This is a genomic window from Brevibacillus sp. MS2.2 (assembly GCF_013284345.1).
GTDB lineage: Bacteria > Bacillota > Bacilli > Brevibacillales > Brevibacillaceae > Brevibacillus > Brevibacillus brevis_C.
In genome coordinates, this window is the sequence record NZ_JABSUZ010000027.1 from 1 (window position 1) to 57,671 (window position 57,671).

Below are 57,671 nucleotides of genomic sequence, written 5' to 3' on the forward strand. Positions count from 1 at the left end.
TCTGCGCAAGTATTTTTTGAGGTCTATTCGAAAATCGCAACGGAGCTGGCGAATGGAAAGAATGTCATCTTAGACGCGACCAATATTGACAGAGAGAAAAGAATGAAAGTCCTTGCCAAATTTCCCGATGTCCAAAAGGAATGCTATTACTTCGACGTTCCCTATTCCGTTTGCCTGGAGCGCAATCGATCCCGAAAGAGAACCGTAGACGAATACATCTTGGCGAAGATGCGGAAGAACTTCCATTTTCCCATCAAGAATGAAGGCTGGGATCACATTCATCTCTTGCACGAACCAGTGCCTTATGCCATTGCAAAAGAAGAGTTCGTTCAATTGCTTCAAAACGAACCCTCCTATGAAGAGCTGTTCGACAGGTTGAATGCCATACCAATTTTCAAAGAGATGTATCAATTTAATCAAGAAAACCCTTATCATCAGTACCCTTTGTGCAAGCATACCTATCATGTTTTCGATTATGTAAACACCTTTTACACGGAAGAAGACAAATTTCTCATGCAAGTGGTCGCCCTGTTTCACGATACAGGAAAACCATTTTGCAAAACCTACAAGCCGATGAAAGGCCATTACTCCTACTTCGGACATGAGCATGTTTCCGCACAAATTGCTTGCCATTTCTTAAAAGAATTAGGATTCAACGATGATTTTATTTTCGAAGTCGTCAACCTGATTCAAATGCACATGAAGATTAACTACGGAACGCAGCAAGATATTTCCGAGATTTATCATTTGCTAGGCGATGAGTACCTATGGAAGCTGTACTTCTTCAAGGAAGGGGATGCCTATGCCAAATGAGGAGGTGAATAATGATGCTGAAAAAATACCCGAGAACCTTTCACTTACCCTGGTCAAGAACTAGAACCGACGATGATAAAATTTTGCGAACGGTTTGTCATTTCGAGGGAAAAGAAGTAGTCGTGACAGAAAAGCTGGATGGCGAAAATACTACGCTGTACCGAAATCATATCCATGCAAGGTCACTCGATAGCAAAGATCATGCATCTAGACATTGGGTAAAGATGCTGCACGGGATGATTTCGTTTCATATCCCGGAAGGCTGGAGAATTTGCGGGGAAAATGTATATGCACTGCACTCCATCTATTACGAACACCTAACAAGCTATTTCTACGTGTTCTCGATCTGGAATGAAAAAAACGAATGCTTGTCGTGGGATGAAACGGTAGAATGGGCCGAACTACTTGGCTTGGAGACAGCGCCTGTCTTATACAGAGGGATTTGGAAGGAAGAGACCGTAAAAAGTTGCTACACCAAACAATCTTTCTTCGGCGGTGAACAAGAGGGGTACGTGGTACGAGTAACGGAGAGGTTTCCATACGAAGATTTTAAACAATCTGTCGCCAAGTTTGTACGCAAAAATCATGTGCAAACCGACCAGCACTGGTTATCGAAGCCAGTCGTTCCGAATGGGATAGCACAGGCTCATTAAAGACTTTTGAATAGAAGGGAATGAGAACGATGTAATTTGCTAAATGGTATTGACCGTCTAATAGAGTATCCAAAATTCATTTTGGCTATTGTTAAGACTGTCATTACATAGGAGGTAAGAGAGATGAGCGAAGAAATGAACGAAGAAATGATGTCAGCGGGCTGGGATGCCATTGATCAGGAGATGAGAAAGATTTATGGAGAGCAGGAGCCTAAGCATTACGGGACGCTCATCTCGTATGCGCTGGGTGGTCACGATCCATTGGATGGAATAAGCGCCTACAAATCAGACGAGCCTTACCCGCATTGGCATTTTGTGACCTATGGATTTACTGAGCTGTATGAAAAGGAATCCGAGAATGAAGAGGAAAGCGGTTTTGGATTTGAATTGACGTTTCGATTGGCGCGAAAGGACGACGAGGAAGAACCGCCTGCCTGGGCGCTGAATCTGCTTCAAAATATGGGGCGTTACGTATTCAACACGGGCAATGTTTTTCATGCAGGTGATCATTTGGATGCAAACGGTCCGATATGCTTGGGCTCTGATACCCAACTGACTGCGCTCGCTTTTGTCACGGACCCACAGCTTGCCGAAATCGATACGCCGAATGGTCGAGTGCAATTCTTGCAAATGGTCGGGATCACTGGTGATGAACTAGATGCGATGATGGCTTGGAATACACGTGGCGTACTCGAATCTGGCTTGCCGTACATGCCTTTCTACATAACCGATCTCGAGCGGGATTCACTCCTTCGCAACTCTACCGTTTCTGATGCTGTGCAAAAAGGCATGGAACAAGAAGGCTCCAACACTGCCTATTTGTTTGTGAGCCAGCTTGGCTGGGAGCCGGGTAAAAAGGGCTTATTGAAAAAAACGCCTTCGACCTTGAGGTTGGGAGCTAAGCAAGCGGAAGTCATCGGAAAAATTCTCCGTGGACGTATACGAAAAGGAGAAAGCCTGAGCCTCGTGGGACCTGATGTCCGTGTTGTATTTGAGGCAGGAAAGAAGCCTGAATGTAATCCAGGGGAGGATGTCATTCGCTTTGTCCTCGATGATGCGACAACGATTGCGCTAACCAAGCAGTTGCTTCCAAAGGAAAGCAGCTTTGAGATCCCTTCCCTGAAAGGAATTGCCATCAACATTGTGAAAACCAATATTACCGATAGCGAGGGCAATGTCGTCAAGGTCATCGGTTAAGGCGACAGCGCTGTTTTTGGCGAGGAGGAGAGTCAGTCAATGCATCAGGCAGCAGAAGCATTTCTAAACGAAGTATGGACTTCCATCCAAGAAATTTACCAAAAAGAGAACCAGCGGATCAAAGAGATCAAAGACTGGAGTCTTCTGCAGGCGGGGGTCAAAGACTACCTGAGAGTGGCGTGGAGAAAAGGAAAACCTAATTGGGCCAATGGCAAAATCCACGTGGATGTCCACGAACCTTTCAGTTGGAGTGACGACTCGTACAAATACGAGGCGGGCTCTTATATTGAGGAGCTTACAGAGGAAATGCTCATGAATGAGTTTTTCCCAGCACTGTGTGATCGAATGGAATCCCTGTTCCATTCCACCGACTATGATTCTCACTTTTTTAATTACCACTTCGAGCTTGTTTTCGAATTCGAGTGGAAACAATCGGTGCAATGCCATGCTCGCCATTTCATAAACGAGCGAAAACGCGAGAGTCTAAAACAAGCACTGGATCAATTTATCGAGACAAAAATGAAAGCGGAGCTTCCTGTACGTCCGAAAGAAAGAGACGATTTTTTCTTCGCCCATTGTCTCGTCAATCCCGATCTGATGGAACAGAAGCAAGAGGTAATCGAACCGCTCATCCAGCGTCTTAGTGAAAAGCTGCGCTCCAATAAAGAACGCAGTGATTCGTGGACATACCACTCTACTTTGGCTTTAAAAGGCTGGGCGAATGAGCGTTTTTTAGTCAAATTTTTCGATCGTACCGGGCATTATGGAATGGATTGGGCTTTGAAACCTGAGCAGGAACGTCAGGAACTGAAAACGGAGGAGCTGGACTTTTTCCTGTACGTCGCTCTCGCAATAGGTAACAAGGAGCCGGACACCCGCAAGAAGTTCCTGGACCTCGCTGTTCAGCTTGGCTCCAAGCAGGCTGCGGACTACGTAAAACGGGGCAGTGGTCGCTTTGAAAACGAGTATAAAAGCAGTCTGATTCAAGCAAATGCCAATGATGTTTTGCAAGCGATCGACATCCGGATTGTATCTGAGGAAGAAGCGGCCTACGGTGAAGCCATCGATTTTATCAACGGCCTTTTGCGTGAAGGCTTTCCCAAAGGGTACAAGCTCAAGCTGAAAAGCAGCGAAAAGCACTACCTGCCAGTAAAAAAGCTGGCGAAGTCAGGTCTCCACCAGTTTTTTGGCAATGCGTCCCGATATCCTGGCTTATACCCGAAAATCGCAGAATATGCCGAGCTTGCGATGGAGGAGTTTGCGTGGTACGGGGATGTAGAGCCTAGTGAGAAATCCGTCATGCCTGGTACCTATGCGGTATTGGCTCTCGGCTTGTCTAGCAACGAATATTTTCCACTCTTTTGTCGCTATATGGAGCTGGTCGACACGGAGCATCAGTCTGCCCAGGACGATTTTGCCATGGCTTTTATGGAGGCGCATGGTATAACCGCAGAGAATATGCCGGTACTCGTCTCACTGGTGCTTGGCAGTAGCGACTCGGCGAAGCCTTTGAAAAATATCACCCTCGATCGTACCGAACTGGTGGATGCACTCATAGAGGAGCTTGCAGCAATGGAAGATTACCATCGGGAAACTGTTATTTATCGTCTTTTTGGAGGGAATAAGAAGCTCGCACAGGCGGTAAAAAAGGAATCTGCCCCCCTCAAAGACAAGCTTGCACAAGTGCTGGCCTTGGTCGAATAGCTGCTTCATTTACATTATGTAGAAGGCCATGCTATATTGAAGGCAACTATGTGGAACGGAGGGTGAATCATTTGCGCAACTGTTTATTTATTGGAAAAGCCAATCCTATCATAAATAAACAAGAAGCCAAATTCACCCGTAAATGTATATCCTGAATCCCTGTATGGTCTATTTTTCATATAGCGATTTCTAGTACGAGAGCAAGATGCTTCTGTTTATTGGACAGAAGCATCTTTTTTTGTTGTCAAAAAAGGGGGTAATACAGATGAACAAAGAGTAAACGACGAGAAACGAATATGGCATGGGTTTTCTTGCACAGGAGCTATCTAACGAAGAAAAACAAATGACCATCGCCGACTTTTTTGCCGAAAATCATTGGAGCAAAGAACTTGTGACAGCGATGGATGATCTCGGTATTCATGAATTGGATTCAGATAAAAAGATGGGTGTTCTATCCGGTGGTGAGCGTTTAAATACCGTTTTTTAAGTCTGTTGGCAAAGAAACCCGATTTGATTCTGCGGTACATGTGCCTGGCAGTAAACAAATCCTCGACTTTTCATTGGAAGTACTGCAAATAACGAACAAACAGCTATCGAAACAGATTCATCTATCGATCAAGGGGCCGGAAAAAGTCGTGATTATTGGGGAAAATGGGATCGGAAAAACAACGTTGTTGAAAAAGATCATGGATGAGCTAGTCCAGCACTCGTCCTTACAGATCGGGTACATGCCCCAAAACTATGAAGACCGGCTGGCTTCGACAAAAACACGCTTGAATACTTGGAAACAACAGGAATGAAAGATGCGATTACAAAAGCGTATACACATTTAGACAGTATGAAATTGACAAAAGAGGAGATGCATCAACCCATTAAAACTTGTCTGGGGGATAAAAAGCGAAATTGCTCCTAGTGAAAATGATTTTGGATCAGTGCGAAATATTGATACTGGATGAACCGACCCGACACTTCAGTCCGTTGACGACTCCTGTTCTGTGCCGCGCCTTAACGGCTTTTGACGGTGTGATTATCAGTATTTCGCATGATCGAAGGTATTTACATGAAGTCGCAACAACTGTTTATGAACTCACCTCCGACGGTCTCACGAAAATAAAATAAGGGATCGTAGCGGAATCATTGCAACATGGTTGACATTGCTATTTGAATTCAATATACTGACTTTAATTTCATATGAAACATACGTTGAAAGAGCCCAGTAGCAGCTTATTCCCTGTCCTAGAAAGCCGGGGGTTGATGGAACCCGGTACACAATAAGCAAGCGAATTACACTCTGGAGTATCTCGGGTAATGCCGAGCGGAATCGCGAACGATAACTCGCTACGAGTGGCATGAATGGCCTGCGCTAACGCTGGGTTCCATTGGTGCAAGATGGGTGGTAACACGGTTATTCAATCGTCCCTATGTCTACAATAGACAAGGGGCGATTTTTTGTTTTTACCATAGGAGATTGAAGGAGTGTATGGCAGTGAATATTATCGACGAACTCGAATGGCGCGAAGCCATCAATCAGCAAACAGATGCAGAAGGGCTGCGAGAATTAACGAATGAAAAAGCAGTCTCGCTATATTGTGGTGTTGATCCAACAGGTGACAGCATGCATATCGGTCACTTGATTCCTTTCATGGTACTGAAACGCTTCCAGCTCGCTGGTCATCGTCCGGTCATTTTGATCGGTGGTGCAACAGGTACGATCGGCGATCCGAGCGGACGTCAATCTGAGCGCTCTTTGCAAACACTGGAACAAATTCAGGAGAACGTAGAAGCGCTCACCGCACAAATGAAGAAGCTGTTCGTAACAGAAGGCGACAACCAAATCCGTTTGGTGAACAACTATGACTGGACACACAAAATCAATGTCATTGAATTTTTGCGAGATTACGGTAAAAACTTCAGCATCAATACGATGCTTGCCAAGGATGTTGTGTCGAGCAGACTGGAAAGCGGCATCTCGTTTACGGAGTTTTCCTATCAAATTCTGCAATCGCTGGATTACCTGCATCTGTACAAACATGAAGATGTTCAACTGCAAATCGGCGGTTCCGACCAATGGGGCAACATCACAAGCGGTCTTGATCTGATCCGCAAAAAAGAAGGACCAGAAGCGAAAGCATTCGGTCTCACCATTCCTCTGATGCTGAAGGCAGATGGTACGAAATTCGGGAAGACAGCAGGAGGAGCCATCTGGCTTGATCCAAACAAAACAACACCATTCGAATTCTACCAATTCTGGGCGAATACGGATGACCGCGATGTTGTGAAATACTTGAAATACTTTACGTTCCTCTCGAAAGAGCAAATTGAAGAGCTGGCTGAAAAAGTACTGACTGAGCCACATAAACGCGAGGCTCAAAAAGCTCTGGCTGAGGAAATGACGAGATTTGTGCACGGCGAGGAATTGCTGGAGCAGGCGAAGCGCATTACAGCAGCTTTGTTTACTGGTGATATTAAATCGCTGTCGGCAGATGAGATCGAGCAAGGCTTCAAAGAAATGCCGACGTTCGAATCAACCCTCGAAACGAAGAACATTGTCGATTGGCTCGTCGAGGTCGGCATTGAGCCATCCAAGCGTCAAGCACGTGAGGATATTACAAAAGGCGCTATCTCCATGAATGGCGAGCGCGTTACCGATCTGGAACTGGAAGTAACGCCAAGTCTCGCTATCGGAGGTCGCTTCATCATTATCCGCAAAGGCAAGAAAAACTACAGCTTGGTAAAATTGTCCCAATAGATAAAGGAATAAGAAGCTTCCCTGGAAACATGAAGGGAAGCTTTTTGTATTTGTGAGCATTGATTTTCCTTTTATTACGGGAGTGCAACACTATCCATTTTGTTCGCAGCAATAACCGCAACTGCATTCGGCTCCAGATCGAACCAAAAAATAAGATCGCCATCCGCTTTCTTCTGCGACGGCTTCAACCCGTTCACATAGACTTCTGAAGCTTTTGTCGCCATGGAAAGACCAGAAATCTTGCGCATGCCATCATTGTGTAGAACAACAGAGCCATTTGGTGCATATTCCATTCTGACTTGAGAGAGGCCGAGCCAATAATCCATGATTTCACGTACCGTCGTCAAATGCAATCTGCCTTGATCCCGCAGCGCGCCCATCCGCTTCAACAAGCGGTCAAAATCGGGATGAATGATCCAGTTCCCTTTGGCATCTCGAATGACAAATTTCCCGCCTTGCTTTTTGGCCGGAACTCTTGCCAAGTAGGTATGGTTAATAAAAACCCCACGATTTTGAATGAGCTGCTGGAGATTTTGCTCCCGATACAGATACAGCGTATCTTCCGGAATGGTGGCAGCCGACCATGAAAAAAACGAACCAGTCACTGTCGGATGCGACCAATAGAGAGGGGTGCGCAGGGCGTCGCCTTTCTGAGTTTGGTACAGATCAAGGCCATTATTCGGATTGGCGATATCTTCTGAGCTGTAGTGCCAAAAATACGAGGTGCCAAATTTTCCCCACTGATGCGCCAAGTAATTCGCAGTTTGGTTGTCGAGCCCGTTAAACGCAAAGCTGGTCTTCAAATACCCATGGTCAATCCAGGTCCTGCTTTGGAAGTGATCTTTCATTACTTGCAACGCATCTTCCGTCGTTTTTTGATAGTGCCTGATTTCGTAAGGATAGAGGGTGTGCAGACCAATATCATCACCGTTCCGATACAGATCATCCAGAAACTGCAAAAATTCAGGACTTTGCGCAATGGCGATATTGACAGGTGATTTCGCTTGAAAATACGGATTGGAGTAAAATACGCTTTTCGTAACTGGAATCCGGTGTTTGACAAAACCGCCTGTCGCTTGTGCTGACGATGTAATCTTCTCGGAACCGAAATAAACAGCCCGATTCGTTTGCAGCGTCTGCTCGTCAGCATGCTCTGTCCATACATGTGTCGCCAAATAGCCAGAAGGCTGACTCATAAATCGCGGCATGAGCTTCGGTTGATACCCAACTACCAACGAGAATGAATTCGTCCGTTCATCGTTTGCACGATATTCAGAAGAGTGGCGGACTTTTCCGACTTGATTCGTAGAGCCTTGCTGTACGTATCTGTGATCGTTCATGTGATCCAGATTGACGATCAGCTGTTTTTGCGTTGTATTCAATTCAAGTGACGACACGTTGGGAGCATGGTACAAAAAAGCTGCTTGCTTCCCTTGACCGAATTTCGCACCTTGGTGATCCAGCCAGTAAGATGCTTGGAATGATTGTGTGTCCACTTTCCGGTTTTTGCGGTATACCTCTGTTACTTTTGGCTTGAATTGCAGGGCGAATGCCTCTCGAAAAACCTTTGCCACTTGCTTGTAGCTGGTTTTTACGGTGACATCGATGGCAGGGCTATTTTTTTGCAATTCATATTGTGTTGAAACCACTGAAATCGGAGTATGACCTGTGACAATGATTGTGTTACCAGTAGCGGTCTCCTGTTGTTCCACCTTAACATCATCCCATTTGCGAACCCAGTAACTGCCCCGTTTGATAAAAATGTTCCGGTCGATGACTTTCGTCGTAGCAGGAGAGAAATAGACATCATTTCCACGGACGGCAGTTACTTTTGCCTGATGGACAAGCGGAGCATTCATTCTGCCGCCAAACGATTCGGAGCGAATTTCGATGGCCGCACCTGGTTGAAAGGGTGGACTTTGATCCAACGTTATTTGATTGGAGCCTTTCGGAAGGGAAGGGGTCATCGCATTATAGATAGTGCCATATTCGGCTTGGTACTGAATAGAAGAGAGGATTTCATTTTTCGCCAGATCGGTAATACGGATATTGCCTGCCTCATCCCAGCTAAAAACATAATACAGATTTTGAAAGGAGGATTCCTTCGCAAGTGTAGGTATTGGAAAATAAAGGACTAAAAAAAGCAAGAATAAGAAGGAAAGTGCGAAAAACCTTTTTACCACCATGATTTTCTCCTTTTGAATGATGATATAGGTTAGACGAATGTGCACGGAAAAAGCCACAAGGTAACCCACCATGATTTAGACCTTCTCAAACAGCAAGAAAAGAGATATAATTAATTAAATTAATTAACTAATACAAAGTACAAAGGAGCTAACATGTACCCGTTCTTTTCAAAAGTCGCATTCACACATCGTATGTACAATAACCAATTGCAAGAGGAGTTACTTCCATTCGGTATATCCGTCACACAATGGGCGTTAATTCGTTATCTGAAAAATAACGGTTCTGCTACTTTTAGCGACGTCGCCGATTATTGGCAAGTAGAGAAGCCGGCTATTACACCTATTGCGCAAAAATTAGCTGCGCGTGAAATCATTTTGATCTCATCTGGATCAGACAAACGGCAAAAAATTATGTATTTGTCAGAGAAAGGTGAAGCGCTACATAAGACGATTATGGAAGCGACTGATCCGTTCCTGGAAGAAATATTGGAGGGCATCTCACCAGAAGAAAGAGACGCAGCAGCCACCGTACTAGAAAAAATAATCATGAACCTAAAGAGAAGAGGGTAAGCAGTGAATAAGGATAGGCTTTGGACGAAAGAGTTCGTTATTGTTTCTTTCATCAATTTTCTTTTGACACTTATGTTTTTCTTACTCATGGTTACGATTGCTTCGTATGCCAAAACAGAATTTCACGCTTCAACCAGTTCAGCCGGATTAGTATCCAGTATCTTTATCATTGGTGCTTTGATTGGCCGCCTACTCACTGGTAGAGCCATTAGTCATATTGGTACGAAAAAAACGCTTTGGATTGGGTTAGCATTTTTTGCTGTCACCTCGTTGCTTTACTTTTTTGCTGTCCATATCAGTTTGCTACTGGTAAATCGATTGCTGCAAGGGATTGCCGTTGGTATTGCAAGTACAGCAACAGGAACCATTATTGCTCAAATCTTGCCAGCGTCACGCAAGGGTGAGGGGATTGGCTATTACAGTTTAAGTGCGATTTTAGCCACCGCGATTGGTCCTTTTCTCGGCATGATCTTATTACGGCTTGAAAATGGTTTCACCTGGATCTTTACGATGAATGTTGTGTTTTCCCTGATTTGTTTGCTGTTTTATGCCATGGCAAAAATCAATGTTCCGCTTCCTTCCTCAAGTGTGAAAGAGGAAACAAAAGGTTCTCTGCTTTCGAAATTCATCGAGCCGAAAGCCTTGCCGATTTCATTCATCGCCTTATTAATCGGCTTCAGCTATTCGGGTGTCTTGTCATTTCTATCGTTTTATGCGGAAGAAATTAATCTCACCTCCGCTTCCAGTTATTTCTTCCTGGTGTATGCCATTGTCATTATCCTCTCTCGACCATTCTCAGGAAAGCTAATGGACGCAAGAGGGGCGAACATCGTGACATACCCCAGCCTGGTGATATTTGCTGTCGGGATGCTTTTATTCAGTCAAGCCTCCACTTCATGGATGCTGCTGCTATCTGCTGCATTGATTGGAGTAGGTTACGGAAACTTTAACTCCATTGCCCAAACCGTAGCAGTGAAGGTGACAGATCCGCATCGCTTTGGATTAGCAACCTCTACGTACTATATTTTGTACGATCTAGGATTAGGAATCGGGCCCTATCTGCTCGGATTTATCGTACCGCATACGGGATATCGTACGATTTTCGTCGGGATGGTTGCCTTCATCCTTTTCAGTATCCCGCTTTATCACTGGCTACACGGAAAACGCGATCGGGAATTGATGCGTACTGCCTAACTCATCCAAGTAAAAAAGGAGGAGTCAGGCCCCCTATAAAAGATAGGCAGGCTGCCCTTAGTCGGTAGCCTGTTATCTTTTTCAGCAGTGTTTTTGATATAGGATTATGGAAAGTTCGAGGGAAGTTTTAGTGAAAGTGGAAAAATGATAACAGACGGTTGAAAAACATAGTATACTTTTGAGTGGACATAGTAATGGAAAAGTTTATGAACAAGTTTATGAACAAACCGCTCAACTTAGAACTCACAAAGGTTAGGAGTCAGCTAGAAAATGATGGAGAAAGTACACTGGCGAGATATAAAGAAGTACATAATGATCGCGACTTACACCGTATTGCTGTTTGCTGTGGTCTGGAATTTCCCTTCTGTAAAGTCATTTATCTATGAAATATTTGACTTATTAGATCCTGTGATTTATGGGATCGCCATTGCTTACATCTTGAACATTTTAATGAGATTTTATGAAGAAAGACTTTTCTCGCCTCTTAACCGCAGTAACAATCGAATCTGGTCAAAAGTAAGACGTCCTTTTTCGATCCTGTTAACTTTGGCGACTGTCCTGGTATTTTTTACATTTCTTATGTGGTTTATTGTCCCTCAGCTTCTCACGAGTATTTCCATGCTTGCCGCAAGTATTCCGAATGACATGCAATCGTTAAAGGCTTTCGTTGATGGTTTTGCAGAGAGGTTTAACTTGTCCGGCGATTTATGGAATACACTTATGGAGAAGTGGAATGAAATTGTAAATAAGTTAGGCCATTTTTTCCTGACTTCCATCCCTGTATTACTGACGTACACGAAAATGTTTACCGTTAGCTTTATCGATGTCATCATGGGGCTGATGTTGTCCGTCTATTTGCTCCTCTATAAGGAAAAGCTGACGCTCATTGCGAAAAAACTCGTTTATGCCTATTCGTCAAAAGCAAAGGCGGATCGAGCTGTAGAAATTGGACAAATCACAAACCGCGCATTTAGTGGCTTTATCTCAGGCCAGCTAACAGAGGCGCTCATTCTTGGCGGGCTTTGTTTTGTAGGGATGTGGGCATTTAATATGCCGTATGCACTACTTGTGAGTGTGATCATTGGCGTAACGAGCATCATTCCGATTTTTGGTGCTTATATCGGGACGATTCCGAGTGCCTTTATTATTTTAATGATCGATCCAGTGAAGGCTATTTGGTTCATTGTCTTTATTCTTGTCTTGCAGCAAATTGAAGGTAATTTTATCTATCCAAGAGTGGTAGGGAATTCAATCGGATTGGATGGCTTATGGGTGATCGCAGCCTTATTGGTTGGGGGAGCATTGTTCGGGTTGATGGGAATGCTGCTTGGAATCCCTGCTTTTGCCGTCGTATATACGCTTGTCAGAACCACGACGAACAAGCGACTGAAGGACAAGAATATCTTCCTGAAAGAATAGGTGTCCACCGTTTCGATTCCACAATGAAGTCGTAAATCAAAAGGCTCACACTTTCGAATGAAACCAGAAAGTGTGAGCCTTTTTTGTAGAGATTGAAGAAGGGTTTGGGTAAAAAGTAACACAATTAACAAAAAATCCCTATTTTTTAACTGATTTCCAAAACACTCTCTGTTATAATGAATAACAGTTTCTCGAACAGGTGCATATGAATACGTTATTCTGCTGGATTGTAAGGAGGTGTGCAGGCCAGCACATTTGTTTTCAGGTAATGTATTTTTTCCGTTCGAAATGGTCGGGAATCATGTCCTGAATCCATTAGGCTAGAGTATCAGTGCACATGCTTTGACCAAGATATGGAAGGTGACTTTTGTCCTGAAAACCGCTTTGAGTAAACAGGGAATTATTCCCATTGTGAAAAAATGTAAAATCGCGGAAAATTTGTAGGTGAAAATTGGTTCATGACCATAGTAATATGAAATTGGGTAATACTTACAAAAAAGATACAAAAACCCACATATTTTGTTACATTTGCCCATTATATTAAATGGTGTTGATGAGGAATTTCCAATGTGAGCCATTCGTCACTGAGGCTTCATCTTCAGAGTTAGCAGACCATTTCCTTGTAGTGTCGTTTACTTGTTTGGCCATCACATTGTATTGTCACACTTCATGATAGACAAAAGTTTGCCAATTATCGGAGGGGACATATGTTAGCAAATCAGGCCAATCTTATCGACTTGGAGTGGGAAAAAGAACAGGTAGCCTTGTTTAATGATACAAAGGCTGAATATCCACAGGATAAGTCGATTCATCAGTTGTTCGAGGAACAGGCAGAAGCTGTGCCACACCGAGTTGCCATCGTTTATGAAAATGAGCGCTTGACCTACCAAGAGCTCAACCGAAAAGCCAACCAATTGGCAAGAGCCCTGATTGAAAAAGGGATTACAAGAGATAGCATTGTCGGTGTGATGATGGAGAAATCCATTGAAACTGTGACAGCTATTCTTGCCATCCTCAAGGCTGGCGGAGCGTATGTTCCTATCGATATCGAATATCCCCGAGATCGGATTCAATATATCCTGCAAGACAGTCAAACGAAAATCGTCATCACTCAGAAAAAAGTCAGCCAACTTGTTTATGACGTCGGATACCGTGGACCTGTAGTCGTACTTGAGGAAGAACAGCTGGATTCTCGCGCAGATTCCAATCTTCACTTGCCAAGCAAACCTACTGACATGGCGTATGTCATCTACACTTCAGGTACAACCGGCAAGCCGAAAGGAACCATGCTGGAGCATAAAGGGATCGCTAATTTGCAATCATTCTTTCAAAATGCGTTCGGTGTAACACCTGCAGACAGGATTGGACAGTTTGCCAGCATGTCTTTTGATGCATCGGTATGGGAAATGTTCATGGCTTTACTAACCGGTGCCAGCCTCTACGTCCTTTCGAAACAGACGATTCATGATTTCATCAGTTTTGAAAACTATTTGAATGAAAATGAATTGACCATCATCACGTTGCCACCCACATATTTGACTCACCTCAACCCAGATCATATTACTTCACTTCGCATCATGATTACGGCAGGTTCTGCTGCCAACTTCCCTTTAGTAAATAGATGGAAAAACAAAGTCCGATACGTGAATGCATACGGACCTACGGAAACAAGCATTTGCGCGACGATTTGGGAGGCACCTTCCAATGTGCTCGTCAACCAAACGATCCCAATCGGCAAACCGATTCAAAATACGTCCGCGTATATTGTCAATGAAGAGCTTCAATTACAGCCAATTGGCAGTGAAGGCGAATTATGCATAGGTGGAGTAGGCTTAGCCAGAGGATATTGGAATCGCCCGGATTTGACCGCAGAAAAATTTGTAGATAATCCGTTCGTACCAGGAGAGAAGATGTACAGGACAGGAGATCTGGCCAAATGGTTGCCGAATGGAGAAATCGAGTTTCTCGGCAGAATCGACCATCAGGTGAAAATCAGGGGTCATCGGATTGAGTTAGGAGAAATCGAGTCCGTTTTGCTGAAACATGAACAAATAAAAGAGGCAGTGGTAATCGCTAGAGAAGACCAACACGCTCAACCCTATTTGTGCGCTTATTTTATTTCGCCAGAGGAAGTAACACCTGCGCAGATCAGAGAATTTGCCGCTCAAAAGCTTCCTGCGTACATGCTCCCTTCGTATTTCGTGAAGCTGGATAAAATGCCGCTTACGCCGAATGACAAAATTGATCGCAAAGCATTGCCAGAACCCGATGTTGCTGCTGAGACAAATCCTGCATACGAACCTCCCAGAAATCAGACAGAATCGATTCTCGCAACCGTGTGGCAAGAGGTATTGGGAATTGAGAAAATTGGGATTCGCGACAATTTTTACTCACTCGGTGGGGATTCCATTCAAGCGATCCAGGTCGCTGCTCGTTTGCATGCCTATCAACTAAAGCTAGACACGAAAGATTTGCTGAATTACCCGACGATTTCGCAGGTTGCTCTCTATGTTAAAAATACGACGAGGAGAAGCGAGCAGGGAATCATCGAAGGCCCTGTTACCTTAACGCCCATTCAACAATGGTTCTTTGAAAAGAACTTTACGAATATGTTCCATTGGAATCAATCGTATGTATTGTATCGCGAACAGGGATTTGATCCTGAAGCCATCCAACAGGCCTTGGATAAAATTCTTTCACATCATGACGCACTACGCATGGTCTATCGGAACGAGAATGGGAGAATCGTACAACAAAATCGTGGGTTGGATAGCGAATTATACCATTTCCTTCAATATGATCTGACCTCGCATTCGGATGTCCAGCAAGCAATCGAAGAAGAGACAAAACGATTGCATGGCAGCATGAATTTACAAGAGGGACAGTTGGTGAAGGCAGCCTTGTTCCACACGCTCCAAGGCGATCATTTGTTTTTGGCCATCCATCATTTAGTCATGGATGGAATCTCTTGGCGCATTCTGTTTGAGGATCTAGCAACTGCATACAGTCAGGTACTAGGAGGAAAAGAAATCGTTCTCCCAGAAAAAACGGATTCTTTTAAAAATTGGGCAGTGTGGTTGAACGAGTATGCGAATAGTGATGAGTTGATGAGCGAAATCCCGTATTGGGAGAATCTTGAATCAGGAGCTAGGAATGCTTCCCTTCCGAAGGACTATGAAACGGTGGGCTGCAAACAGAAGAGTATCCGCAACATACAGGTCGGATTGCTAGCAGAGGAAACCGAACAATTGTTGAAGCAGGCAAATTCTGCTTATCAAACAGAAATCAATGATTTGTTACTGGCAGCGTTGGGGCTGGCCGTTGCAGAGTGGAGCGGGCTTGACCAAATCGTGATTAATCTGGAAGGGCACGGGCGCGAGGATGTGATCGAACACGCTAACGTGACAAGAACAATCGGATGGTTTACCTCCCAATATCCAGTTTTACTAGATTTGAGTCAAATGAATCATTTACCTGACCATATCAAATGCACGAAAGAAAACCTGAGGAAGATCCCCAATAAAGGCATTGGCTATGAAATTTTAAAATATATGACAGAACCGGAAAAACGGCATTCCTTGTCCTTTTCCTTGCAACCCGAAGTGACGTTTAACTACTTGGGTCAATTTGACGCAGGCCTTAACAACGAAATGTTTAGCCGATCTCCGTATAGTTCAGGCAACACGCTCGGTGCGGATGGGAAGAACAATCTGAGTCCCGATTCGGAGATTTATACCGCCTTGAATATTACAGGAAGAATTGAAGGTGGAGAGCTTCTCATCACGTTTACTTACAGCGAGGAGCAGTTTAAAGAAGAGTCCATTCATCAACTGAGTGAGGACTATCAAAAACATCTCCGGGCGATCATTACACATTGCTTGCAGAAAAAAGAAGTCGAGCGGACACCCAGTGACTTTAGTCTAAAAGGACTTCAGATGGAAGAAATGGACGACATCTTCGAATTATTGGCCAATACGCTTAAATAAATAAGCAGTTGCTACTATTTTTGGGGTTAAACATGTTCTTGTCTTACATTTTTATGTAAATATAACAAATAATGTCGATATCGAGGTGCCGGAATGAGTGTTTTTAGCAAAGAACAAGTACAAGATATGTATTTATTGACGCCCATGCAAGAGGGAATGTTATTTCACGCCTTGCTAGACGAAGAACATAACTCTCATCTTGTACAGATGTCCATTTCGATTCAGGGCAATCTTGATGTTGGTTTGTTTACCGATAGCTTGCATGTACTGGTAGAGAGATATGATGTGTTCCGCACGTTGTTTCTCTATGAAAAATTAAAACAGCCTTTGCAGGTTGTCTTGAAGGAACGGCCCATTCCCATCCTATTTTGCGATTTAACTGCATACGACGAGCAAGAAAAGCAGCAGCGCTACACACAGTACAAAAGGAATGACCAAGAGAAAACCTTTCATCTAGCGAAAGATTCGTTGATGAGAGTGGCTATTTTCCAAATGACGGAGAGCGAATACCAAATCATCTGGAGTTTTCATCACATACTCATGGACGGTTGGTGCTTTAGCATTATTTTTGATGACTTGCTTTCCGTCTACTTATCCTTAAAGAATGGGGCACCGATTTCGCTTGATCCGGTGCAGCCATACAGCCAATTTATTCGTTGGCTGGAAAAGCAAGATAAAGAGGCTGCTCGCGCATATTGGAGAGACTATCTGGAACAATTTGAACAGCAAACTTCCTTGCCGAAATTTGGGAAGTCTTCTAGCAAAGCCTTTCTACCAGCGCAATATCGTTTTGCGCTGGACCGTATGCTGACGCAGCAGCTTTCTGCGATCGCAAGTCAAAATCAAGTGACATTGCCGACGGTGATTCAAACCTTATGGGGGATTCTCCTCCAATCCTATAACGCTACGAATGATGTACTATTCGGCTCTGTTGTATCCGGGCGACCAACTGAAATCGTTGGAATCGACAAAATGGTTGGGTTGTTCATCAATACCATTCCATTCCGCATTCAAGCGAAAAACGATCAAACCTTTGCCGACTTGATACAGGATGTGCACCAAAGAACACTGCAATCCCAGTCCTATGAGCATGTACCTTTGTACGATATTCAAAACGATTCTGTATTGAAGCAAGATTTGATCGATCACCTGATGGTCATCGAAAACTATCCGTTAGTCGAGGCCTTGCAGAAAAAAGTAGCGACACAGCAAGTAGGCTTTACCATTTCCGATGTCGAGATGTTTGAGCCTACCAATTATGACATGACCGTCATGGTAATGCCCAAAGAAGAGATTGCGATGCGGTTTGATTATAATGCTGCTGTTTTCGACGAAGCTTTTATCCAAAAAATGGCTGGACATCTCAAGCAGATTGCGGTTTGCGTGGCAAACCATCCGAAGATCACCATTCAGCAGGTTACTTTGCTGACAGAAACTGAAAAACAAGAGCTAATGGCCAGAAACGTTGATACTTCCGTTGCCTATCCAACGAAAACCATGCACGAGCTCTTCATGGAACAGGTGGATAGGACACCTGAGCAGGTAGCTGTCGTATTCGGAGAACAGCAGTTGACGTATCGGGAGCTAGATGAAAAGTCCAATCAGCTCGCCAGATTTTTGAGAAGAAAAGGCATTGCAGCAGACAGTCTGGTTGGTACGATGATGGATCGTTCGATTGAGATGATTGTCGGAATTCTTGGGGTTTTGAAAGCCGGTGGTGCGTTTGTACCGATTGATCCGGAGCTGCCAGAAGAACGAATTGCCTACATGCTCGAGCATAGCGGGATTCAATTGGTAGTGACCCAGCAGCATCTACTAGAGAAAGTCTCTGCTTCTACTGAAAAAATAGATATCAGCGCTCCAGCCATCTGGGAAGAGAGCCATGCGTCTGTGGAAACGATCAATCAACCAGATGACTTGTTTTATATCATCTACACGTCCGGAACGACAGGCAAACCAAAAGGGGTCATGCTTGAGCATAAAAACATGGCAAATCTGATGCACTTTACGTTTGCCAAGACCAACATCGATTTTCATGAAAAAGTATTGCAGTATACCACATGCAGCTTTGATGTTTGCTACCAGGAGATCTTCTCCACGTTGCTTTCCGGGGGACAGCTCTATCTCATCACGAATGAGATGAGACGTCATGTAGAAAAACTGTTTGCCTTTATCCAGGAGAAACAGATCAGCATATTGTCCCTCCCTGTATCTTTCTTGAAATTTATCTTTAACGAAAAAGATTATGCCCAAAGCTTCCCGCGTTGCGTCAAGCACATTATCACTGCCGGGGAACAGCTCGTCGTCACTCATGAGCTACAGAAATATCTGCGGAACCATCACGTATTTTTACACAATCATTACGGGCCGTCGGAGACACATGTGGTAACTACCTTCACGATGGACCCAAGCATGGATATACCAGAGCTGCCACCAATCGGAAAACCGATCAGCAACACAGGCATTTATATCCTGGATGAAAAGCTGCAAATGAAACCAGATGGCATTGTTGGGGAGCTGTATATCTCTGGTGCGAATGTAGGAAGAGGGTATTTGCACAATCCGGAGCTGACTGCGGAGAAGTTTCTCGAGAACCCGTATCAATCAGGAGAAAGAATGTATCGAACGGGTGACCTCGCTCGTTGGATGCCAGATGGCAATATCGAGTTTTTAGGGCGAATCGACCATCAGGTAAAAATCAGGGGTCATCGCATCGAGTTGGGAGAGATCGAATCGCACTTGCTCAACCACGCCTCCATCAAGGAAGCCGTGGTCATCGATAGAACGGATGAGACAGGTGGTAAGTATTTGTGCGCCTATGTTGTTTGGACAGAGGAAGTCAGCAACGAAGAGCTGCGTGCGTACTTATCACGAACGCTGCCGGAGTACATGATCCCTTCCTTCTTTATGAGCTTGGAGCGGATTCCGGTCACACCTAATGGAAAAACAGACAGAAGAGCCTTGCCCATCCCTGAGGGTAATGCTTTTAAGGGAGCGGATTACCTCGCTCCGACAACCGAACTGGAACAGAAAATGGCAGCGATTTGGGAGAACGTACTCGGTGTATCCCCGATTGGCATTCAGGATAATTTTTTCACGCTGGGGGGCCATTCGTTAAAAGCCATTCATCTCATTTCCCGGATGCAAAAAGACTGCCAAGCAGATGTTCCGCTTCGCGTGTTGTTTGACAGACCAACCATTCAAGAAATCGCCAAGTATGTGGAAGGTGAAGAGGAAGGAACGTATCTCGCTATTCCTCGCGTCGCCATGCAAGAGCACTATCCTGTATCCTCTGCGCAAAAACGCATGCTGATATTAAACCAGCTTGATCCGGCTAGTACGGTGTACAATCTGCCCGTTGTGACTGTACTCGATGGGGAATTGAATGTGCAGCAGCTAGAGCATGCCATTTCCAATCTGGTGAGTCGTCATGAATCGCTGCGGACCTCCTTCCATACCATTAACGGTGAGCCGGTTCAACGCATCCATCGGGAATGCAAGCTGCCAATCGCCTACATGGAAGCGACAGAAGATGGTTTGAATCAAGTCATCATGGATTTCATGCGTCCGTTTGATTTGGAAAAAGCGCCATTAAGTCGGGTTGGACTGGTCAAACTGGGAGAGCGGCGCCATGTCATGATCATCGATATGCACCATATCATTTCGGATGGTGTGTCATCGCAAATCATCCTGAATGATCTTGCACAGCTCTATCAAGACAAATCCTTGCCCGAGCAACGCATTCAATATAAAGACTTCGCGGTTTGGGAGAAAGGTCTGGCACAGACAGACCAATACAAAAAACAGGAAGCGTATTGGACCGAGCGATTCGCTGGTGAAATTCCTGTTTTGAACCTGCCTTTAGACTACTCTCGACCGTCTGTTCAAAGCTTTGAAGGCGAACGTTATTTATTCGGCTCGGAAAAACAGCTACTGGATGGCTTGCAAAGAGTGGCGGCAGATACTGGTACTACGCTCTATATGGTGCTCATGGCAGCCTATCATGTTTTGCTCGCAAAATACTCCGGGCAAGAAGATATGGTGGTCGGGACCGTGACAGCTGGAAGAACGCACCCTGACACCGAAAGCATCACGGGTATGTTCGTCAACACGCTGGCAATGAGAAATCAGCCGGTGGCAACCAAAAGCTTCAAGCAATTTTTACGAGAAGTGAAGGACAATACACTCTCTGCCTTTGAGCATGGGGAGTACCCGTTTGAGGAACTCGTTGAAAAGCTGGCGGTCAATCGAAATCGAAGCCGCAATCCATTATTTGACACCTTGTTTATTTTGCAAAACATGGATGCCAATCCGATCAAGATCGAAGGCATGACAGTGACGCCTTACGTGCCCGAGGGCAAAATGGCGAAATTCGATTTGTCGCTCGAAGCAACCCAAAACAACGCAGGTCTCATGTTCTGCTTCGAATTTTGCACCAAGCTGTTCAAGCAGGAGACTATCGAACGCATGTCGCGTCATTACATCCAAATCTTGCAAGAAGTCATCCGGAACACGGACTTGGCTCTCTATCAGATAGAGATGCTCACCGAGCAAGAAAAGCAGGAATTGCTGGTCCATTTCAATGACACATTCAAGCCTGTTCAGTTGGAAAGCACACTCCCACAGCTATTTGAAGAACAAGTAGGGAAAACCCCTGATCAAATCGCGCTGGTTTGCGGGGACCAAAGATTGACATATCAGGAGCTCAATAAGAAGGCCAATCAGCTTGCTCGTACATTACGGAAAAAAGGAGTAAGTGCTGACCAACGAGTTGGGATTATGGCAAATCGTTCCTTGGAGATGGTGATTGGAATCCTTGCCATTCTCAAGGCTGGCGGAGCATATGTGCCTATTGATCCAGAATATCCGAATGATCGCATTGCCTATATGCTGGAAGATTGCGAAGCCCGTCTGGTGCTTACCCACGAGCATCTTGGAACAAAGGTTGCGGCTGGAGTGGAATGCCTGTATCTGGAGGATAAGAGTAACTATTCTCGTATCACCACAAACCTTGACCCGATTCATACGGCTACCAATCTGGCTTATATCATTTACACATCGGGTACGACGGGTAGGCCAAAAGGGGTCATGGTGGAGCACCGAGGTATTGTCAACAGTGTGACGTGGAACAAAGAAGAGTTTGCCCTATCTGTCCATGACAGAGGTTTGTTGGCTCTATCTTTTGCCTTTGATGGTTTTGTCCTTACCTTCTTTGCGTTGATTCTATCCGGTTCAACGGTTGTCTTGACGAAGGATGAAGAAGCCAAAGATCCGATAGCACTCAAAAACCTGATCTCAACATGGAGTTGCAGCTACACGTTATGCGTACCGAGCTTGTTCCAGGCGGTTTTGGAATGCAGCACCGCCGACGAGATCAGTCCGATGAAAATGGCCGTGCTCGGGGGAGAAAAGCTATCGCCGAAGTTAGTTGAGATGTGCAAAGAGATGAATCCGCAGATGATTGCTGTCAATGCGTACGGTCCGACAGAAAGCAGCGTTATCGCCACCTATCTGTGCGATACGCTCCCGGATGCTCCGATCACCATTGGACGGCCAATAGCAAACACAAGCATATACATCGTGGACCATTCACATCAACTGCTCCCAATCGGTGTAGTGGGAGAGATATGCATAGGCGGACTCGGTTTGGCACGCGGATATTGGAACAAACCAGAACTTACCGAGGAGAAGTTTGTCTCCAATCCATTTGAGCCTGGTGAACGCATGTACAAGACGGGCGACCTTGGCAGATGGCTCCCAGACGGCACGATTGAATTCGCAGGACGCCTGGATGAACAAGTAAAAGTGAGAGGATACCGGATTGAGATCGGGGAGATAGAATCGGTTCTGCTCAGCTATGAAACGACAAATGAAGCGATTGTCGTGGCTTATCAGGACGGAAGCGGGGATGCGTATCTGACTGCCTATTTCACCGGGAAAGACAACATCTCGGAAGCGGCGCTTCGAGCACATCTATCGCAAGAATTGCCAGCGTATATGGTACCGACCTATCTGGTTCAACTGGATGCTTTCCCGCTCACGCCAAATGGCAAGATCGATCGCAAAGCGCTGCCGAAGCCTGAAGGAAAGCCTACAACAGGTGTGGAGTATGTCGCTCCTGCCAATGAAGTAGAGGCAACACTGGCAAAGATATGGGAAAACGTCCTTGGCATCACAGGCATCGGAGTGATGGATAACTTTTTTGAGCTGGGTGGACATTCTTTGAAAGCAATGACGGTAGTGGCGCATGTGCACAGGGAATTTCAAACCGATCTTCCGTTGAAGCATTTCTTTGAACAGCCTACCGTTCGAGCCTTGTCCAGGTTGATAGCAAACAGTGAGAATGCGCCAGATGCATCGATTCAACCAGCAGAACTACAAGAGTACTACCCGGTATCAACTGCCCAGCAGCGGATGTACGTGCTCCATCAGTTGGAAGGCGCGGGCATCAGCTACAATACGCCTGGGATGATCATGCTAGAGGGTCAACTGGATCGCGATCAATTGAAGCATGCGCTGCAAGCATTGGTAGATCGCCACGAAATCTGGAGAACCTCCTTTGAGATGGTAGGAGATCAGTTGGTCCAAAAAATTCATGACCATGTGGAAGTGGAAATGGAATATCGGAGTGCAGAAGAACATCAGATCGATGAAATTTTTCATGCGTTTGTCCGTCCATTTGATCTGGCTGTTCCGCCACTGCTGCGCATGGGTCTCGTGCAAATCTCGAATGAACGTCATCTTCTCTTGTATGACATGCATCATATTGCTTCGGATGCCTCGTCTGTCACGATCATTTTCAATGAACTGGCGGAATTGTACCAAGGCAGACAATTACCGGAGCTGCGTATCCAATACAAAGATTTTTCTGTCTGGCAAAAACGCTTTACCGAGTCAGATGACTTCAAGAAGCAGGAAGAGTATTGGCGCCAGGCGTTTGAGGGGCATAACACTGTCTTGGAGATTCCGACAGATTTTCCACGCCCAGCTGTGAAAAGCTTTGAGGGTGATCAAATCGTACTCGCTACCGATAGACCTCTACTGGAAGCTTTACACGCGTTGGCTGCAGAAACGAAAACGACCTTGTTTATGGTCTTGCTTGCCGCCTACAATTTGCTGCTCTCGAAGTATACGGGGCAGGAGGATATCGTTGTCGGAACGCCAATCTCCGGCAAAACGCGCGCTGAGCTCGAACCGATTGTAGGTATGTTCGTCAATACGCTTGCAATCAGAAACAAACCGACTGCAGGGAAGACCTTCAAGGAGTTTCTGATGGAAGTCAAGCAAAATGCCCTGGATGCCTATGATCATCAGGATTATCCGTTGGAAAGTCTGGTTGAAAAGCTTGGTATTCAACGTGATCCCGGACGCAATCCACTTTTTGATACCATGTTCATTCTGCAAACCGACGAGCTGTACCAAAAAACACTGGGTCAACTGACCTATCAGCCCTATGAATCGACGAGCGCACTTGCCATTTCAAAGTTCGACCTGTCTTTTCACCTGACTGAACGGGAAACAGACCTGTTGCTGCGACTGGAGTACAGTACCAAGCTGTTTAGAAGAGACACCGTAGAAAGAATGTCGCGTCATTTTATGCAAATTCTACGCAATGTTGCGGCAGAACCTGACAGGCAGCTTCAAGCGATTGAGATGCTGACGGCAGAAGAAAAGCAGCTGTTGCTGGTGGAATTCAATCATACAGACAGAGAGTTCACGGAAGACCAGACCATACAACAGCTCTTTGAGGAACTGGCAGCGAACATGCCTGACCAAACAGCCATTGTATTTGAAGAGAAGAGCATGTCATACCAAGAGCTCAATGAAAAAGCGAACCAGCTAGCTGCGGTTTTGCGGGAAAAAGGGGTAGGTCCTTCGCAAATCGTCGTCATGATGGTAGAGCGTTCCTTGGAAATGGTCATTGCCACACTCGCCATTTTAAAAGCTGGCGGAGCCTTTTTGCCTGTCGATCCCGATTATCCCGAAGATCGAGTTCGCTACATGATCGAGGATAGTCAAGCGAAGCTCGTGCTTACCCATTCTCACTTAATCCACAAGGTGTCCAGTCAGGCAGAAATTATCGATTTGGACGACGCGGGGAGCTATTCGTCGCATTCAGACAATTTGCTTTGCATCAACAAGCCGTCAGATCTGGCCTATATCATTTACACGTCCGGTACCACTGGCAAGCCAAAAGGAGTCATGCTGGAGCACAAAGGGGCAGCCAATCTACAGGCGGTTTTCAAAAATCAACTCGGCGTAACGCCACAAGATCGGCCAGGGCATTTTGCGAGTATCTCTTTTGACGCATCGGTGTGGGATATGTTTATAGCTCTATTGACAGGAGCGACCTTGTATATTATCTCCCGCGATACAATCAACGATTTCCGCAAGTTTGAGGAATATGTCCACAAAAACGGAATTACCATTCTCACGTTACCGCCGACGTACGCTATTTATCTTGAGGCTGACCGTATGCCGTCCCTGCGTATCCTGATTACTGCTGGATCGGCTGCAACTATCGCGTTGGTAGAGCAATGGAAAGAGAAAGTGACCTATATCAATGGCTACGGCCCCACAGAGAATACAGTTTGCGCCACACTCTGGAAAGCTTTGCCGCATGAACCAGTTGGTCAGACCATTACGATTGGCAAACCGATTCAGAATACGAAGTTGTTCATCGTGGATGAACAAATGCAATTGAAGACAGTCGGTCAAATAGGTGAATTGTGCATCAGCGGGGTGGCGCTAGCCAGAGGATATTGGAATCGACCAGAATTGACGGCTGAAAAATTCGTCGACAATCCGTTTGTGCCAGGAGAGAAGATGTATCGCACCGGGGATCTGGCCAAATGGCTTCCGGACGGAAATATCGAGTATCTCGGTAGAATCGACCATCAGGTGAAGGTACGCGGTCATCGGGTAGAGCTGGGCGAGGTCGAGAGTGTCCTGTTGCGATATGAGACGATCATTGAGGCAGCAGCTATCACACATTTGGATGACCAGGGGCAACCTTACCTGTGCGCATACTATGTAGCCGATGGGGAAGCAAGTCCGGCTCAACTGCGTGAATTTATGGGAAAAGAATTGCCAAATTATATGGTTCCCTCCTTCTTCGTTCAGTTGGATAAGATGCCGTTGACACCGAATGACAAAATTGACCGCAAAGCATTGCCGAAGCCAAGTCACGAAGAGAAATCGGGCAGGGAATATGAAGCACCACAAAACGAACTGGAACACTTACTGGCAACGACCTGGGCAGAGGTATTGGGAATTGGGCAAGTGGGAATGAAAGATAACTTCTTTGAATTGGGCGGAGATTCCATCAAAGCCATACAGGTATCCACGCGTTTGCACGCATCAGGCTGGACGCTAGCGATGAAGCAACTGTTCCAATATCCGACCATTGAACAAGTGGCTGCTCATGTCATACCGAACAACAGAGAGAGCGATCAGGGAGTAGTAGAAGGCGAGATTGGCTTGACGCCCATCCAGAGGTGGTTCTTCGAGTGCAATTTCACTGACCGTCACCACTGGAATCAGGCTGTCATGCTCTTCCGAGAGGATGGCTTTGATCCGGGACTTGTTCAGCAAGCGTTCTATAAAATCGTCGAGCACCACGATGCGTTGCGCATGATATACAAACAGGAGAATGAGACAATCACGCAAATCAATCGAGCGCTGACAGGTGAGCGATTCCGTTTCCATTCGTATGACTTGAAAGACCATGCAAATAGCGCAGCTCATATTTTGGAGTTATCTGATCACATCCAAAGCAGTATCGATTTGGAACAGGGACCACTCGTCCACTTGGCACTCTTCTCCACAACGGAAGGGGATCATTTACTGATTGCCATTCATCATCTGGTCGTGGATGGCGTTTCATGGCGCATCTTGTTTGAAGATTTTTCCTCTGCCTATTCGCAGGCTCTCCACAATCAGGAGATCGTCTTGCCGAAAAAGACAGATTCCTTCAAGGATTGGTCGATTCAATTGCAAAACTATGCGGAGAGTGACGAGCTTTTGCGTGAAGCTGCGTATTGGCACAACCTCGAGAGCACGACCACGGCAGGAAAGTTGCCAACCGATTTTGTTACAGCAGATCGTAAACAAAAGCACACCCGTACAGCGAAGGTCGAGTTGACAGCGCAAGAGACAGAAAACCTGTTACGTCACGTACATCATGCCTATCACACAGAAATAAATGACCTGTTGCTGACTGCGTTGGGATTAACCGTGAAAGAGTGGGCGAATACCGACTACGCTGTCATCAACCTGGAAGGTCACGGTCGCGAGGATATTCAGAATGAAATGAATGTGACCAGAACGATTGGGTGGTTCACATCCCAGTTCCCTGTCGTGCTTGATATGGAAAAGTCAAAGGACTTGTCATACCAAATCAAGCAAATCAAAGAAAACTTGCGCCATATTCCGAAAAAAGGAATTGGCTACGAGATATTACGCACGATGACAGCGGATAAACTGCGTCCATCCCTGCAATTTAGCCTGCGGCCGGAAATCAGTTTTAACTACCTCGGGCAATTTGATTCGGATGTAAAATCTGGCGGACTTACTTTCTCGCCACTCGGTACGGGGCAGCTTTTCAGTCCAGAATCGGAGAGAGTATTCTTGTTGGATATTTCCGGCATGATCGAGGATGGAAAGCTCCAGATCAGTTTTGGCTATAGCAGTCTCCAGTATCAGGAAGAAACCATCGCGAAATTGGCAGACAACTATCGGAATCACTTGCTCAGCATTATTGAGCATTGCCTATCAAAAGAAAATGGAGAATTGACCCCGAGCGATCTGGGTGATGATGACCTTTCCATGGAAGAACTGGAGAACATCCTGGAATTAATCTAATCAGGCGACATGAGAAATGCTATTCCTCCAATAAAAGCTGGGACATTCGCTTTTATTGGAGGAACCCTCTTTAAATCGATAAATCACAGAGTTGAGGTGCAGAATGAATAAGCAGGAAAATATTGCGAAAATTTATCCGTTAACCCCATTGCAAGAGGGTATGTTGTTTCATGCTGTCAAAGATACAGACAGCAGCGCCTACTGCCTCCAGATGTCCGCAAAGCTTCAAGGTGATTTTCACCTGCCTATTTTTGAAGAGAGCATGAACAAGCTCGTAGAGAACTATGAGGTTTTGCGCACTGTGTTTGTTTATCAAAACCTGCAGCGGCCTCGACAGGTTGTTTTTAAAGAAAGAAAAGTTACCGTTCATTTCGAAAACATTGCGCATTTACCTATAGATAATCAGAACGATTACATAAAAGCGTATACCAGCCAGCATCATACATTTGAGCTGACGAAAGACGTCTTGATGAAAGCAGCCATTTTCCAAACGGGGGAGAACCAGTATCAGTTCGTTTGGGCTTTCCATCATATCATCGTCGACGGTTGGACTTTGGGCGTATTGCTTCATAAGCTGCTCTCGTACTACGCCGCCATTCGCAAGGGCGAGGCTGTTTTGCGGGAAGCGACCAAACCATACAGCGACTATATCAAATGGCTGGATAAGCAAAACAAAGAAGAAGCACTTACTTACTGGCAGAACTACCTGGAAGGCTATGACCAGCAGGCTGATTTCCCTAAAAAGAAAAATGTAGCGGAAAATAGCCATTATGTACATGTGGAGAATCTTTTCACCGTCGCACCTGAGAAGACTCAGCAACTGATGCAGATTGCCAATCAGAATCAGGCTACGATGAGCAGTGTGTTCCAATCTCTTTGGGGTATTTTGGCGAGCAAGTACAAAAATTCGGACGATGTGGTATTCGGTTCTGTTGTGTCAGGTCGACCGCCAGGGATTCAAGGGATTGAGAGCATGGTTGGATTGTTCATTAACACGATCCCAACCCGCGTGAAAACAAACCCTAAACAAACCTTCAGTGGGCTGTTAAAAACAGTTCAGGAGCAAGCCTTGGCTTCTGCTTCTTATGATTTCGCTCCGCTGTACGAAATTCAGAGCAAGACGGTACTGAAACAGGAGTTAATCGATCATTTGGTGACGTATGAAAACTACCCGGATAATACTTTGAATGATCTGGAGGATTCCTTAGGCTTTCAATTCAACGTGGAAAATGGGGAAGAACAGACCTCCTATGATTTTAACGTTGTAGTAGCGGTCGCACCTTCGAATGAGATGTATGTGAAGTTGAGCTATAATGCATCGGTGTATGAAGAGTCATTCATGAACCGAGTAGAAGGGCATTTGAAAACGATCATTGAACAGGTCATTCACAATCCGAATGTACTGCTGGAAGATATCGGAATCATCACGGATGAGGAAAAACAGCAATTGCTGGTAGCTTATAACGACACGACCGCCGATTATCCACGCGACAAAATGATTTTCGAGCTGATCGCGGAGCAAGCAAGACAGACGCCTTCGAAAGTTGCGGTTGTTTGCGGGGAAGATCGCCTTACTTACCAGGAGCTTCAGGAGCGTTCCAACCAGTTGGCCAGAGCTCTGCGTGGGAAAGGCATTACCCAAGGCAGTATCGTCTCCATTATGGCGGAGCATTCACTCGAGCTGATCGTGGCTATTTTGGCCGTTCTAAAAGCAGGTGGCGCCTATTTGCCGATTGATCCCGAGTATCCGATAGAGAGAATTCAGTATTTACTGGATGACAGTCAGACGACGATTCTCTTGACACAGTCTTATCTTCAGGAAAAAGTCGAGTTTGAAGGAGACATCCTCTACCTAGACAATCCTTCCTTGTTTGAAGGCGACAGTACAGATCTTGACACAGCATGCACACCGGACGATTTGGCTTACATGATCTATACTTCCGGGTCTACGGGGAATCCAAAAGGCGCGATGATTACCCACCGAGGTCTAGTCAATTACATTTGGTGGGCAAACAAGGAGTATGTCCAAGGGGAAGCTGTAGACTTCCCGCTATACTCTTCCATTTCGTTTGATTTGACTGTCACCTCGATCTTCACGCCGCTTCTGTCAGGCAATACGATCTATGTCTACAGAGGAACAGATAAAGTACAGGTTATTTTAGACATCATCCAAGATAATCAAGTGGGCATCATCAAGCTGACGCCAACACATTTGAAGCTGATTGAAGAAATAGATGGAACAAACAGCAGCATCCGACGGTTTATTGTCGGTGGTGAGAACTTGCCGACCCAATTGGCGAAGAGAATCTATGAGAACTTTGGACAGAATGTCAAGATTTTCAATGAGTATGGACCTACCGAGACGGTTGTGGGCTGCATGATTTATTTGTATGACCCTAAAAAAACCATCCAGGAATCGGTACCAATCGGCGTCCCGGCAGACAACGTTCAACTCTACCTGCTTGATTCTTCTATGCAGCCGATACCTGTTGGCTCCATCGGCGAAATGTACATAGCTGGAGATGGAGTCGCCAAGGGCTACTTCAACAGACCGGAGCTGACAGAGGAAAAGTTCATCGATAATCCGTTCCGTCCGGGGACCAAAATGTATCGAACAGGCGACCTGGCGAAGTGGCTGCCTGACGGCAATATGGAATACTTGGGAAGAATCGACCATCAAGTCAAAATCCGCGGGCATCGGATTGAGATGGGCGAAATTGAGGCGCGTTTGACGCAGCATGAATGGATCAAGGAAGCCGTAGTCATCGCTGAAAAGGATGACAGTGGCCAAAATGTGCTCTATGCCTACATTGTTTCCGAGCAGGAGTTGACTGTATCGGAATTGAGAGAGCATTTGGGAAGTACACTTCCTTCCTACATGATCCCGTCCTTCTTTGTCCGTTTGGAGGAAATTCCGCTGACAGCCAATGGAAAAGTAGAGCGGAAGAAATTGCCGAAGCCTGACGGTGCAGTTGTAACGGGAACAGCGTACGTCGCTCCTCAGAATGAAACGGAAACCAAACTGGCTGAGATTTGGCAGCAGGCCTTGGGGGTTAGCCGTGTAGGCGTTCACGATCATTTCTTTGATTTGGGTGGACATTCACTGAAGGCTATGACAGTTATTTTTCAAGTATCTAAAGCGTTGGAAGTGGATTTACCAGTAAAGGCATTGTTCGAGAATCCGACCGTATCCCAGCTCGCTGCTTTTATCTCGAAATCGGGGAAAAGCAAGTACACAGCCATCCAACCGGTTGAGGTAAAAGAATTTTATCCCGTATCTTCTGCTCAAAAAAGAATGTACATCCTTCAGCAATTTGAAGGAAGTGGCATCAGCTATAACATTTCGGGAGCAATGTTGCTGGATGGAAAGCTGGATTACAATCGTTTTGCTAGCACGGTCCAACGTCTGGCGGAGCGCCACGAAGCCTTGCGCACCTCCTTCCACCGAATCGATGGTGAGCCAGTACAGAAAGTGCATGATGAGGTAGAAGTACCAATCCTGATGCTGAAGTCTACGGAAGACAAGGCAGAGCAAATCATGCGCGATTTTGTCCGTCCATTTGATCTCGGAATCGCTCCCTTGATTCGAACAGGCTTGGTCAAGTTGGGCAAAGACCGCCATTTGTTCCTGCTAGACATGCACCATATCATCTCGGACGGTGTTTCGTCCCAAATTTTGCTGAGTGAATTTGCCAAGTTGTACCAAGGGGAAGCATTGCAGCCTCTTTCTCTCCAATACAAGGATTTCGCTGTCTGGCAAAATGAGCTGTTCCAGACGGACGTGTACAAGAAACAGGAGCTTCACTGGTTAAATACGTTTGCTGATGAAATTCCTTTACTCAATCTGCCGACTGATTATCCGCGTCCAACCATTCAAAGCTTTGAAGGGGATCTTGTCCTTTTTGACACTGGAAAAGAATTGACCGAGCGTTTGCGCAAGGTAGCAGCAGATACGGGTACCACTCTGTATATGGTCTTGCTCGCGGCTTACCATGTACTTCTGTCCAAGTATTCCGGCCAAGAGGATATCATTGTGGGTACGCCTGTCGCTGGTCGTTCTCATGCCGATGTGGAAAACATCATGGGGATCTTCGTGAATACGTTGGCGATGAGAAATCATCCTGCGAGCGACAAAACCTTTACCCAATTCTTGCAAGAAGTGAAACAAAACGCGCTGGCGGCCTTTGACAATCAGGATTATCCATTTGAAGAGCTGGTGGAAAAGCTGGCGATTCAACGTGACATTAGCCGAAATCCTTTGTTTGACACCATGTTTTCTTTGGAAAATGCGAATCAGCAGTCGCTGGCAATCGAGCAGCTCACAGCAGCTCCGTATGAATTATTTAACAAAATTTCAAAGTTCGATCTTGCTTTGAATGCGAGTGAATCGAAGTCCGACATTCAATTCCAATTCGCATTTGGAACGAAGCTATTCAAGAAGGAAACCATCCAAAGAATGGCCCATCATTATCTGGAAATCCTGCTTGCCATAGGTGCACAACCGAATGCCAAGCTAGCAGAAATCGACATGATGACAGAAGCAGAAAAACGTGCTCTCATCCTGAACGCCAATGATACTTTTGTCGAACGTTCCGCTGATCAGGTTTTGCATCAATTATTTGAAGAGCAAGTAGCGCTTACGCCAGATCAAGTAGCTTTAGCCTATGACGGATACACCTTGACCTATCGCCAGTTGAACGCCAGGGCCAATCAAGTAGCTCGTTTGCTGCGGAGCAAAGGAACGCAACCAGATACGTTGATCGGGATTATGGTAGACCGTTCCATCGGGATGGTCGTGAGCATGTTGGCCGTGTTAAAAGCGGGTGGTGCGTACACGCCAATTGATCCTACTTACCCGCCAGAAAGAATCCAATACATGCTCAGCGACAGCAAAGCTCCGATTCTACTGACACAGCGTCATTTGAAAGAGACAGTAGAGTATGCAGGAGAAATCATCGACGTAGACGATGAAGCAATTTATGCAGGTGACGACACCAATCTGGACAATGTCGCTTGCAGGGATGACCTGGCCTATGTCATCTATACATCTGGATCGACCGGAAATCCCAAAGGGGTTATGATCGCGCATCAAGCGATTTGCAATCACATGCTCTGGATGAAGAATGCCTTCCCACTGACTACAGAGGATGCTGTCTTGCAAAAAACGCCGTTTTCCTTCGATGCTTCCGTATGGGAATTCTATTTGCCACTGATCACGGGGGGGCGCCTGGTACTGGCAAAGCCAGACGGACATCGCGACATCGAGTACATGACTCGCATGATCAAAGAAGAGAAGATCACGACTTTACAGATGGTTCCTTCCTTGCTGGACCTGATCATGACCGAACCAGGATGGAGCTCTTGCACGAGCTTGCAACGCGTTTTCTGCGGTGGAGAAGCATTGACACCTGCACTTGTTTCGCGTTTTTACCAGAATCAAACGGCACAGTTGATTAACCTCTATGGCCCTACAGAAAGCACGATTGATGCGACATACTGGATTTGCCCTCGTATGCCGGAGTATGGCGTGATTCCCATTGGCAGACCGATTGATAACGTCCGTTTGTACGTCGTAAATGCGATCAATCAGCTCCAGCCTGTAGGGGTTGCAGGAGAGCTGTGCATCGCTGGCGATGGTTTGGCCCGCGGCTACTGGAATCGTGAAGAACTGACAACAGCCAGCTTCATTGAGAATCCGTTTGAACCGGGCAGCAGGATGTACCGTACTGGAGACATGGTAAGATACCTAGCCTGCGGCAACGTGGAATATCTCGGACGCATCGATCATCAGGTCAAAATCAGAGGCCACCGGATCGAACTGGGTGAGATCGAAGCAAGGCTTTTGCAGCATGAATGGATTAAAACGGCCATCGTTCTTGCTCGTCCAGATGAAAAAGGGCAAAACAACTTGTACGCCTATATTGTTTCCGATCAGGAAATCAAGACAGCCGACCTGAGAGCTTACATGGCGTCCCATTTGCCAGCTTATATGGTTCCTTCTTATTTTGTTTATTTGGAGAAGCTGCCGCTCACGGCAAATGGCAAGATAGATCGCAAAGCATTGCCACAACCTGAGGGAGCATCCTCATCTGAGACAGTGTATGTAGCGCCGCGCAATGAAGTGGAAGCCACACTGGCAGAAATTTGGCAAAGTGTACTTGGTGTGAACCAAATCGGGGTCTACGATCATTTCTTTGAGTTGGGCGGACACTCCTTGAAGGCGATGAACGTCATTTCTTTGATCCATCGCACCCTTCAAGTAGATGTACCGTTGAAAACACTGTTTGAATCACCTACGATCGCTGACTTGTCGGCATACATCGCTACTGCTGCTGGCAAAGGCAAGTATACAACCATTGAGCCTGTTCAGAAGCAGGAGTATTATTCGGTGTCTTCTGCCCAAAAGAGAATGTTTATTCTCCGACAAATGGAAGGTGCAGACATTAGCTACAACATGCCGGGCATCCTGTACATCGATGGCAAGCTGGATACAGAGCGTTTGCAGCAGGCGCTCAAGAGTCTGGTGAGACGCCATGAATCTCTGCGTACCTCGTTCCACTCCATGAAAGGAGAGACTGTTCAGCGCGTACATGAAGATGTCGAGCTGGAGATCTCGCTGATGGAATCAACAGAGGGAGAGCTCAAACAAATCGTCGAGCAATTTATTCAACCGTTCGATTTGGAAAAAGCTCCACTGATTCGCGCTGGACTGGTCAAACTGGCTCCGGAACGCCATCTTTTCATGCTGGATTTCCACCATATTGTGGTGGATGGAGTATCGATTGGCATTCTTGTTCAAGAGCTTGCCCAGCTTTATCACGGGGAAGAGCTGCCAGAACTAGGCATTCAGTACAAGGACTTTGCGCATTGGCAGAAGCAATGGGTCGAGACGGAAGAGTTTGCTGCTCAGGAAGCCTATTGGATCGATGCCTTTACAGGTGAAATTCCTGTATTGAATCTTGCAACGGATTATCCGAGACCTTCTGTGAAAAGCTTCGAGGGTGAGCGATTTGTTTTCAACTCCGGTGCCCTTTTGAAAAAAGAATTGAATCGTCTTGCCCATGGTACAGGAGCTACGCTCTACATGGTTTTGCTGGCTGCCTACAATGTACTTCTCTCCAAATACTCTGGACAAGAGGACATTATTGTTGGTGCGCCTACAGCAGGCAGGTCCCATGCAGAGACGGATTCGATCATCGGTATGTTTGTCAATACACTGGCATTGCGAAACGAGCCTGTGGGGGCTAAGACCTTCCTTAGCTTTTTGGCAGAAGTGAAAAACAATACGCTGAAAGCCTTTGAGAATCAGGATTATCCACTGGATGAGCTGATCGATAAGCTGAACATCCAACGGGATCTGAGCCGTAATCCTTTATTTGACACCGTATTTATCTTGCAAAATATGGATCAGAAGCCGTTCGAAATGGAGCAACTGACGTTTACACCCTATATGGCAGACGTGAATCAGGCCAAGTTTGATCTGTCATTAGAAGCGTACGAAGAAGATGAGGAGATCATCTTTAGCCTTGATTACTGCACCAAATTGTTTACAAGAGAGACGATTGAAAAAATAGCGGCACATTTCATCCGAATCCTTCATGCCGTAATTGAGCAACAAGCCATTACGTTGTCCGAAATCACGATGCTATCCGATGAAGAAAAGCATCGCTTGTTAGTAGAATTCAACGATACGCATAAGGAATATCCGCAGAACAAGACACTACATGAGCTATTTGAGGAGCAAGTGGAAAAAACACCACAGGTTGCTGCGATTGAGATCGGCGATAAGCAGATGTCCTATCACGAACTGAATGAGCGAGCAAACCAGCTTGCCGTTACCTTGCGCGAACGGGGAGTAAAGGCTAACCAATTCGTAGGAATCATGGCAAACCGTTCTGTGGAAATGGTTGTGGGAATCATGGCCATTTTGAAAGCAGGGGGAGCCTATGTACCTATCGATTCTGAATATCCGGAAGATCGTGTGTCCTACATGTTGGAGGATTGCGAAGCCCGACTGTTGCTTACCCAAAAACATCTTGGAGCAAAGCTGGCTTCTAATATGAGTGTGGAATGCCTGTATCTGGAGGAGGAGAAGAACTATTCTCCCAGCCGTTCGAATCTCGAGCCGATTCAAACCGCTTCCGATCTGGCTTATGTCATCTACACATCGGGGACAACAGGCAAGCCAAAAGGAGTAATGATCGAGCATCGAGGCATTGTCAACAGCGTGTTGTGGAAGAAAGAGGAGTATCAGTTTAGCGTCCATGATAGAAGTCTGGTGCCTCTATCCTTTGCGTTTGATGCCTTCGTTCTTTCCTTCTTTACACCGATCCTTTCCGGTTCAACCGTCGTCATGGCGGAGGATGAAGAAGCCAAAGACCCTGTATCTCTCAGAAACCTCATTGCAGCTGCGAGATGCACCCAAATGACATGCGTGCCAAGTTTGTTCCAGGCGATATTGGAATGCGGTTCTGCTGCGGATATCAGTTCCCTGCAAACCATCACACTTGGGGGCGAAAAAGTATCTGCTCAGCTCGTTGAGAAGAGCAATCAGCAGTATCCGCAATTGGTCATCGTCAATGAATACGGTCCGACAGAAAGCAGTGTCATTGCCACTTGGCAGCGAATTTCGCAACTGGATTCCGCGATAACGATCGGACGTCCCATTGCCAACACCAGCGTCTATATCGTGGACAAATACCATCAGCTACAGCCAGTCGGCGTCGTCGGGGAAATTTGTATCGGTGGCCATGGTTTGGCACGTGGATATTGGAACAAGCCGGAACTCACAGCAGAGAAGTTTGTTTCCCATCCCTTTTTGGAAGGCGAGCGCATGTACAAGACGGGCGATCTAGGAAAGTGGCTCCCAGACGGAACGATTGAATTTGTTGGTCGCTTGGATGAACAGGTAAAAGTAAGGGGATATCGGATTGAAATCGGCGAGATTGAGTCAGTTATGCTCTCCTTTGAAAAGCTGACTTCGGCTGTTGTGATTGTCCATGAGGACCAACAGGGCCAATCGTCGCTTGCTGCTTATTACACGGCGGAAGAAAAGATTGAAGCCTCGAATCTGTGGTCGTATTTGTCGCATAGCCTGCCGTCTTACATGATTCCTGCGTACTTGGTCCAGCTCGATTTTCTCCCGCTTACGCCGAATGGAAAGATCGACAGAAAAGCGTTGCCGAAACCAGAAGGCAGACCTGTAACGGGAGCAGAATATGTGGCGCCAGCAAGTCCTGTGGAAAGCAGGTTGGTAGAGATTTGGGAACGTGTGCTTGGGGTGAACGACATCGGTGTTCTCGACAACTTCTTCCAGCTAGGTGGGCATTCCTTGAAAGCTATGTCGCTGGCCGCACAAATCCATCGAGAGTATCAAGTTGAGCTTCCACTCAGAGTACTCTTTGCGACACCTACCATCCAGGCATTGGCACAGTATATCGAGACAAGCGGAAAAGACACACATGTACCGATCCAGCCTGTACCATTGCAAGCGTATTATCCCGTTTCCTCTGCACAAAAAAGGATGTTTGTCCTGCGCCAGTTTGAAGGCACCGGCACAGTCTATAACATGCCAAGCGTGATGTACATCGAAGGCGATCTGGATCATGCACGCTTTGAAACCGCGATACAAGGGCTGATCAAGCGACACGAATCGTTGCGGACATCCTTCCACACAGTGAATGGCGAGCCTGTTCAGCGTGTACATGAGGCAGTCGAACTGGATGTGCGCTATGAGGATTTGACGGAAGACCAAGTCGAGCAAACCATCGAATCATTTGTGCAAGCATTTGATCTGGAGAAGGCTCCATTGTTGAGGGTTGGACTCTTCAAATTGGGAGAGAAGCGACATCTCTTCCTGATGGATATGCATCATATCATTTCGGATGGTGTCTCTGTCGGAATCATCATGGAAGAATTCTCGAAGCTGTATCGAAACGAATATTTGCCAGAGCTGGCTGTTCAATACAAAGATTTTGCTGTCTGGCAGACGGATCTGTTCCAAACAGACATCTATGCAAAGCACGAGAACTACTGGTTGAAGTCCTTCGCGGGTGACATTCCGGTACTGAATCTGCCCGCCGATTATTCACGACCGCTGGTTCAAAGCTTTGAGGGAGATTGCATTACGTTCCAAACAGACAAAACGTTGATGGACGATTTATACAAGCTCGCCCATGAGAACCAAACTACGCTGTTTATGGTCTTGCTGGCGGCTTACAATGTGCTTCTTTCCAAATACAGCGGCCAGGAAGACATCGTAGTAGGAACGCCGATTGCTGGCAGATCTCATGCGGATGTAGAAAAAGTTTTGGGGATGTTTGTCAATACATTGGCTTTGCGAAACCACCCTGACGGAACGAAATCGTTCCAGGCATTTTTGGAAGATGTCAAGCAGAATACGCTGCAAGCATATGCCCATCAGGATTATCCGTTTGAAGCACTTGTCGAAAAACTGGAAATCCAGAGGGATCTCAGCAGAAACCCGCTGTTTGACACCATGTTTATTTTGCAAAACCTGGACAAAAAAGCCTATGAGCTGGATGGACTGAAATTTGAAGCCTACTCCGGAGAAGGGCAGCAAGGCAACGCCAAGTTCGATCTCACACTGGAAGCGCATGAAGATGAGACAGGAATTCATTTTGGTCTCGTGTACTCCACGAAATTGTTCCAAAGAGACACGGTTGAAAGAATGGCTGGTCATTTCCTCCAGGTGCTGCGAGGAGTCATTGCAGACCAAACAGCGGCGTTGCGTGAAATCAACTTGCTCGGTGAGGAAGAAAAACACCTTGTAACAGTTGCATTCAACAACACGTTTGCCGTGTATCCACGCGAAAGCACGATTCAGGAGCTGTTCGAGGAGCAAGTGGAAAGAACGCCCGAGCATACAGCAGTTGTGATGAACGAACAGATGCTGACGTATCGGGAGCTGAACCAAAAAGCGAATCAGATCGCAAGTGCTCTTCGCCGATTGGAAATAGGAAAAGACAGCGTTGTAGGTATGTTGGCAGATCGTTCTCTCGAGATGATCACAGGTATTATGGGGATCATCAAAGCGGGAGGAGCCTACCTGGGGATTGATCCAGAGCATCCATCCGAGCGCATTTCTTACATGCTCGAAGATGGTGGCGTGAAGGTTGTCCTTGTTCAAAGACATCTGCTGCATCTCGTCGAAGAGGGGCTCATTCCAATCGTGTTGGATGACGAGAGTCTGGAGCAAGAAGATGCAAGCAACCTCGCCAACCTCAATGACGCCAAGGACTTGGCCTATGTGATGTACACATCGGGTTCAACAGGCAAACCAAAAGGAGTCATGGTCGAGCATCGCAATGTCATCCGATTGGTGAAACATACGAATTACGTTCAGGTACGCGAAGAAGACCGCATGATTCAAACGGGCGCTATTGGCTTCGACGCCATGACGTTTGAGATTTTCGGAGCTCTGTTACATGGTGCTAGCTTGTTCCTGGTTAGCAAGGATGTTCTGTTGGATGCGGAGAAGCTAAGCAATTTCCTGCGAGAGAATCGGATTACAACGATGTGGTTAACTTCACCACTGTTTAACCAGCTTTCGCAAGACAACCCGGCTATGTTTGAGGGCATGCGTGCGTTAATCGTCGGTGGCGAAGCACTGTCGCCGAGACACATCAACAAAGTTAACAGCGCCCATCCCGCTCTGGAGATTTGGAACGGATACGGCCCGACAGAAAACACAACTTTCTCTACATGCTATCTGATTGAGAAGGAATTCGAAGACAATATTCCGATTGGGAAGCCGATCACGAACTCCACTGCTTATATAGTGGATCGCTACAATCAGCCGCAGCCAATTGGGGTGCCGGGTGAACTGTGCGTAGGTGGAGATGGAGTAGCCAGGGGCTATTTGAACAAGCCGGAATTGACCGCCGAGAAGTTTGTTCCGAATCCGTTTGTTTCCGGTGAAAACATGTACCGCACAGGGGATTTGGCGAGATGGAAGGCGGATGGAACGATTGAGTATTTGGGACGTATCGACCAGCAGGTAAAGATCAGAGGCTATCGAATCGAGCTAGGGGAAATCGAGACTGTTCTCACCAATCTGGCAAAGGTAAAAGAAGCTGTCGTTACGGTGATGGATGATACGAACGGCCAAAAAGCTCTCTGCGCTTATTTTGTTCCAGAAACGGAACTCGACGCAGCAGAGTTGAGAGAAGCGATTTCCAAAGAATTGCCTAGCTATATGGTGCCAACCTTCTATGTCCAAATGGATAAACTGCCTTTAACTGCAAACGGAAAGCTCGATCGCAGAGCATTGCCTGAACCATCTGGTGATCGGGTTCAAAGCTCCACATATGTCGCTCCACAAAACGCGACGGAGACGAAGCTGGCTGAAATTTGGCAAGAGGTACTGGGTATTCATGCGGTAGGCATTCACGACAATTTCTTTGAACTGGGCGGACATTCCCTGAAGGCCATGAATGTGATCACGCAGGTGCACAAGGCATTTCAGGTAGAGCTTCCGTTAAAAGCACTGTTTGAATCTCCTACGATCCATGAACTGGCTGCTTATATCACCGCGAGTGAGATTGAACAGTTCGAGACCATTCAACCAGTAGAGCAAGCAGACTTTTACCCAGTCTCGTTCGCTCAAAAAAGAATGTACATCCTGCATGAGTTTGAAGGAAGCGGGATCAGCTACAACGTGCCGAATGTGCTGATAATAGATGGCCATCTGGATTACGAGCGCTTTGAACATGCGATCCAGACACTGGTAAAACGCCATGAATCCTTGCGAACATCCTTCCATTCGATAAACGGGGAACCTGTGCAACGAGTCCATGAGGATGTCAAGCTGCTCATCGGTATTTCCGAGGCGACAGAAGACCAAGTAGAGCAACGCATTCAGGAGTTGGTCCAGCCGTTTGATTTGGAAGTAGCTCCGCTGTTCCGGGTTGACTTGATCAAACTGGGAGCAGAACGACATTTGTTCTTTATGGATATGCACCACATTATCTCGGATGGAGTATCGCTTGCAGTTATCGCCAAGGAGTTTGCTAGCTTGTACGAAGAAAAGCAGCTCCCTGACATGCGCATCCAGTATAAAGATTTTGCTGCTTGGCAAGCGAAGCTGTCCCAGTCTGAGCGTTTCCAAAAACAAGAGGATTATTGGACGAATGTCTTTGCAGGGGAGATCCCGTTACTCAATCTGCCAAATGATTTCCCAAGACCTACTGTTCAAAGCTTCGAAGGTGACACAGTAGCGATCGGTACAAGAAATCAATTGCTTGCGGAGTTGCGACAACTCGCTGCAAATACGGGCTCAACACTGTTCATGGTGCTTTTGGCAGCCTACAATGTGCTTCTGTCCAAATACGCAGGACAGGAAGAAATCGTAGTCGGCACACCGATTGCAGGTCGATCCCACGCAGATGTGGAACGAATCGTGGGCATGTTCGTCAACACGCTTGCCTTGAAAAATGTGGCAGGAGGCAACCTGACCTTCCGCGAGTTTTTGGGTGACGTGAGACAAAATGCACTACATGCGTTTGAACATCAGGATTATCCGTTTGAACATCTCGTAGATAAGCTGCAAGTGCGGCGCGATTTAAGCCGAAATCCACTGTTCGATACGATGTTCAGTCTGGGGCTTGCAGACTCATCTGCCTTAGAAATTGCAGGACTCAACATGTCCGCTTACCCGGTAGATGGCAAGATCGCGAAATTCGATATCGCTCTGGATGCGATGGAGCAACAAGATGAGCTTCTCGTGCAATTCAACTATTGCACGAAGTTGTTTGCCAAAGAATCGATCGACCGCATGGCGAATCATTACGTCCATATTCTACAAGCGATCATTGCCAATCCAGATTGCAAGCTGGCAGAGATCAGTGTCTTGTCAAATGATGAGATAGAACAAATGCTGCATGATTTCAATGCAACAAAAGCCGCTTATCCAACGAATAAAACGTTCCAGGAGCTATTCGAAGAGCAAGTCGAAAAAACACCGAACCAGGTAGCTGTCATCTTCGAGGATGAACAGCTAACGTATCGGGAATTAAATGAAAAAGCGAACCAGCTCGCACGTGTTTTGCGCCAAAAGGGAGTCAAGCCAGAGAGCACTGTCGGTATCATGGTAGACCGTTCCTTGCACATGGTAATAGGGACGCTTGGTATTTTGAAAGCCGGCGGCGCCTACGTTCCGATTGATCCAGACTATCCATTGGAGCGTCAAGCTTTCATTTTGGAAGATAGCGATGCGAAGCTGTTCCTTACTTTGCAAAAGTTGAATACGCAGCTTGCATTCCCTCACGAAACTCTCTATCTGGATGCAGAAGGGCTGTATCAGGGAGAAGCGAGCAATCTGGAGCCTGTGGCATCGCCGGAACACGCCGCTTACATCATTTATACGTCCGGTACGACTGGCAAGCCAAAAGGGGTAGTGATCGAACACCGGAGCTATGCGAATGTCGCGTTTGCATGGCAGGATGAGTATCACTTGGATACCTTCCCGGTTCGCTTGCTGCAAATGGCGAGCTTCGCTTTCGACGTATCGACTGGCGACTTTGCCAGAGCATTGCTCACAGGAGGGCAACTGGTAATTTGCCCGAATGAGGTCAAAATGGACCCGGCTTCCTTGTACGAAATCATCAAGCGCTATGAAATCACTATTTTTGAAGCGACACCAGCTTTGATCATGCCGTTGATGCATTACATTTACGAAAATCAGCTCGACATCAGTCAGATGAAGCTTCTGATTCTCGGAGCAGACAGTTGTCCAGCAGAAGACTTCAAGACCTTGCTCGCGAGATTCAGCCAGACGATGCGTATTGTTAACAGTTATGGCGTAACAGAGGCGTGCATCGATTCCAGTTATTACGAAGAAACAGATGTCTCATCCATTCGCTCGGGAACGGTACCGATCGGAAAACCGCTGCCAAATATGCAGATGTATGTGATGGATCAACAATTGAATCTTCAACCTGTTGGAGTCGTGGGTGAGTTGTGCATCGGTGGAGCAGGGGTCGCTCGCGGTTATTTGAACAGACCTGAGCTGACAGTGGAGAAGTTCGTGCCGAATCCATTCGCTCCAGGTGAGCTGCTGTATCGTACGGGTGATCTGGCGAAATGGCGCGCGGATGGCAATGTGGAATTCTTGGGTCGTAACGATCATCAAGTGAAAATCAGAGGTGTCCGTATCGAGCTGGGCGAAATCGAGACACAGCTACGCAAGCTGGACGGAATCTTGGAAGCAGTTGTCATCGCAAGAGAGGATCACAGACAAGAAAAGTATTTATGCGCGTACATGGTAGCAGACCACGAGATCGACACCGCACAATTACGCCAGGAATTGTTAAAGGAATTGCCTCAAGCGATGATTCCATCGTATTTCGTATCTCTTGAAGCATTGCCGCTTACCGCAAATGGGAAGATCGACAGACGTTCCTTGCCGGCGCCGGATGTATCTATGCTTAGAACGACGGAGTACGTAGCACCTCGTACGGAATTGGAAGCACAATTGGCCCGCGTATGGGAGCAAGTGCTGAATATGGAGCAAGTAGGGATTCTGGATGATTTCTTTGCAATTGGAGGTCACTCGCTGCGTGCGATGAGTGTGATTTCGAGCATGCATAACGAATATCAAGTCGATATCCCGCTTCGTGTTTTGTTCGAAAAACCGACGATTCAACAGTTGGCTGCACATATCGAAGAGACAGCAAGAGGGTATGTCATTTCAATTCAACCAGCACCTGCGCAAGAGTATTATCCTGTTTCATCGGCGCAAAAGCGCATGTATATCCTTCATCAATTTGAGGGAGTCGGCATCAGCTACAATATGCCTTCCACCATGCTGATCGAAGGGAAGTTGGAACCGGAACGATTGGAGACAGCGTTCAAGCAACTGATACAGCGCCATGAGAGTCTTCGTACGTCTTTTGCCGTTGTAAATGGAGAACCTGTTCAGAAGATTCACGAGGAAGTTTCTTTTGAACTTTCGTATACAACGATCACTGAAGACCAGGCTCAAGAGGTCCTTTCCACACTCGTTCAACCATTCGATCTGGGTGTAGCGCCGCTCATTCGCGTCCGTCTTCTGCATATCGGAGAAGACCGTCATGTGCTCTTTACCGACATGCATCATAGCATTTCCGACGGTGTATCCTCTGGCATTCTCCTGTCTGACTTAGTTCATCTGTACCAAGGGGACGTTTTGCCAGAGCTGCGAATCCAGTACAAAGATTTCTCCGTATGGCAACAGGAGCTTTTCCAATCCGATGCCTTCAACAAGCAAGAAGAGTACTGGGCGCAAGTGTTTGCAGACGAAATTCCCGTGCTAAACCTGCAAACGGATTTCACCCGACCAAGCATTCAAAATTTCGCAGGGGATCAGTATAGCATCGGAACCGGTAAACAACTCATGGAAGGCTTGAACCAGCTAGCTCGAGAAACGGGAACGACACTGTACATGGTGCTCCTCGCGACGTACAACGTACTGCTTTCCAAGTATTCCGGGCAAGAGGACATCATCGTCGGCACACCGATTACAGGCAGATCCCATGCTGATCTGGAACCAATCGTCGGTATGTTTGTAAACACATTGGCGATGAGAAACAAACCGCATGCTGGGAAAACATTTACAGAGTTGTTGCTGGAAGTGAAGCAGAATGCACTGGACGCTTACGTTCATCAGGATTATCCGTTTGAGGAACTGGTGGAAAAACTCGACATTGCGCGAGACTTAAGCAGGAACCCGCTCTTCGACACGATGTTTACTTTGCAAAACAACTCGGATGATTCTATCGACCTGCGGGGCTTGACACTTGCTCCTTTCATGACTGATCAGGCTGGCAACCATTCCAAATTTGATTTGACGCTGATTGCCACAGAAGACCGTGAAGAGATTAGCATTGGCGTGGAGTACAGCACAAGCTTGTTTACGCGAGAAACAATTGAACGGTTAAGCAACCACTTCATGGCAATTGCACAAATCGTTGTGCAAAATCCACATATCCGCTTGAGTGAGATCGACATGCTCGCGACGGAAGAGAAGCAGCAAATTCTCGAGAAGTTCAATGATACAGCTGTCAGCTATATACAAGACAAAACGCTGCATCAATTATTCGAAGAGCAAGTCGCGAACACGCCAGATCAGGAGGCTATTCACTTTAACGGCCAGTCACTGACTTACAGCGAGCTCAATGAACGAGCCAACAGACTGGCAAGAGTTCTGCGCACCAAAGGAATCGGACCTGATCGTCTTGTAGCAGTCATGGCGGAGCGTTCACCAGAGATGATCATTGGCATCCTTGGTATTTTAAAGGCAGGCGGAGCGTATGTTCCGATCGACCCGGCGTATCCGCAAGAACGCATTCAGTATTTGCTAGAAGACAGCGGCGCAACACTGCTTCTCTGCCAATCCCATCTGTCAGAACTATTGTCTCGCGTGTCGAGCGGACTTGACTGGCTTGATTTGAACGCAGAGCATAATGCCGAGATGGATGGCTCCAATCTCGCATCTCTCAATCAACCGACCGATCTCGCCTATGTGATCTATACATCGGGTACGACCGGTAAGCCGAAGGGTGTTATGATTCCACATCAGGGAATCGTCAATTGCTTGCAGTGGAGAAGAGATGAGTATGGATTCGGACCGGGAGACAAGGCGTTGCAGGTATTCTCGTTTGCCTTCGATGGGTTTGTAGCCAGCTTGTTCGCTCCGCTTCTCGGAGGTGCTACTTGCGTCTTGCCGAGAGAGGAAGAGGCCAAAGATCCAGTAGCACTGAAAAAGCTGATTGCCCAGGCGGGAGTCACACATTATTACGGTGTACCGAGTCTGTTCCAAGCGATTCTGGATTGCTCGACTGCTGCAGATTTCTCTCCTCTGCGTTGCGTAACATTGGGGGGCGAGAAACTACCTCCGCAGCTAGTGCAAAAAACAAAAGAAAAACATCCAGCGATCGAGATCAACAATGAATACGGTCCAACCGAAAACAGCGTCGTCACTACCATCTCTCGTTCGATCGAAGTAGGGCAAGACATCACGATTGGGCGACCGCTAGCCAATGTTCAGGTTTACATCGTAGATACACAACATCACTTGCAACCGATCGGCGTAGTGGGAGAGCTATGCATCGGAGGACCCGGACTTGCAAGAGGTTATTTGAATAAACCAGAGCTCACACAAGAAAAGTTCGTTCCGAATCCGTTTGTGCCAGGAGAGCTCATGTATAAAACGGGTGACTTGGTGAAATGGCGGACAGATGGCACGATCGATTACATTGGTCGGGCTGACGAACAGGTGAAGGTGAGAGGGTACCGAATCGAGATCGGGGAAATCGAAAGCACCATACTTGCTTACGATGGCATCGATCAAGCAGTGGTAGTTGTGCAAGAGGATGAGTTCACTGCCGGACAGTATCTTTGCGCTTATCTCGTCCCAGCAGCAGAGGTATCCGTTTCTGGGCTGAGAAGGCATCTGGCGAAGGAACTGCCTGCTTACATGGTTCCAAGCTATTATGTCCAGTTGGATCAACTGCCGCTTTCGGCCAATGGAAAAGTGGATCGCAAAGCGTTGCCGAAGCCAAAGCCATCAGATGCGACCACGCGTGAGTTCGTGGCACCAAGAACGGCGACCGAGCATCAATTGGCTTCCATTTGGCAGGAAGTTCTGGGGATAGAACCAATCGGCATTACGGACCATTTCTTTGAACTGGGTGGACATTCATTGAAAGCAACGCTGCTGGTTGCAAAGGTGTATGAGTACATGCAGATTGAACTGCCGTTGAACCTCATCTTCCAGCATCCAACGATTGAGAAGGTAGCGGATTTCATCACGCACAAGAACTTCGAGGGCAACTCCGGAAGTGCCATTCTCTTAAATGAAGAGATGGCGAGAAAGGTATTCTGCTTTACGCCGATCGGAGCCCAAAGTGTCTATTACCAGAAGCTTGCTGATGAAATTAAAGGCGTTTCCTTGTATAGCTTTGATTTCATTCAAGAGGACAATCGACTTGAGCAGTACATCGAAGCCATCGTGGCGATTGATCCACAAGGACCCTATACGCTCATGGGATATTCCTCAGGAGGCAATCTGGCTTTTGAAGTCGCAAAAGAACTGGAGAACCAAGGATATGTCGTGACCGACCTCATCCTGTTCGATTCCTACTGGAAAGACAAGGTGATGGAGCGGACTCTGGCGGAAACCGAGAGTGACATTGCCCAGTTATTTGCCGAAATTGGAGAAAACATCGAGATGTTCAACATGACACAAGAAGACTTCAATTTGTACGCTGCCAATGAATTCGTCAAGCAAAGCTTCATTCGAAAAACAGTCAGCTACGTGATGTACCACAATCAACTGATCAATACGGGTGCAACGAGCGCAGCGATCCATCTCATTCAATCAGAGCTGGAATCGGGCGAGGATGATCTGGTCGCAGTCAAGTGGAATGAAACCGCTTGGGCACAGGCTACGAAACGACTGATGACGTACGAAGGGTACGGAATCCACTCCAGGATGTTGGGAGGAAATTACGTGTCAATGAATGCCTCCATCCTCCGAGACATCCTGCAAGAGCTGTTCATTCTGAAATAAGATCACGGCTTTGTGATGATTCCCCTTGGGAACACGTTTTCCAAGGGGAGTTCATCCATTACATCCTTGGAGAGGAGCAGCAAATGATTTTTACCAAGCAAGCTCAGCACAGAAAGAAAGCGCCCGTGTTTGGCTGGGTACTCTCATATGTAAAGCCATATCGAGGTTGGGTCATAACCTGTATCATTGCCTCGCTTCTTGTGGCTGTAGCAGACATTTGGATGGGAATCCTGATCAAGACTATGGTCGAACATACGAACAACTTCGACAAGCTGGTCAGTATTGCCCTCATCATTTTTTGTCTGACCATCGTCGGTTTTCTTTCGAAATATTTCATCACGTATTCGGCAGCTAGATTCAGTTCAAGAGCCATGAGAGATTTGAAAAACAGCATGGCTTCTCATCTCGAAAAAGTCCCCATGTCCACTATGGATAAATATCATTCCGGCGATCTCGTTTCTCGCTTAACAACGGATGCCCAAATCTTGCAAAGGTTTTTGCAACAGCATTTTTTCCAGCTTTTTTATCTGCCAGTAGTTTTTCTGGGAGCTCTTGGACTGTTGTTGACGATCAATTGGAAGTTAATCATCTTCAGCGTAGCGATCCTTCCAGTCGCCATCGCCATTACAGGATGGATGAGCAGACCGCTACAAAAATATTCAGAGCAAATGCAGGACCATCTGGGTCAAACAAACGCCATCGCGCAGGATACGCTCTCCGGGATTCACATGGTCAAAGCTTTTCAATTGGAAGGCGTCCTGTATCGTAAATACCACGCGGGTATGAAGCAGGTATTGAAAAATGCGATCCAGGCAGAGAAGAAACGCGCGTGGATGACAGCACCAGGGATTTTATTGTTTTCTTCCCCGATCCTGTTTTTTGTCGCTTATGGTGGGTACTTGATTCAGGCGGGAGAATTGGATCTGGGCAGCTTGGTCATCTTCAGTTATTTGCTTCACTTTATTATCGAACCACTATCTCTCGCACCCGTGTTGTTTGCCCAAGTACAAGAGACATCAGGTGCGGCAAAGCGGCTGCAAGAAATTTTTTCACAGCCAGTCGAACAAAATGATCAGCCAGTGATTTCAGTTGATCCAGAGGCGATTCCGGTGCAGTTTGAGAATGTTACGTTTGCCTACGATCAGGCAAGGATTCTTCATAACGTTAGCTTTACGCTATATCCGAACAAGACCATTGCGTTAGTAGGTGCCAGCGGAAGTGGAAAGAGCACCATCATAAAGCTGTTGTGCGGGTTTTATCAAATGGAACCGGGAAACGGAAGACTGAATGTGTTCGGGCATTCCATGACGGATTGGAATATGACGGACATGCGGAGCTACCTTTCCATGGTTTCTCAGGATACGACGCTATTCCCCGTGTCTATTGCGGAAAATATCTCGTATGGACGCATTCATGCGACACAAGACGAGATCATCGCAGCGGCAAAAGCGGCCAATGCGCATAACTTCATCATGGAGCTGCCGCAAGGATATCAAACAAAAGTGGGGGAACGTGGCTCTCGTCTATCCGGAGGACAGAAACAGCGCATTGCGATTGCCCGAGCGATTTTGAAGGACGCCCCGATTTTGCTGCTGGATGAACCAACGTCTGCCTTGGATACAGAATCGGAAGCTTTGGTCCAGGAAGCGTTGGAAAATGTGATGAAAAATCGGACGGTTCTCGTCATTGCGCATCGACTGTCTACGATCAAAGAAGCGGATGAAGTGCTAGTTTTGGAGCAAGGACAAATTGTTGAGCGAGGAACACACTACGATTTGCTTGGCCAAGGCGGGGTTTACACCAGATTGTATCAAAAACAGTTTGCCACAGAGAGGCAGAGCTCGTTGGCAGCAGGGGGGGTATAGGCATGTTCATCCAGAATCTGATGCGGGAGCTACTTCAACTGCTGTCATTTATGAAATCGAAAAAGAGAGCGTATATTTTGGGACTCGTGGGTGACGGAATCGGTCAAGCAGCTGTATTGGTATCTCTCCCTTTCGTGTTCAAGGATCTGACGGACTTTGCGAACACAAAAGACCCTGCTTTATTAACCAGAGCGATTGCGACCATGGCAGTGATGTTCCTCTTGCTGAGTATCCTGTCTCCATTTTTCAGCTATATCTATCGTCGATGCGTCCGCGAGCTCATTGCCAACATTCGGCTTCAAGTCTATCAACGATTGAGCAAGCTGCCTTTCGATTATTATGAGCAGCACCATTCAGGAGATACGATGTCGAGACTGGGCAACGATGTTGTCCTCATGGAAAACGCGTATGCGGAGCAATTGAAAACGTTAAGCATCATCCTGCTTTCGCTGATCGGTTCGATCATAGGGATGTTTGCTATGGATTGGAAAATTGCCGTCGTCCTGTTGCTCATAAGTACATTGACTCTTTATGTGAATACGCTGTTTGCCAAATCAGTCCGGCGAATTGGTGACCGAATGCAGCAACAGATGGGGATTGGGACAGAAAGATTAAATGATTTTTTGTCTGGTCTGCCCATCATTAAAATGTTTCATTTACATAACGTTGTGACCGCGCGTTACACGGCAGCAAACGAAGAAGTAGCTTCGTCTGCCATCAAGCAAGGGCATAAACACGGATTATTGGAAGGGACCAATTTTTTCATCCAATTCGTAAGCTTCGGGGGAATGCTTGTTTTTGGAATCCTGATGGTATCCAAACAAATGATCGGGTTAGGCGTGCTGGTCGCTCTGGTTCAACAACAGATGCTTGTGACATTGGCGTTTCTCCAGCTTGGCCAAGTCATCACAGCGTTGCAGAGCTCGCTAGCAGGGGCTTCTCGGGTCGTCGATTTTCTGAATGAACCTCTCGAACCAGAAGAGTACCAGAAGAACTCCGACAAACACCAGCATTGCGAAAGCATGCTAAAGCTGGAGCAGGTCGTTTTCGGATACAACGAATCTACCAATGTGCTGGATGGTGTTTCGTTGCGAGTCGAGCAAGGCCAAATGGCTGGGCTAGTCGGAACGAGTGGCAGTGGAAAAAGCACCGTCATGAAACTTCTGTTAGGATATTACCCACCTGCGAGCGGCTCTCTTTATTTACTGGGCAAACCCATGGGAGCTTATTCTCTTGCAGAAATTAGAAGCTTGATCTCATACGTGCCTCAGGATGCCTTTTTGTTCGAAGGAACCATCGAAGACAATATCCGTTACGGCTGCCTGGATGCTTCGGAAGAGGATGTCATCAACGCAAGCAAAGCAGCGTATGCGCATGATTTTATTATGGAACTGACAGATGGCTACCAGACCAAAACAGGAGAGCGCGGTGCCAAGCTATCTGGCGGACAGCGTCAGCGAATTGCCATTGCCAGAGCCATCTTGAAAAATGCACCAATCCTTCTACTCGATGAAGCAACCTCCGCATTGGATGCAGAATCGGAATATTGGGTGCAGCAAGCATTAACCGCACTCATGAAAGATAAAACGGTACTTGTCATCGCTCATCGCTTGTCAACGGTAGAGGATGCCGATGTGATTTACGTGATGGATCAAGGAAAGGTCATCGAGCAAGGTCACCATGCTGAGTTAATGAAGTACAACGGCACGTATGCCAACCTGTATGAAGTGCAGCAGCGAAAGGATCGAGCAGAACAAGTCAATAGTTTTGAATTGACAGAAAGAAGTGTGGGTGCTACATGATTGCCATTTATGCGTTGAAATGTCCTGCTGTCATGGAGAAAGAACTGTTCAACCGATTTTTGCAAGCATTACCCGAAGAAAAGCGGGAACGGATCCACCGTTTCAGAAATCCGGCTGATTCCTATCGGACGTTGCTCGCGGACGTGCTGGTACGTTCTCTCATTTGTGAAGCCTACGAGATTTCCAATGACGAAATCAAGTATGACTACAATGCATACGGAAAACCTTCTTTGAAATCATTTCCCAACTTCTGCTTTAACGTCTCGCATTCTGGGGAATGGGTCGTCTGCGCCACGCATGACTCGCAGGTGGGGATTGATGTGGAGCAAATATGTCCGATTGACTTGGATATTGCCACTCATTATTTTGCACCAGCCGAAGTAGAGGTTCTCTTGGCAAAACATCCGGATGAACAAGTTTCGTATTTCTACGACCTTTGGACTTTGAAGGAGAGTTATATAAAAGCGAGAGGCATGGGGCTGTCCATCCCGTTGCAATCATTTGCCATTAGAAAAAAACTAGACCAATCGATTACGATTTCGCAAAGTGATTCGCGCGATGCTTGGGAATTTCAGCAGTATGAGATCGATCCAGGCTACAAATTGTCAGTTTGCGCGACTACCAATCAGTTTGCTGCTCAAGTAGTAATGAAAGATCTGAAAGATTTGCATCAGGCCATTTTTCATAGAAAGATCTCGAGGTAATTACGTAATGAGGAAAGGGCGGAAAAAAATGAAATTGTTCTGCTTTCCGTACGCAGGTGGACTTCCCGGGATCTATTACGGTTGGAAGCGGGTATTGTCGCCAGCGTTATTGGAAATTGATCCATTCGAGGTACGACCTTCACTTCAGAGCGACAGCATGGTTCTTTCCACCTCGTTTTATGAGGTCTTGGAGGATGTATACAAACGGATCACACCAGAGCTGGGGGAAGAACCTTTTGCCTTTTTTGGCCACAGCATGGGCGGATTAATCGCGTTTGAACTGACGCGAAAGCTGTTGCAGAATGGAAAGCCACTGCCCCAGCACTTGTTCTTGTCTGCATCTCGCGTGCCACATGCGTATCACAAACTGGTAAAAACATACAACCTTCCGCATAACGAGTTCATCGAATCGCTACGTAAACTTGGGGGCACTCCCGATGAGGTTTTGGATAATCACGAAATCTTGGAGTTATTTTTGCCTATCATTCGCGCTGATTTTCAGGCCGTGCAAACTTATGAAATGAATCACGAGCTTCCTCAGCAAATCCCGGTCGACATGACGGTTTTGTTTGGGAAAGAAGATTCTATTGAAGTCCAAGATATTGTGGCATGGCGAGACTATTGCGGGCGAGAATGCAAATTTTACCCAATGCCTGGTGGGCATTTCTTTATTCATCACCAAATGAATCCGATCCTAGCGATCATTCAAGACACATTGAAGGTAGAACGGGCAGTTGCAATCCGTGCACAATTCTAACGATTGTGCACGGCAACAATAAATCCTAAGGTGAAGGTTGGTGTTCTTTTCATGAATCAGAAAGCACTATCTCGTTTGCTTGCAGCCGTTACATTATCAACGGCGCTGGTCTACCCGCAAGCTGCAAGCGCAGCGGCTCCACCTCCGGCTTTGCATGACGACAATCCAAGTGGTCATTTTGGTGACTGGTACACAGGTGCGGTTCCTCCCAATGCATCCAACGACAAGCCTGTGATCCTGTTTGTTCAAGGTCTGCACTCCACCTACAATACCTGGTATACAACAGACGGATTTTATGATGCAGCCTATAATGCCGGGTATCGTACCGCATTTGTGCAACTGAAGGACGCGGATGGTACTGGTGGCAACATGTGGACAAACGGAGCCAAGCTCGCCGAAGTCATTAAAAAGGTTGCAGAATATTACGGCGTTTCCAAAATTAATATCATTGCTCATTCCAAAGGCGGCATTGATACACAGACAGCACTCGTCCACTATGGGGCGCATCCTTATGTCAACGTTGTTCACCAGCTTTCTACGCCAAACAAAGGTTCAGAATTGGCTGACATGGCGTACAGCAATTGGGCGGGTTGGCTCGCCGACATTCTTGGCAAAAAAGACGATGCCGTGTATTCCCTGCAAACGTCCTATATGGCTAACTTCCGTGCGCAAACTGACAGCCGTAGCGAAAATAGTTCAACAAAGACATATATGGCAGCCGGAACAGGGGATGATGGCTGGTTTAGTGCTACCTGGTTTGCTCATGCGGTTCTTCCTGGTGAAGACGATGGAGCAGTTTCCGTTGAGTCTGCTTTCGGTTTGCCGTATGGGATCAAGAGCTTTACAAAAGACATTTCCCATGGCCAAATAGCAAAAGCCTCACAAACATGGGATCTGGTCCAGCCGAAATTGCAAAAGGCCTCTACTCGCGATCGTGCAAATAAAGTAAGTAAAGACGACAAATCAAAATCAAGCACTGTGGAAGAGAGCTCCGTCATTCTCCGTGGCGGCGAAGTAGAAGACAACGTCTCCGAAACATTTTTCCTGGAGAGCGGAATCAATCAGTTGAACCTGGATACGATGACCTCGTCAGAAGACACCGTTGTGACGTTGATCAGTCCGTCTGGCAAAGAGTATGAAGCGGATCACAGTAAAAAAAGCAAATCGGAGGATGAACCTGAGATATTCCAGGATGCTGTTCATCACTTCATTGAAGTAGAGGAGCCTGAAGCAGGCGAATGGACACTTGAAGTGGAGGGCTCTGACGACGCCTTTTTCATGGTTGCTTCGGTGGAAGGTGGAGAAGAAGCGAAGGTAAAAGCGAGCAAAAAGGTATTCAAGAAAGGCGACAAAGCGAAGATTTCCGTCGACCTGGGCAAAAACGAAATTGATCAATCGTTACTGGAAAAAGCAAACCTGACTCGTTCGCTGAACGGCGAAAAAGCAAGCGTCCTTGATGAAGTGAAGTTTGCCGTAAAAGAAGATGAGTTGACTGGCAATTTTACTGTGCCGACTAAGCCAGGCGTTTATAATCTCTCCTTTGACGTAACCGGTATCAATGAGGACGGCGAGCCATTTACACGCTCTATTAATTACAACTTTGCGGTAACAAATAGTGATGGAGAATTAGAAAAATAAAAGCAAACCATTTCGCGGCCCTGAAAAAGGGTCGTTTTTTTCTGCATACAACTACATCCCAAATGGAAATGTAGTATGGAAGAGGCAGGAAAGGGAGCGTGCATCGTATGATGAGGCTGTTTCGATACTTGACGTCCTACAAATGGCCGATCGCAGCGATATTGGTGCTTGTTTTCATCCAATCGTTATCCGATCTGTACTTGCCAACGTTAATGGCAGATATCGTAGATGTTGGGATTGTGCATGGAGACACCTTCTTTATTTGGAAGGTTGGCGCTTTCATGCTGCTCATCGCTGCTGGTGGGGGCTTTTGTGCCATCGGAGCCAGTTATTTCTCATCCAAGGTTGCCATGAGCTTTGGTCGTGAGCTGCGTGCCAAGGTGTTTTACCAAGTAGAACACTATTCTATGCAGGAGATCGGTCAAATCGGTACAGCCTCGCTTATTACGAGAACAACGAACGATATTAACCAAGTACAACAGGTTTTGATCATGATTTTGCGTATCATGTTGGTTGCTCCCATGATGTGTATTGGTGGAATTATCATGGCTTCATCTAAGGATGCCAAACTGACACTTGTTCTTGCAGTAGCTGTTCCCATTCTAGCCTTAGCCATTTTCCTGATCGCACGAAAGGGGATGCCTCTTTTCAAAGCGATGCAAAAAAAGCTGGATAAGCTGAATTTGGTCGTGAGAGAAGGCCTGACGGGAATTCGTGTGATCCGCTCGTTTAACCGCATGGATGTGGAGAAAAGGCGTTTTAACGAAGCGAATACTGATTTGACGCAGACAGCGATTAACGTGAATCGAATCATGGCAGCCTTGATGCCAATTATGATGCTGACCTTTAACTTGTCTGCCGTTACCATTCTTTGGTTCGGTGGCATTCGTGTCAGTAATATGAACCTTCAAGTCGGTGATCTCATGGCGTTCATCCAGTATGCGACACAGATTATGTTTTCATTGGTCATGCTGTCTATGATTTTCGTCATGGTTCCGCGTGCTTCTGCATCCGCTATCCGAATCAACGAAGTGCTGGATTTACATTCGACTATTCATGATCGCCCAGAGCCTGTGACGCGGTCGAAAGCGACGACTTCAGGCACGGTAGAGTTTCAAGATGTCACATTTTCTTACCCGGGTGCAGAACATCCCGCATTGACTTCGATCACTTTTACAGCTCGTCCGGGGCAGACCACCGCGATTATCGGAGGGACAGGCTCCGGTAAATCGACAATACTCCATCTGGTTGAGCGATTCTACGATGTGACTTCCGGAACCATTCGGGTAGACGGTCTTGACATACGTGACCTGCCTTTAGAGCAATTGCGAGCAAAAATTGGCTACGTCCCACAAAAAGTGCTGCTCTTTTCAGGCTCGATCGCCGACAATATTCGCTTCGGGAAAGAGGACGCTACGGATGCCGAAATCGAGCATGCTGCAAAAATTGCGCAAGCAGGCGATTTTATTGCGAGTATGAAGGGAGGATACGAGGCACATATTTCCCAAGGCGGTACGAACGTGTCCGGTGGGCAAAAGCAGCGGTTATCGATTGCACGAGCAATTGTTCGCCAGCCGGCCATCTACATGTTTGATGACAGTTTTTCTGCGTTGGATTTCAAGACAGATGCGTTATTGAGAGCCGCATTAAAAGAAGAGATTGAGAAGAACCAATCCACGTTAATCATCGTGGCTCAGCGGGTTAGCACTGTGATGGACGCAGACCAGATAATCGTGCTGGATGAAGGCTCGATTGCGGGTATGGGGACACATGAAGATCTCATGAAAAACTGCGAAGTCTATCAGGAAATCGTACGATCCCAACTGACAAAGGAGGAGATCGCATGAGTGAGCCGCGAGGAGGTAAGCAAGCTTCTAAGGGCGGCCATATGGGTGGGCCGATGGGAATGGCTATGCCAGGAGCGAAAGCAAAGGACTTTACAGGTACACTCAAGCGCTTGATCGGCTACTTTCGGCCACATCGTATTCAACTGATCGTCGTGTTTCTGGCTGCCGTTTTGAGTACGATCTTTGCTATTGTCAGTCCCAAACTGATGGGGAAGGCGACGACGAGTCTTTTCACAGGCATGATCGGTCTGATGCAGGGACAGCCAAAGGAAATCGCATTTGATTTTGCGTATATCGCAAATATCCTGATCCTTTTGATCGGATTGTATGTCATCAGTGCGCTGTTCAGCTATTTGCAGCAATATGTGATGGCAGGAGTATCACAGAAGATCGTCTATGACATGCGTGAGCAGGTAAATGAGAAATTGTCCCGCCTACCGCTGAAATACTTTGATGCGAAAATGCATGGGGATATTTTGAGCCGTGTCACAAACGATATTGATAATATCAGCAACACGCTCCAGCAAAGCCTGACACAGCTCATCACTTCCATCGTGACGATCATCGGTGTCATCATTATGATGCTGACGATTAGCCCATTATTGACTCTCATTCTGATTTTGACGTTGCCGCTCAGTGCCATTGCTACGAAACAGATCGCCTCGAAGTCACAAAAGCATTTTATCGGACAGCAGAGCTCGCTTGGTGAACTGAATGGGCATGTAGAAGAAATGTTTACGGGGCATCAGGTTGTAAAGGCGTTTGGATATGAGAAGAAGTCACAACAGACATTTGATCAAATCAATGCCAAGCTGTACGAAGCCGGATGGAGAGCGCAATTTATATCAGGGATTATCATGCCGGTTATGAGCTTCATCGGAAATATCGGCTACGTGCTCGTCTGCATTGTCGGCGGGATTCTCGCTACGAACGGTTCCATTGAAATCGGGGATATCCAAGCCTTTATCCAATATACTCGTCAGTTCACGATGCCAATTGCGCAAACCGCGAACATCGCCAACCTGATCCAGTCGACGATCGCTTCAGCGGAGCGGGTCTTTGAGGTTTTGGATGAAGAAGAGGAAGTGCCAGAAAGCACGCAGCCAGTCATGATCGCAGCGCCGAAAGGCAAAGTGGCATTTCAGCATGTCAAGTTTGGTTATAAAGAAGGTCATTTGTTGATGCAAGACATCAATCTCGTAGTAGAACCTGGACAAAAGATTGCGATCGTGGGTCCAACAGGTGCGGGTAAGACGACCCTGATTAATTTGCTTATGCGTTTTTATGAGCTCAATGGTGGAGCGATACTGATCGATGACGTCGATATTACACGCATGAAACGAAGCGATCTTCGCTCTCTGTTCGGCATGGTCCTGCAAGATACATGGCTGTTTAATGGAACGATCCATGATAATTTGGCCTATGCACACCCTGACGCTTCTGATACGGATATCATTCGCGCGGCGAAGGCAGCTCGCGCCGATCACTTTATTCGCACGCTACCAGATGGGTACAAGACGGTGTTAAATGAAGAAGCCTCCAATATTTCCCAAGGACAAAAACAACTGTTGACCATCGCTCGTGCTATTTTGGCAGACCCTACGATTCTGATTTTGGACGAAGCAACAAGCAGCGTGGATACTCGAACCGAGGTGCATATCCAGGAAGCGATGAATGAGCTAATGAAGGGGCGCACTAGCTTCGTGATCGCACATCGACTGTCTACAATCAGAAATGCAGACTTGATCCTCGTCATGAACAAGGGAACGATCATTGAACAAGGAACACATGACGAGTTGATGGAGCAAGATGGTTTTTATGCGGATTTATACAACAGTCAGTTTGCAGAGTCCACAACAGCAGGCTAAAAAAACGTTGCTTTACGCGAAACCGCCAAGTTTGGGCGGTTTTATTGTTGGGAGAGGAAATGTGCAAGATGGCACGGTAATTGCTTGTAAATAAATCAAGCAGGTAAACCAGTTCTATGAATACGAAAGCGAGGAAAGAAAATGGAATTCCAGACAAACATCGGTGTATCAAAATCAGACAAGATTTATGTTCATGGCTATGATTTGACAGAAGAATTAATTGGACAGATCACCTTGGCGGATATGGCATTCCTAGGAGCAGCCCACCGGAAGCCTACCCAAAATG

23 protein-coding genes and 1 other annotated feature (1 of these 24 running past the window's edge) are annotated in these 57,671 nt (G+C 46.6%); of the genes, 22 read left to right on the forward strand and 1 reads right to left on the reverse strand.

Annotated features, from left to right (window positions below; all coding sequences use genetic code 11):
* From HP568_RS21145 to tyrS, 8 genes are all read left to right on the forward strand, one after another.
* Positions 1 to 813, forward strand: an 813-nt coding sequence (locus HP568_RS21145) for an AAA family ATPase (RefSeq protein ID WP_173630144.1), incomplete at its 5' end; no start/stop codon positions are given.
* 14 nt (positions 814 to 827) lie between these two features.
* The gene (locus HP568_RS21150; RefSeq protein ID WP_048032934.1) at positions 828 to 1,466 is read left to right on the forward strand and encodes an RNA ligase family protein; all 639 of its coding nucleotides are present in this window, start codon (positions 828 to 830) and stop codon (positions 1,464 to 1,466) included.
* A 135-nt stretch (positions 1,467 to 1,601) separates the two neighbouring features.
* On the forward strand, positions 1,602 to 2,663 hold the full coding sequence (locus HP568_RS21155; RefSeq protein ID WP_173630173.1) for a suppressor of fused domain protein: 1,062 nt from the start codon (positions 1,602 to 1,604) through the stop codon (positions 2,661 to 2,663).
* A 39-nt stretch (positions 2,664 to 2,702) separates the two neighbouring features.
* Positions 2,703 to 4,367, forward strand: a complete 1,665-nt coding sequence (locus HP568_RS21160) for a DUF6138 family protein (protein WP_173630145.1) — start codon at positions 2,703 to 2,705, stop codon at positions 4,365 to 4,367.
* Between the two features lie 301 nt (positions 4,368 to 4,668).
* A complete protein-coding gene (locus HP568_RS29865) occupies positions 4,669 to 4,854 on the forward strand; it encodes a P-loop NTPase family protein (RefSeq protein WP_254551387.1) in 186 nt (61 codons plus the stop codon).
* A gap of 40 nt (positions 4,855 to 4,894) precedes the next feature.
* A complete protein-coding gene (locus HP568_RS29870; RefSeq protein WP_309142233.1) occupies positions 4,895 to 5,167 on the forward strand; it encodes an ATP-binding cassette domain-containing protein in 273 nt (90 codons plus the stop codon).
* 112 nt (positions 5,168 to 5,279) lie between these two features.
* On the forward strand, positions 5,280 to 5,486 hold the full coding sequence (locus tag HP568_RS29875; RefSeq protein ID WP_254551389.1) for a P-loop NTPase family protein: 207 nt from the start codon (positions 5,280 to 5,282) through the stop codon (positions 5,484 to 5,486).
* Positions 5,487 to 5,561: 75 nt separating this feature from the next.
* Positions 5,562 to 5,791 (forward strand) — a binding site (T-box leader).
* A 56-nt stretch (positions 5,792 to 5,847) separates the two neighbouring features.
* Positions 5,848 to 7,116, forward strand: a complete 1,269-nt coding sequence (gene tyrS, locus HP568_RS21170; RefSeq protein ID WP_217366704.1) for a tyrosine--tRNA ligase — start codon at positions 5,848 to 5,850, stop codon at positions 7,114 to 7,116.
* A 74-nt stretch (positions 7,117 to 7,190) separates the two neighbouring features.
* On the opposite strand, the gene HP568_RS21175 is transcribed toward tyrS, so the two are convergent.
* Positions 7,191 to 9,374, reverse strand: coding sequence for a hypothetical protein (locus HP568_RS21175; RefSeq protein WP_254551391.1), 2,184 nt, complete (start codon positions 9,372 to 9,374; stop codon positions 7,191 to 7,193).
* Between the two features lie 81 nt (positions 9,375 to 9,455).
* Here HP568_RS21175 and HP568_RS21180 point away from each other — a divergent pair, with 81 nt between their 5' ends.
* From HP568_RS21180 to HP568_RS21245, 14 genes are all read left to right on the forward strand, one after another.
* Positions 9,456 to 9,872 carry a MarR family winged helix-turn-helix transcriptional regulator gene (locus HP568_RS21180; RefSeq protein WP_048032938.1) on the forward strand — a complete coding sequence of 139 codons (417 nt, stop codon included), beginning with the start codon at positions 9,456 to 9,458 and terminating at the stop codon, positions 9,870 to 9,872.
* A gap of 3 nt (positions 9,873 to 9,875) precedes the next feature.
* Positions 9,876 to 11,066 carry an MFS transporter gene (locus tag HP568_RS21185; protein ID WP_048032939.1) on the forward strand — a complete coding sequence of 397 codons (1,191 nt, stop codon included), beginning with the start codon at positions 9,876 to 9,878 and terminating at the stop codon, positions 11,064 to 11,066.
* Positions 11,067 to 11,336: 270 nt separating this feature from the next.
* The gene (locus HP568_RS21190; RefSeq protein ID WP_173630146.1) at positions 11,337 to 12,485 is read left to right on the forward strand and encodes an AI-2E family transporter; all 1,149 of its coding nucleotides are present in this window, start codon (positions 11,337 to 11,339) and stop codon (positions 12,483 to 12,485) included.
* 707 nt (positions 12,486 to 13,192) lie between these two features.
* Entirely contained in the window at positions 13,193 to 16,471 is a 3,279-nt protein-coding gene (tycA, locus tag HP568_RS21195; RefSeq protein ID WP_173630147.1) for a tyrocidine non-ribosomal peptide synthetase TycA, read from the forward strand.
* Positions 16,472 to 16,564: 93 nt separating this feature from the next.
* Entirely contained in the window at positions 16,565 to 27,334 is a 10,770-nt protein-coding gene (gene tycB / locus HP568_RS21200; RefSeq protein WP_173630148.1) for a tyrocidine non-ribosomal peptide synthetase TycB, read from the forward strand.
* Between the two features lie 103 nt (positions 27,335 to 27,437).
* Complete coding sequence (gene tycC / locus HP568_RS21205; protein WP_173630149.1) at positions 27,438 to 46,904, forward strand: tyrocidine non-ribosomal peptide synthetase TycC; 19,467 nt, start codon at positions 27,438 to 27,440, stop codon at positions 46,902 to 46,904.
* Between the two features lie 83 nt (positions 46,905 to 46,987).
* Positions 46,988 to 48,769 (forward strand): ABC transporter ATP-binding protein, encoded by a 1,782-nt coding sequence (locus HP568_RS21210; RefSeq protein WP_173630150.1) that lies wholly within the window; start codon positions 46,988 to 46,990, stop codon positions 48,767 to 48,769.
* Positions 48,770 to 48,771: 2 nt separating this feature from the next.
* Entirely contained in the window at positions 48,772 to 50,571 is a 1,800-nt protein-coding gene (locus tag HP568_RS21215; RefSeq protein ID WP_173630151.1) for an ABC transporter ATP-binding protein, read from the forward strand.
* Positions 50,568 to 51,275, forward strand: a complete 708-nt coding sequence (locus HP568_RS21220; RefSeq protein WP_048032945.1) for a 4'-phosphopantetheinyl transferase family protein — start codon at positions 50,568 to 50,570, stop codon at positions 51,273 to 51,275. The genes HP568_RS21215 and HP568_RS21220 overlap by 4 nt, the downstream gene beginning before the upstream one ends.
* A 28-nt stretch (positions 51,276 to 51,303) precedes the next feature.
* Positions 51,304 to 52,032, forward strand: coding sequence for a thioesterase II family protein (locus tag HP568_RS21225; RefSeq protein ID WP_048035829.1), 729 nt, complete (start codon positions 51,304 to 51,306; stop codon positions 52,030 to 52,032).
* Positions 52,033 to 52,083: 51 nt separating this feature from the next.
* Positions 52,084 to 53,670, forward strand: a complete 1,587-nt coding sequence (locus HP568_RS21230) for a lipase family protein (protein ID WP_173630152.1) — start codon at positions 52,084 to 52,086, stop codon at positions 53,668 to 53,670.
* A gap of 107 nt (positions 53,671 to 53,777) precedes the next feature.
* Positions 53,778 to 55,517 carry an ABC transporter ATP-binding protein gene (locus HP568_RS21235; RefSeq protein WP_173630153.1) on the forward strand — a complete coding sequence of 580 codons (1,740 nt, stop codon included), beginning with the start codon at positions 53,778 to 53,780 and terminating at the stop codon, positions 55,515 to 55,517.
* Entirely contained in the window at positions 55,514 to 57,385 is a 1,872-nt protein-coding gene (locus HP568_RS21240) for an ABC transporter ATP-binding protein (RefSeq protein WP_173630154.1), read from the forward strand. Before HP568_RS21235 ends, HP568_RS21240 begins: the two co-directional genes overlap by 4 nt.
* A gap of 141 nt (positions 57,386 to 57,526) precedes the next feature.
* On the forward strand, positions 57,527 to 57,671 hold the start of the coding sequence (locus HP568_RS21245) for a citryl-CoA lyase (protein ID WP_173630155.1). 647 nt of this gene lie beyond the right edge of the window; only the first 145 of its 792 coding nucleotides appear in the window; its start codon is at positions 57,527 to 57,529; its stop codon lies off the right edge, out of view.

Bases quoted from the DNA above. Each gene is read 5' to 3' on its own strand.
- tycA (WP_173630147.1), top strand. From the start codon at position 13,193: ATGTTAGCAAATCAGGCCAATCTTATCGACTTGGAGTGGGAAAAAGAA.
- HP568_RS21160 (WP_173630145.1), top strand. From the start codon at position 2,703: ATGCATCAGGCAGCAGAAGCATTTCTAAACGAAGTATGGACTTCCATC.
- HP568_RS21215 (WP_173630151.1), top strand. From the start codon at position 48,772: ATGTTCATCCAGAATCTGATGCGGGAGCTACTTCAACTGCTGTCATTT.
- HP568_RS21230 (WP_173630152.1), top strand. From the start codon at position 52,084: ATGAATCAGAAAGCACTATCTCGTTTGCTTGCAGCCGTTACATTATCA.
- HP568_RS21175 (WP_254551391.1), bottom strand. From the start codon at position 9,374: ATGGTGGGTTACCTTGTGGCTTTTTCCGTGCACATTCGTCTAACCTAT.
- HP568_RS21190 (WP_173630146.1), top strand. From the start codon at position 11,337: ATGATGGAGAAAGTACACTGGCGAGATATAAAGAAGTACATAATGATC.
- tycC (WP_173630149.1), top strand. From the start codon at position 27,438: ATGAATAAGCAGGAAAATATTGCGAAAATTTATCCGTTAACCCCATTG.
- tycB (WP_173630148.1), top strand. From the start codon at position 16,565: ATGAGTGTTTTTAGCAAAGAACAAGTACAAGATATGTATTTATTGACG.
- HP568_RS21210 (WP_173630150.1), top strand. From the start codon at position 46,988: ATGATTTTTACCAAGCAAGCTCAGCACAGAAAGAAAGCGCCCGTGTTT.
- tyrS (WP_217366704.1), top strand. From the start codon at position 5,848: ATGGCAGTGAATATTATCGACGAACTCGAATGGCGCGAAGCCATCAAT.
- HP568_RS21150 (WP_048032934.1), top strand. From the start codon at position 828: ATGCTGAAAAAATACCCGAGAACCTTTCACTTACCCTGGTCAAGAACT.
- HP568_RS21240 (WP_173630154.1), top strand. From the start codon at position 55,514: ATGAGTGAGCCGCGAGGAGGTAAGCAAGCTTCTAAGGGCGGCCATATG.
- HP568_RS21180 (WP_048032938.1), top strand. From the start codon at position 9,456: ATGTACCCGTTCTTTTCAAAAGTCGCATTCACACATCGTATGTACAAT.
- HP568_RS21220 (WP_048032945.1), top strand. From the start codon at position 50,568: ATGATTGCCATTTATGCGTTGAAATGTCCTGCTGTCATGGAGAAAGAA.
- HP568_RS21155 (WP_173630173.1), top strand. From the start codon at position 1,602: ATGAACGAAGAAATGATGTCAGCGGGCTGGGATGCCATTGATCAGGAG.
- HP568_RS29865 (WP_254551387.1), top strand. From the start codon at position 4,669: ATGGGTTTTCTTGCACAGGAGCTATCTAACGAAGAAAAACAAATGACC.
- HP568_RS21235 (WP_173630153.1), top strand. From the start codon at position 53,778: ATGATGAGGCTGTTTCGATACTTGACGTCCTACAAATGGCCGATCGCA.
- HP568_RS21225 (WP_048035829.1), top strand. From the start codon at position 51,304: ATGAAATTGTTCTGCTTTCCGTACGCAGGTGGACTTCCCGGGATCTAT.